Consider the following 57,306-nt stretch of genomic DNA (forward strand, 5'->3'; position numbering starts at 1 on the left):
CCGGCCGCGCCGGGCGCCCCCCCCCGCCCCCCCCCCCCCCCCCCCCCCCCCCCCCCCCCGCGCCCGCCCCCCCCCCCCCCCCCCCCCCCGGGGCCCCCGCCCGGGACCGAACCGCGGCGCGCGACCGCCGGGCCGGCCCACGTCGAGTGCCTGGTCGCGCGACCGAGGGCCCTCGTCGCTGTCGGACCTCGCCAGCGCCGCCCCGGGGCGTGCTCGCCGGCGCCGAGCTCCACGACCGTTCCTCGCTGAGTTCGCCCGCTGGCTGACCGCCGCCAGCGCCGTCGGCGTCATCCGGTGGCGTCGGCGTCATCCGGTGGTGACGGCGCCGCTGGGGACCGTCCCGGCGGTGGGCACGTCTCCCACCTGGACGTCGATCATGCCGGCTGGATGGTCGGCGACGATCTCGTCGGCGGACTGACGGCCCGCCGTCGAGCCGTCGATGTTGAGGACGACCTGGTTGCTCGCCCTGTTCTGGCCGACGCCCCAGACACCTGGGCAGTCCAGCGCCGGGCGCAGGGAACGCGCGGTGTCCTGCAGCTGGACCAGCGAGAACCTGGCCGTCGGGGAGAAGACCGCGGTGGGCAGGGGCGCCCGCCGCACGATCGCCTCGCCCATTCCGGAGGCGATGAGCTCGTCGGGCAGCTCGGCGAGCTGCCGTTCCACGGCCGCCACGAGCTCGGCGCTCGGCTCGCCGACCGTCAGCACCGTGTACGTCCCCATGTCCTTGCTGAGCCAGCCGCCGTAGGTCGTCGGGAACTCCAGCGCCAGCTCCTGGTCGGCCCGTTCGAACGGGCCGAGGGCGTCAAGTGGCAGCGGGTCCGGCACCGGGCGCGGCGTGAAGCCCGGCTCGCCCAGGCCGGGCACGGGCCCGGTGGCCTCGGGCTGGACCGTGGGCTCCGGGAACGTGTCGGGATCGCAGATCCTTGCCTTGGTGGACGCGGCCGGGCTCGCGCCGACCGCCGCGGGTGCCGCGGACTCGGACGCGCCCGCGCAGCCGGCGACCGCGACGACCGCGGCCATCGCCACGACAACCGTCAGCCGGACGTGGGCCGGGGGAACAGCCATTCGCCCTCCCAGAGAATGCGCGGAATCAATGTCGCGCCTTTGGACGGATGCTCCGCGACGATGGTTCCGTGTTTCTGGCCGCCAGTCACGTGGCGCTGAGACCACACACCGATCAGCGACGGCCGGCCCGCCGCCGGGCCGCTTGTCGCTGATCATGAATTGTCGGAACGTTGTTTCTCGGAGTGGCGGCTCGTCGCCCTCGGGAGCGTCGGGACGGGCGGTGTTCTCGGGCACATCCGTGACCGTCAGCTATCGCGGCGCGGGGGGTGGAAGTGTCGCTTCCACCCGGTTGCGGCCGCCGTTCTTGGCCCGGTACAGCGCCGCGTCGGCGCGTTCGACGAAGGTCGTCGGGTCGTCGTCGGGGGTGGGGGTGGTCGCGGTGACGCCGATGCTCACGGTGACGACGTGGTGGGTGGCTGGCGGGTGTGGTTCGGCGAGCTCCGCGACGGCGATGCACAGGCGCCGAGCCAGCTGGGCCGCGGCGTCGGTGTCGGTGCCCGGCATCACGACGGCGAACTCCTCGCCACCGTAGCGGGCGGCGAGGTCGGTGGCGCGGGTGTTGGCGGCCAGACAGGTGGCGACCCGCCGCAGGCAGCGGTCGCCGGCGGTGTGTCCGAAGTGGTCGTTGTAGAGCTTGAAGTGATCGATGTCGATCATCGCCAGGGCGAGGGGCGCGCGCTGGAGCGTGGCGCGGTGCCATTCGACGTCGAGGACCTCGTCGAGGCGTCGCCGGTTGGCCAGTCCGGTGAGCTGGTCGGTGACCAAGAGCTGTTCGAGTCGCTGGTTGGCGGCGGCGAGTTGCTCGGTGCGTTCGGCGACCTTGCGTTCCAGGGAGGCGTAAACCTGGGCATTGTCGAGGGAGGCGGCCAGCTGCCCGGCGATGAGCATGATTCCTTCGAGGCGTTCGGTGGTGAACGCGCCGTGGATCATCCGGTTTTCCAGCAGCAGCATGGCGCGTAGCTCGCCACCGATCATGATGGGTATGGCGAGCAGGGAGCAGCGGTCCAGGTCGGCGAGGTAGGGGTCGCGGCAGAACCGGTCGTCGCGGGTGGCGTCGTCGGCGACGACGGGTTCGTGGGTGCGTTCGGCGTAGCGGATGACTGAGGGCGGGAGCAGGCGCCGGCAGCCGGCCTCGCGGAGTGAGACGGTGCCGGTGTCGCCGGCCGGCACCGACCAGTCGCGCCGCTCCTTGTCGCGTAGCAGGAGGTGGACGCCGGTGGCGCCGGTCATGGCCGACAGGATGCCGACGACCCTGGCCCGCAGGCCTTCGACGCTGGTCTCGGAGCTGAGCGCCTGGGAAGCGGCGACGACGCCGAGCAGGTCGATGGTGCCGGTGGTGATGGTGGAGCGGCGGGCGGAGGGCCGGGCGGATGGTCGCGTGGCCGGCTCCCCGCCGGCGGGTTCGGCTCGTAGCGTCGGGTGGGCCCAGTCGAGCTGGCTGACCTTCGCGGTCGCGCCCCAGTCCAGGTACTGGCGACGGGCGGCGGCGAGCAACGCGCTCCCGGCTGCCGCCATGCCGTGGGCGAGGTGGAACCGGGCGGCGCGTTCGAGGATCAGTGCCCGGTGCCACGGGCGCGCCCGCGCGGAGGCCTCGCACTGTGCCACGTCGAACGCGTACGCGGCCTCGCGGAAGTCGCCAGCTGCCCAGGCCCGCTCCGCCTCCACCAGGCGCAGCAGGTGCAGGAAGTTGACCGGCGCGTCGGCCGCCCGCCCGGCCAGCCAGGCGACCTGCTCGTCGAGCTCGGCCAATATCGCCTCGCGCCGGACCATCTCCGTAGTGGTGCGGGCCTGCCAGGTCAATGCCATGGCCCGCAGCAGGTGCGCCCTTGCCACTACATAGATCCCTTCGACGAACGGCAGCAAAGGCATGACGGCTTCCGCGTGCTGGGCAAGCTCGGCCGGACGATCGAGGATGGCCGCGGCGAGGGCCCGGTTGAGATGCGGATAGGCGGCCGTGAGCGGGTTGACGGCCAGCATGCTCAGTTGGGCCGCCTCGTCGGCCGCTGAATCCACGGCCTCGCCGCGCAGTACTCGTGCCAGCCGGCGCCAGCTCCGGAACACCTCCCCCGATCGTCCGTCGCCAATACGTGCGGCGAACGCCAGCGCTTCGTCGACCTCGGCGGCCAAGGCGTCCAGCGATGGTGCGCAGTCCAGCAGGTCGTCCAGCAGCACGCAGTGGGTGAAGGACGCGTTCTGCAGGTTGCCGTTCTGGACAAGTCCTTCCAGCACGCGGCGCGCTTCGGACACGTTGTCCTCGAGCGGGTCGAACCAGTGACCGGTACCGGCCACGTACAGGAACCGCGCCTGCAACATGTCCGGTTCGAAACCGGATGCCCGATCAACCGCGAGGATCCGCCGCAGGATGCGATACCCGGTGCGATAGTCCTGCCGGCGGACGCTGGTCACGAACGTGGCATGGCCGGCCGGGCTGAGCAGGGCGGGATCCGGGCCATGCCGTGCCCACATCCGCAGCGCCTGCACGGTCAGCCAGGCCATGATCGCCTGATCGGAGAAGTACGCCGCGGGCAGGAGAGAGTCGACAACCCGGAAGGCGTCGACCTTCGAGCGGTCGGTGATTCTCGGCCGGCGTAGATCGTCGGACTCGCTGGTCTGGTCGATCCACCGATAGACCGCGTCCAGCCCACGGTCGATCTCCTCGTCGAGGTCCTCCCGGTCCGGGACGGCCAGGCCGATCTGGCGCAGCTGGTCGAGGCCGAGCCGAATCGCCTCGTCGGCGCGGCCCCGGTTGGTGATACTTCTGACCTGTACCACCGTGGCGGCCGTGCGCCCGGCCGGGTGGGTGCACAGCCGGCAGATGGTCTGGTAGACCTCGTCGGCCTCCTCCAGCCGGCCGAGGCCATAGAGGGCGGCGTGCCGGCCCGTGTGGGTCGCGATCAACTGGTCGGTGTCGGTCGGGTCGATGAGCGCTACCGCCGCGGTCAGGAACCGCTCCACCAGCGGGTAGTTGCTCAGTAGCCGCGCCTCATGGGCGGCGCGCCGGAAGAGTTCCGCCACCAGCCGCTGCTCGGCGGGGGCGCGCACGGCGTCGGCAACGGGCAGGTACTGTGCTGCCGCGGCGGTGAAGAACTCGTCGTGGCCGGCCAGACGGCGGGCCAGGCGCAACCGCTCGGCGCGTAGCGCCTGCGAGCTCAGGCCGCGCAGGACGGACTCCCGCGTCCGGTCGTGGTGGAACCGCACGCCGGGCCGGCCATCGGACTCCAGTACCAGCAGGCCGTCCGCGAACGCGGGGGCGAGTCGCCGCTCGACCTCGTCCCCTGGTAGCGCGGTCGCGGACTCGAGGAGGTTCAGCTCCACCTGGCTGGCCAGGCTCGCCATCACCTCCAGCACCTCCCTGGTGGCCGGCGGCAACGTGGCCACGTGGGCGGTCAGCAGTTCGGTCACGTCCACGCGCTCCAGCCGGCCGCGCAGCGCGGACCGGTCCCATCGCCAACCGCCGTCGCCGGGGACCAGGACGCCGTCGTGGCGCAGCGCGCCCAGCAGCTCCACGGTGTCGTACGGGTTGCCTCCGGTCGACGGCGCTGTCAGCCGCGCCAGCTCGGCGGCGGGCTCCGGGGGCAGGCGCAGCAGGTCGGCCACCATCTCTGCCTGACCTTCCGGCGTGAGGTTGCCCAACCGCAGGTGGCACGGACCGTCCGGCTGCCGCCAGCGAACCAGCAGCGGCGCCAGCGGATGAGCGGCGTCCACCTCGCTCTCCCGGTACGCGCCGACCAGCAACAGCCCCTCGACCTGCTCCGCACCGCCGAGGATCAGGTCGACGAAGCCCAGCAGCATACGCCCGGCCCACTGCAGGTCGTCGATGAAGAACACCACCGGCCGTCTGCGTGAAGCGACAGCTCGCAATGTCTCCACCGCGAGACGCCGCGTTCGCGCCTGCACGGTCATCGGGTCCCCCGGCTCCGGGGGCACCCTCAGCAACGTCGCGAACTCCGGGACGACGGCGGCCGCCAGTCCGGCGCTGGGTCCCAGCGTGGGCAGGAGCCGCTCCCGAAGCTGGACCAGGTCGTCCTCCGGTTCGGCCAGCAACAACCGGCCCAACGCCCGGAACGCCTGCCGAGCCGCGTCATACTCCTGGTCACGGCGATACTGGTCGAACTTGCCCGCCACGAACCAGCCGTCGCTGCCGGCCACGATCGGCCGCAGCTCGTTGACGAGCGAGGTCTTGCCCACCCCCGGCGCTCCGCTGACGAGGAGCCCACGACAGCGGCCCGCCATCGCGTCGGTGAACACCGCGCCCAGCTTTCCGATCTCCTCCTCGCGCCCGGCCAGCCGGGACGGCGTCAGGATCCGAGCCGCAACGTCGTGCTCGCCGGGATGTACCGGCGCGCCGCGGCCCAGCAGGGCGAGATCGTGTACCAGCCCGTCGGCGCTCTGGTAGCGATCGTCCGGCTCCTTCTCCAGCAGGTGCATGATGATCGCCGACAGGCTGGCCGGCGCCGCCGGGTTCGCGGCCGACGGCGCCACCGGCACCCGCGCGAGCTGGTCGTGGATGATCCGCAGCGGGTCGTCCGTGCCGAACGGCGGCGCGCCGGTCGCCAGCTCGTACAGGGTGGCCCCGAGCGCGTACAGATCGGCCCGCGCATCGACTGGGCGGCCGGTCCGGCCGGTCTGCTCCGGCGCCAGGTACGGCAGCGTCCCGACGATCTCGCTGTGGTGGACGAACCCCGGCTGGACCGCCGCGAAGGTGGTGGCCAGAGCAAAGTCGATCAGAAACGGCGCGCCCTGCTCCCCGCTGACCACGATGTTCGCCGGGTTGATGTCCCGGTGCACCACACCCCGCTGGTGCATCCTCGCCACGGCGCGCGCGAGCGATCCGGCCAGATCGACCAGCTCGGCCTGATCGAGCGGCGTCGTCCGCTCGGCCAGCGCCGTGCCACCGACGTCGGCCAGCAGAATCGACCCCGGGCACGGCGGCATATCGGCCGCCAGCTGCGCGACCCCCTCGACCCCGGACAACCGCTCGAGAATCTCGACCTCATGCCGCCACCGTCGCGCTGCGTCAGGGCCCAGCGGTTCCTTCCGGATCACACTTCCGGACGGGAACATCAGCCGAGCGACCCGGGTCCGCGCCGTCTCATGCAGCAGTTCCCCTTGCGCCGCCAACGGCGGATCCCGGCTCGGTGCCGTTCGCTGGAAACCCATCTGCCCACCCCACGCCCTGTAACCCGCGGCCCACCTCCCCAGCCTTCCCGCGAGCATGGCGACGCAACAGGACGACCGGGTGGACTCAGCTCGAGACGAGCCGGAGGTGACAGCGGCCAGCACCCGTCAGGGCTCACCCGTCACGATCAGCGGCGTCCGCCGAATGGCTTCCCGCGGGACACCCCCGGGGACGTCGCCGTCCCGGTGGTGGGACTGGTAGGTCGCGAAGGGCGACTCGGCCCGTCGTTGTCTACTGGTGCGGGGATGGGCGGACGCGGGTGTCGGACCAGGCGGTCCAGAGAGCGGCGTAGGGGCCGTCGGCGGCGCTGAGGTCGTCGTGGGTGCCGGTCTCGGCGATCTGACCGGCGTCCAGGAGGACGACCTGGTCGGCAATGGCGGCCTGGGTGAGCCGGTGGGCGACGACGATCGCGGTGCGCCCGGCGAGCGCCCCGGCGGCGGCGGTCTCCAGGACGCGGGCGCCGGCGCTGCCGGCCTCGGCGGTCGCCTCGTCGAGGATCGCGACCGGCGGGTCGGCGAGCACGAGCCGCGCGAGCGCGAGCTGCTGGGACTGGGTGGCCGTGAGCCGGTGGCCGCCGTCGCCGACGACCGTCGCCAGGCCCTCGGGCAGCCCTTCCACCCAGCCGCGCGCGCCGACGGTCTCCAGCGCCGTGAGCAGCGCCGCGTCGTCGGCGTCGGGGCTGGCCAGGCGCAGGTCGTCGGCGAGCGGGCCGGCGAACACGTGCACCTCCTGGGTGACCAGGACGACCGACCGCGGCGTGCCCGCGCCGGGCGCGGACGCGGCGGGGTCCGCGCCGCCGACGACGACCGCGCCGGCGGTCGGGCGGTGGATCCCGGCGATCAGTTTCGCCAGTGTCGTCTTGCCCGCGCCGCTCGCGCCGACGAGCGCGACCGTGGTCGACGCGGGAACGGTGAGCGTGACGTCACGCAGGACGTCATGCCCCTCGACGTAGGCGTGCCGCACCCCGTCGAGGCGGACGGAACCGTCCGCCTCCTCGCCGAAGCCTGTCGCGCCCGCCCCGGCCCCCAGCGGCCCGTCGGCGGCGGCGGGTTCGTCGGGGTCGGCGAGGTCGGCCACGCCCACGAGCCGGGCGAGGCTGGCGGTGGCCTTCTGAGCCTCGTCGACCAGGCTGAGCGCGGTGTTGATCGGGGTGAACAGGTTGTGGAAGTAGAGCGCGGCCGCGGCCGCGGTCCCGATCGTGACCGTCTCCGCGCGGACCAGGAAGAAGCCGACGACCAGCACCGCGGTCAGGCCGACGTACTCGGCGACGTTGAGCCGGCCGAAGAAGCGGGTCGACAGCCGCGAGCCCTCGAGGATCAGGTCCACCGCGGCTCTGGAGCGGCCGCGCACCCGCTCCAGGTGGTCGTCGCCGAGCCGGAAGGCGCGGACCGTGTCCGCGCCGCCGACCGTGTCGATCAGCTGCTGCTGGCGCTCACCCTCGGCGATCCGCTGGCGGCGGTAGAGCGGGACCGCGTCCCGCCGGTACCAGCGCACGGTCCACCACTGGATCGGCGCGGCCAGCAGCGCCGCGAGCAGGAACCGCCAGTCGAGCACGGCGAGGCCGCCGAGCGTCAGCAGGATCGCGAGCCCGGAGCGGGCAAGCGCCGGCAGCGCCTCGCGGGCGCCCTCGGCGACGACCGACACGTCGTTCGTCACCCGGGACGTGAGGTCGCCGGACCCGGCGGCCTCGACCCGCTCCAGCGGCAGCCGCAGCACCCGGGCGACGAACCGCTCGCGCAGCGTCGCGAGCATCCCCTCGCTCACCCGGGCGACGAGCATCAGGCCGTAGGCGGTCGCGACCGCCTGCACGGCGGCGAGCACCGCGAGCAGCACTATCGGCCAGGTCAGCGCGCTCGACGGCCGCTGGTCGGTCACCAGGTCGATCAGATGGCCGAGCACCGGGGCGATGATGATCCCAGCGGCCGTCGCCGCGGTGACGACCAGCAGCGCGAGCACGGCGAGCCCGATCCGGGGCCGCAGCAGCGCCCGCACCGCCCGCCAGGTCTCGGCGCCGGTCGCCGTCGGCAGCGGCGCCCGCCCGCCGCCGGGCTGGGCAGTCGCGTGCGCGGCCTGGCCCGCCGGCTCGGCCGCGGCCACTTCCGTGCCGGTCACGCGAGCACCGCCGTCCGGTAGTCGTCGCGCGCGTCGACGAGGTCATGGTGGGTCGAGTCCGCGGCGACCGCGCCGTCCGCGATCAGGACGACCCGGTCGGCGACGTCGAGCAGCGCCGGGCTGGTCGTCACGAGCAGGGTGGTGCGGCCCGCGCGCAGCGACCGCAGGCCGGCGGCGACCCGGGCCTCGGTGACGGCGTCGACCGCCGTCGTCGGGTCGTGCAGGACGAGCACGGGAGCGTCGGCGGCGAGCGCCCGGGCGAGCGCGACCCGCTGGCGCTGCCCGCCGGACAGCGCCTGGCCGCGCTCGCCGACTCCGCTGGCGGCGCCGTCGGGCAGCGCCGCGCAGACCTCGTCCGCCGCCGCGGCGGCGAGCGCGCGCTCCAGCCAGGCCGCGCGGTCCGCGCCGCCGCTCGCGAACCTCGCCGCCACGGCGGCGGCGACGTTGTCCTCGACGGTGCCGTCGAACAGGTCGGCGTCGTGGGCGGCGACGAGGATCGCGCCGCGGGCGGTGGCCGGGTCGAGCAGGGTGAGGTCGACGCCGTCGAGCGCGACCGCGCCAGCCGCCGGGTCGGCTTCGCGGCCGAGCACCGCGAGCAGCGCCGTGGCGGCTGCCGGGTCGGCGGTGACGACGCCGACCATCGTGCCCGCCGCCACGGCGAGGTCCAGGCCGGCGAGTGGGCCGTGGGTGACACCGCGCAGCTCGAGGCGTCCGCGTACCGGCGTCGCCAGCGCGGCGGGCGGGTCCGTCCCGGCGGCCACCGCGGGCGGGGCGGCGAGGACCTCGGCGACCCGGTGGGCGGAGGCGCGGGCCATCACGTACTCGCCGTTCGCGAAGGCGAGGATCCCCAGCGGCGCGAGCTGGAACTGGGCGAGGCCCACGGCCGCGACCAGCTCACCGACGCTGATGCTGCCGGAGAGCGCCAGCCGGGCGGCGACGAGGGCGACGACCGTCAGGTACACGCCGGTCAGGCCGAGCAGGCCGCCGAAGTTCCAGCCGCGGGCGGCGGCGGCGCGCACGGCCGCGCCCCGGGCCTCCTGGCTGGTCAGCCGATAGCGGGCCAGCGCGGCCGGCTCCGCGCGCAGGCCCTTGAGGACCCGCAGGCCGCTGACCAGGTCGGCGGCGACGCCGGCGGCGAGCCCTGCCCGGTCCTGCTCGGCTCCGGCGCGCCGCTCCAGCGGGCCGGCCAGCAGCTGGGCGCCGATGATCAGTGGCAGCACCGCGCCGAGCACGGTCAGGCCGAGCAGCGTCGACATGCGGAACAACGCGACGCTGGTCACGACCATGCCGGCGAGCGCGGCGAGCGCCATCGGAATGACCATGTTGACCGTGCCGACCCGCCTGGCGTCGCTCGTCGCGACGTTCACCAGCTCACCGGCGAGCCGGCCGGCCGCGGCGCCGCCGGCCGGGGAGAGCACCCGGTCGGTCAGCCGCAGCCGCAGCTCGTGGGCGGCGTGCTCGGACGCGGCCTCGCCGAGGCGTGCCGCGAACCGGTAGGACAGCGACAGGACCACGAACACGCCGAGCAGCACGGCGAGCCAGCCGAGCAGCGCCCCACCGTCGCCGTTCGCGACGGCCCGGTCGATGATGACGCCGATGACGATCGGGACGCTGGCCTCGCCGCCCTGGTAGGTGATGCCGAGCAGGGATGAGCCGAGGATGCGGCGGCGCTGGCTGGCGATGGCGCCGGTCAGCAGCTCGGGCCCGGTCGGGCGCGCGGGCGCGGTCGGCGTGGGCGTGGCCGGCGCCGGCGCGGCGTCGGGCCCGGCCCGCTCGGCACCGGCGACGTCCAAGGGCACGGCGGTGCCGTCTCCCGCGGTTGCCTCGGTCACCCGGTCACCCGTCCCACGAGGTCCTCCGCTGGTCGTGTGTGCTGGTCGCGCGCGTCCACCGGTGCCGCGAGGGGCCGCCGCGGGTCGCCCCGCGGTAGGAACGGCCGCGCTGGACGCAGGGGTGAGGTTAACCTAAGTCGCCCTGTTCGGGAGGAGGCCGACATGCCGGTCGTGCGCGTCGCGCGCTGGCGCCACGGGATCGAGCAGCCGGAGCGGAATGGCTTGACACCTTGATGGACCCGCCAGAAGGATCATTGGGCCCTGCCTGACCCTGGGCTGGGCGCGCTCGACTCCAAGGAGCTTCGCGTCATGCGTGTCGTCATGTTCGGTTACCAGACGTGGGGGCACCGGACCCTGCGGGCGCTGCTCGACTCGCGCCACGAGGTCACCCTCGTCGTCACCCATCCACAGAGTGATCAGCCATACGAGAAGATCTGGTCCGACTCGGTGGCGGACCTCGCGGAGGAGAGCGGTGTTCCGGTGGCGATCCGTTCCCGCCCGGACGACGACGAGCTGATGGACCTGCTCAAGGCGGCCGCCCCGGACGTCATCGTCGCCACCAACTGGCGTACCTGGATCCCACCGAAGATCTTCGGCCTGCCGCCGTTGGGCACGCTGAACATTCACGACTCGCTGCTGCCGGCCTATGCCGGCTTCTCTCCGTTGATCTGGGCGCTGATCAATGGTGAGCGGGAGGTCGGGGTGACCGCCCACATGATGGACGAGACCCTCGACGCCGGTGACATCGTGCTGCAGCGCGCCGTCCCGGTCGGCCCCCGGGACACGACAGCCGACCTGTTCCACAAGACGCTCGCGCTGTTCGGCCCGATCACCGTCGACGGCCTGGCGCTCATCGAGTCCGGCCGCACCGAATGGGTGAAGCAGGACCGGTCGAAGGCGAGTTTCTTCCACAAGCGGTCCCTGCGGGACAGCCTCATCGACTGGACCTGGACAGCCGAGGAGCTCGACCGGTTCGTCCGGGCGCTTTCCGACCCGTACCCGAACGCCTTCACCTACCGGAACGGAGAGCGGGTCCGCGTCATCGAGGCCGACATCTCCGACGGCATCTACGGCGGCACCCCCGGCCGGATCTTCATCCGGGAGGGCGACGGCGTCGTCATCGCCGCCGGCGCCGAGGCCCGCCGCGGCCGCGGCCACGGCCTGCGCATCAGGCGCGTCCGGCTCGACGACGGCACCGAGCTCGCCGCCCCCGACTACTTCACCACCATGGGCGGCTACCTCACCGACCGTCCCTGAACGCGGTCCGGCGGCACCGTCAGCCGGCCTGGCGGTAGCCCGTGCCCCACGGTCGTCCCCGCGGATCTCGACGGGGCCGCCGAACCGCCGATTCGCGCGCACATCCGCCGATCATGAGACGTCGCGAGCCCCGCTTCGTTTCTTGATCATCGGTTCTGTGTGGTGCTCGGTGATTTCCGCCCGTCGTGTCCCTGGATTCCGCGCACATCTGGTGATCTACGGGCCGGAGCGGGGTGGGATGGGGCGGGCTGAAGATCACCAGTTGTGTACGCGGATCCGCGTTCCGGGATCCGTCCGAAAGATCTGTGAGCGCCGGATCGGTGCTTCTGGGCGGCGAACCACCAGGCCCGGTGCCGGTGACCTGGTGTGACTCGCGAAAACCCGGCGGTTTCTGGCGTGCCGTGCAGTGGAGTCGTCGGTCCACTGCACGGCGCCGTGGGCCCTCGGCGCGGGCGGAGTCAGCCGACGATGCCGGCGGCGCGGGCGGCGGACAGCCACAGCGGGAACTCGGCGAGGAGCTGGTCGTAGAGCTCGGCGTCGGTGAGCGCGCGCGGGTCGCGTCCGGTCGCGAAGAAGCCGGCGTTGTCGACCACGCGGCCGGCCAGCGTGTCCAGCTTGGACAGGAACTTCAGCTGGCGGGCCTGGCCGAAGCCGACGAACTGCCAGAAGATCGGGAGGTTGCTGGTCTGCCGCAGCAGGTCGGTGGCCTGGCGGCGGTCGAAGGGGGCGCCGTCGGTCTGGAACACGACGAATGCCGGGTGGCCGTTCCAGTTCGCGCGGTGGTGCTCCATGACGGCCCGCATGGCCGGGACATAGTTGGTGCCGCCCCACGGGAGCTTGGCCTGCAGTGACTCGATCCGGCCGTGGTAGTCGGCCAGGCCGATCTCGTCGACCAGGTTGACCTCGTGGGAGAAGAACACCAGGGGTACGACGCCGTCGTCGTCGAGATTGGCGGACAGGCCGAGGACCTGCTCGGCGAGCCGTTGCATGGTCCCGTTGCGGTAGTAGCCGGACATGCTGCCCGAATGGTCCATGACCAGGTAGACCGCTGCCCGCTGCCCGGAGACGCCTTTCTTCCGCAGGCTGACTCCGGCCTCCTTGTACAGGCTGACCAGGCCGGGCGCCGTCCGTTGGACCTTCTCGAGACTGAGCGCGGGCGTGTCCCCGCTGGCGGTGCCGGAGGCGGGCGGCGCGCTCGCTCCCCACCGGTCTGGCGTCCCCTGGCCGGGATCTCCCGGCCAGGGAGCGGGCGCCGGCCGCCAGGGCGCGGAGGTAGCCGGAGGCGGGGGAGCCGGCGGGCCTGGCGGGGCTGGCCGCCGGCCGGCAGGAGGGGGAGCGGCCATGGCCGGGTGGCCGACGGATGCCGGCGGGGCTGCCGGGCCGGGCGGGGCTGGCGGGGCGGCTGGCGACGGGCCGACGGGGCGCGCCGAGGTCTGGGCGGGGGTGCCGGGGTCGTCGACGACGATGCCGAAGTCGGAGGCCAGGCCCGCCAGGCCCGTGGCGTAGCCCTGGCCGACGGCGCGGACCTTCCACTGGTCGTTGCGCCGGTAGATCTCGGCGAGCAGGACGATGGTCTCGCCGTGGGTCAGGGCCGGCGGGGCGAACGCGAACCGGCTGGCACCATCGACGATCTCCACTGTCGGGGTGCTCGCCGCGTCGAAGACCGCCGTCGCGCGTGCCGCGTCGATGCTCGCGGTCACGACGACCTTGGCGACGGTCGCGGGTATCCGGGTGATGTCGACGGTGACGGTGGCGCCGTCGAGGCGCACACCGTCCTGGGCCGGATGGTTGAAGAACACCAGGTCGTCGTCGCCGCGGACCTTCCCGGCCGCGGTCAGCAGCACCGCGGACACGTCGATCGCCCGGCCCGCCGCCGTCACCGTGGCGCTGACCGGTCCACCCGACAGCGGAGCGTTCCCACCTGGCGTCAGCTGGGTCGTCCCCATGGCGACATCGCCCCCTGATCGGTCGATACTGCGCGGGGCATCCTATGGGCTCGCGAGCGTGGGGGCCTCGTGAGCTCGGATTCGGGGGCGGCGAGGGGCGGCCGATCGCCGCGACGCCGGCCGATCGCCGCGACGCCCGCCCACCACGACCGCGCGCCCCGTCGCCGGCCGCCCTGCCGGTTCGCTGGCGAAGGTCAGGCTCTCGGCCGGGTCAGGCCGGACAGAGGGTGAGGTCGCCGGAAGGGGCGCGGATGACGCGGGTCGCGTGGGGGCGGCTCACGCGGTCCAGGGTTTCGGCGAGCCAGATGGCGTCGCCGGTCGCGGCACGTTCGAGCCGCAGGCGGCGGGTTCGCAGGAGGGTCAGCCGTGCATCGAGGAGAGTCCCGGTACTCGCGTCGACCACGACCGTGTAGAGGGGGCGAAGGTCGTCGCGGTAGGACTCGTGGCCGGTGATGCCCTCGTAGTCGTCGATGAAGTCGCCGCAGCCATAGAGAACAAGGCTGTCGCGGTAGATCTCGACGGGTCGCGGATGGTGCGACGAGTGGCCGTGGACGACGTCGACCCCGCCGTCGACCAGCCCGTGCGCGAGCCGGATCTGGTCGTCGTCGACGTCGTATCCCCAGTTCGAGCCCCAGTGGATCGAGACGACGACGACGTCTCCGGGCCGACGGGCCGCGGCGACCCGGGACAGGATCGCGTCGGCCTGCGTGTCGGCATCGGCTTGCCAGGGCGGCGCCAGCAGCGCGACGCCTGGCCGCGTGGCCGTCGCCGCCCAGTCCGGCGGCACGCCGCTGGTAGGCGCCGCGCACGCGAGCACCAGGACCCGGCCCCGGCCCCGGCTGCCCGCGGGTACGGTCACCGGGCGCCAGGCCTCCTCGGCGTCGCGGCCGGCGCCGGCGAAGGCGATCCCGGCGGCTGAGAGCGCCTCGAGGGTGTCGACGAGGCCGCGCCGGCCGAAATCGAGGACGTGGTTGTTGGCGAGCGAGCAGACATCGGGCCGGCCGGCGGCCAGGCAGCCGAGGTTGTCCGGGCTCATCCGGTAGTGGACCGCCTTGTCGGGCGCGAAGTCGTCGACACGGGTGACGCTGGTCTCCAGGTTCATCACCCGGACTGCCGCACCCCGCCGCCCGGGCGCGTGGGCGGCCAAGGCGACATGGCCCCACTCGCGACCAGCTCGCTCGTGATCAGCCAGCGTGTCGGTGTCGGCCAGGACGCCGGCGTCGGGGTGGGCGTTGGCGTCGGCTCCGGCGTCGGCTCCGACGCCGACGCCGACGCCGACGCCGGTGTCGGCCAGGGCGCTGGTGTCGGCGTCGGCCAGGGCGGCGAGCGCGTCGCCCCAAGGCCAGCGGTCGTCGACCGGGCGGGGGATCGGGCCGCTTGCGTGCTCGGCCAGCGTCACGTAGTCGCGCGCGTCCTCGATGCACACCTCGGTGATCCGCGGGTCGCCGGGGTGCGCGAGGATCTGGTCGACCCCACGCCCCAGCATCACGTCGCCGCACAGGCACAGCGTCACGGAACCTTCGGTAGCCGGTCGGACGCTCACAGTTCCAACGCTACGCGCCAACGGGTGCCCACTCGGGCGCGCGGACGCTGGCCGCGCTGGCGGGACGCGCCCGTCATACCTGGTGGTCGTGAGTTGTCCCCGAATCGTGACCACCAGGTATGACAGGCGACCCGACGACGCGGGGTACTTTCGGCACGTTGCTGCTACCTCGTGGGTGTTCGCCCCGCCGGCCGCGCTCGTGGGGCCAAGATCAGTCAGACGGGGCGCGCCGTCAGCGACGCGGAGCGTCTGATCTCTCGGCTGTCGTTCTGGTACGGACGAACGCCGCTGGATGCGGTACTAGCTGAGCCAGGTGCGGAGCTGCTCGACGAGGGCCACCCGGGAACGGTGGTCGGCGGCGAGCGGGGTGACGGTGAGGGTGGTCGCGCCGGCGTCGGCGTAGGCGGCGAGCTTCTCGCGGACCTGGGTCGCCGGGCCGATCAGCGCGGTCGCGCGCAGCAGTTCCTCGGGGACCGCGGCCTCGGCTTCCTTCTTCTTCCCGGACAGGTAGAGGTCCTGGATCAGCTCGGCCTCCTTCTCGTAGCCGTAGCGCTGGGCGAGGCTGTTGTAGAAGTTGCGACCCTTCGCGCCCATCCCGCCGATGTAGAGAGCGAACATCGGGCGCATGAGGTCCAGCAGGCCGTCGGTGTCGTCGCCGATGGCCAGCGGGGCGGACACGATGACGTCGAGCGGGCCAAGCTCCGGGTCGCGCCTCGCCTTGCCGGCCGCGAGCGACGAACCCCAGACGGCGGTGGCCTTCTCCGGGTGGAAGAACAGGGGCTGCCAGCCCTCGGCGACCTCGGCCGCCAGTTCCACGTTCTTCGGGCCGATCGCGGCGACGAAGATCGGGATGCGGGGTCGGACCGGATGGTTGATGAGCTTGAGCGGCTTGCCGAGGCCGGTGCCCTGCTCGGGCGGCAGCGGCAGCGTGTAGTACTTCCCCTGGTACTGGACCGGCTCGCGCCGCCATACCGCCCGGCAGATGTCGATGAGCTCCCGGGTCCGGCCGAGCGGCGCGTCGTAGGGGACGCCGTGGAACCCCTCGATCACCTGCGGCCCGGAGGCGCCGAGGCCGAGGGCGAACCGGCCGCCGGAGACGTAGTCCAGCCCGGCGGCCGTCATCGCGATCAGGGTCGGCGTGCGGGTGTAGATCGGCAGGATGCCGGCGCCCAGCTGGAGCCGCTCGGTCCTCGCCGCGAGGAAACCGAGCTGGCTGACGGCGTCGAACGAGTAGGCCTCCGCGACGAACACGATGTCCAGCCCGGCCTTCTCGTAGTCCGAGAGCTCGGCCACCGCCTCGGTGAACCCGCCGCTGTAGGACAACTGCATCCCGATCCGCATCCGGCCCGCCTTCCATCCGCGCCCGCGCCGCCGGCCCGGCTCCGGGCCGTGACGGTGTGCCGACCGTCAGCCTAGGCCGTCCCGCCCGCTGATGACGTTCGTCGCCGCCGTTCGTCGGGCTCCGCCTGCGCGGACGCCGACGGCGAGGCGGACGCCGAAGGCGATGAGGACGAGGCCGGTGACCGGCCGACCCAGCGGCGAACTGGCGCCGGTCTCGGAGCGTGACCAGCGGGAGCGTGGCCAGGGCGCGGGAGCATGATCCGGGCCAAGGAGCGGATGCCGGTGAGCGTCGCGCCGCCAACGAGCGGCAGCGACGTCGCGGCCACTCCAGGTCGTTGGTTGTCGTGCGCGGCGAGGTCTCGTCCTCCGCGCGCCTGCCGTGGTCTGTCTGCGGGGTCTGTCCGACTTGGATACTGTTGGGTGAGGTAGTGTCCGAGTCGACAGTGGCAGAGACTTCCTGGGGAGGGGGCATTACCGTGCTGTCTAGACAGGACAGATCGGTTGGCCGGGAGGTCTGTGTGCGTTGGCAGGTCCAGGAAGCCAAACAGCGGTTCAGCGAGATGCTGCGTGCCGTGACCCGTGAAGGTCCCCAGACGATCTCTCGGCACGGCCAGGATGCCTTCGTCGTCATCGACATCGACGAATATCGCCGGTTGACTGGGCGACAGCGTGACCTGAAGTCAATCCTGCTGGGCCCGCCGTACTTCACGGACGAAATGTCCGCAATCATGGATGAGATTGAGCAGGACAGGCGGGCGGACGAGCCGCGGCCTGTCGACCTTCCCCACGCGGGAGGGGGCCATGAGCAGTGAGCTTCCTGCTTGACACGAACGTCGTCTCCGAGACGCGCAAGAGTCGCCCGGACGCCGGCGTCGTCGACTGGATCGGCTCTGTCGGTGCCGACCACCTACACCTGTCGGTGCTTACCCTCGGCGAGATCGAACGGGGCGTTGCCCAACTGCGCCGCCGCGGCGACGACCGCCAAGCCTCCTCGTACGCCGTCTGGCTTGCCTCCCTGACCGAAGCGTTCGCTGGGCGGATCGTGCCTGTCTCGTTGGAGATCGCTCGCCGCTGGGGGCAGACCGGCGGAATCAACCCCGGTTCAACGGTGGACGCCCTGCTCAGCGCCACTGCCCAGGCGCACGGCTGGACGCTGGTAACCCGCAACGTCAAGGACTTCGCGTCGCTCGACGTGCCCATACTCAATCCGTTCACCGGCACCTGACGGCCACGGGCACGGGCAGCTGACCTGCCGCGTGCTTCCGGAGTTTCAGGGCTCGACGGCCATCCCGACGCCGAAGGCGATGAGGCTAGGCTGTGATCTTGTAATTCTCCAGTGGCAGCGTGAGCGCGGCCCCGTCGCGTCCGTGCACGGTGATCGTGCCATCTTCGGCGAAGGCCACGGACTTCTCGAACGCGCCTGGAAGGTCGTACCTGAGGTCGGTGAACGGGCTGGCGTAGGCAGCCACCCGAGGGGCAGTGGAGGTGCCCATCCGGTGGAGCACCCACAGTTCGCCGTGCTCGGAGCCGTCGGCGCGGAGCTGCACGCAGTAGCCGGTGCCTTCGCCGGCCAGGGACGGGTCACACACCTCGGCCACGATCCGGGGCGCGCCGTGTTCCCCCGCGATGGAGACCACGGCGACGCCGAGCAGCGTCAAGACGACGCCGACGACAAGCCCCACCGCGCCGGCGCTCACCAGCTTCCTCATGCCGCCATCCTGCATCCGACGCCTCGGTTGTCATTCGGCCAGGCCCCCAATCCTTCTGGGTTCCAAGGCCCCGTGCGACCAAGATCGGACCGGCGGCTGTCGAGTCAGGGTTCGACGCCCGCGCCGCGAGCCGAGGCCCGCCCGCCATCAGGTTTCGCGCCACCACCAGCGTGTCCGGCTCCGGCATCAGCACGACGAGCACGGACGCGACCGCGAACGTGGTAACCGCGACCAGCATCCACCGAGGCTAAGACGCCAGCCCGCGCTGGCGGAACCGAGTCTTGCCTGGCCGGGTCCGGCGGCGCCGGGTCGTGGCTCGTCGAGTGCTCCGCGCCGGCCCGCACCCGGTGGCTGGCCAGCCGGTCAGCCCGACCCATACCGAACCATGGCAGCTGGCATCACGGAGACGGGTCTGCCTTGTATGGCGGCAGGACGTGAATGGCCTCAACAAGCGCTTCGGCTAGGTTGACGTGCTCCAGCAGTGGCTTCCTATTCCATCGGTACCGCCTGACGGACTGGCGTCCTAGTCTCGTCGAATGCTCGTCGCCGTCACGACGTTCACGGTCGCGTCCGTGCTCGTCGTGCTGCTGCCAGGCCCGGACACCTTGGTTGTGATCCGTAACCTGATGGCGGGTGGGCCACGGCTCGGTCTGCGGGCTTCGCTCGGCGCGATGACGGGCCTGGCCGTCTGGGTGGTCGCGGCGGCGCTCGGTCTGTCGGCCCTGCTGACCGCGAGCCATGACGGCTACCTGGCACTACGGATCGTCGGCGCGGCCTACCTGTGCTGGATGGGGTTCGCCACGCTGAGGGCCAAGCCCCACAGCTCCCCTGACGTCGTGGCCGAGCCTCGCCGGAGTCTGATCGGGACCGGGTACACGGCCGGCCTGCTCACGGACCTGCTCAACCCGAAGGTCGGGGTCTTCTTCGTCAGCTTCCTGCCCAGCTTCATCCCCGAAGGCGCCCCCGTCGTCTGGACGTCCCTACTGCTCGGCGGGATCTTCGTCGTCCTGACGGCCGTCTACTACGGCGCGCTGCTCGCCCTGTCGGGCCCGGTCATGCGCTGGATGGCCGACGGTCCCGTCCGCCGCTGGGTCGACCGAGTCACCGGGCTCGTCCTGATCGCCTTCGGCGTCCGGATGGCCGTCGAGCCCTGAGCCACCTCCGGTCAGCCAGTCAGGTTCGCGCGAGACGGAGTCACGCGGTCACCAGGCGACAGGCGCGTGATCGACACGGATCGTGACCTCGAACCGTTGTATGCAAGAGCCAGCTGACGCGCTCATCCGACCAGGTGGGCGTTCACCTCACCGGCCATCCCGCCGTCGCCATCCCGGTGGGCGCGACCGGCGCGGGTCGGTCGGCCTGCACCTGGCCGCCCGGCCGCGAGGCCGACCTGCTCGCCGCCGTCCTGGCCAACGAGCAGCCCCTCCCAGTCGCCGCGTCCGCCCCGCCGGCCCTCTAAGATCCCCACAGTTTGCGGTGATGCCCCCATTTGGGAGTGGCTGACCGGTTTCCACTGTGGGCGAGGACAGGACGGCATGACGGCTGGCGTCACACCGATGGACGACACATCTCCGTCTTCGGGGCCGGTGGTTCCCGCGGGCGGGCAGTCCGACGCGTCGCTGACCACCATGCCCCCCGTCGGCCTGCCCGCCTCCGGCGATGCCTCCTCGGCCGGTGGCGGGCGGCCTTCCTCGCCCGTGGCCGGCGCGGCCGGCGCGTCACCGGCCGAGCAACTGTGGCCGGTGCCCGAAGGCCAGCCCGCCGGACAGTCGCCACCTGCCGTCATGACCTGGGTAGTCCCGGAGAGCCCGCCCGTCGCCGCGGCCGCGGGGCAACAGCGGCCGGTGCCCGCGCCTGGCACCGGCCACGCGGCGGCGCCGGGCGGGCCGCTGGGGGCAGCGGCGTCTGGTCGGGCCCGCGGGCCGGGTGGCCGGCGTCGTCCGTGGCTGGTGGGGTTCGTTGTCGGCATGGTCATCGTGCTCGTGGCCGCCGGGGTGGTCGTCGGCGTCGACCTGCGTGACCGGGAGGGCTCCTCAGGGGACGCGGCCGCAGCGCCCACGGCCCCGGAACGGACGACCGCCGCGCCGACGCCCAGCCCCACGCCGGCCTACGATCCGGTGCCCCTCGGGGAACCAGGCCCCGCCTACTCCGGCGAGACGCTGCCGATCCGGGGCGGGCTCAGGCCCGAGTACGTGTCGGTGCGCCGGGACGGCGTGCTGTACATATCCGGGTACTCCTTCCGCGAGGCCACGGTCTACCGGATCGACCCGGACGGCACCGTCGCGCAGATCATCGGCGACGAGGCGGTGGCCTCCCTGGGTGTGGCGTCCCCGGCGGCGGTGTCCGGCGCCGGGCAGGTCGACTGGGACGACGCGGGCAACCTGTATGTCCCGGACATCAACGGCTATCGCATCCGCAAGATCGACACTGCCGGCGTCGTCACCACCGTGGCGGGCATCGGCCTGTACGGGTACTCCGGCGACGGCGGCCCCGCGGCGCAGGCGCGGATCGGCCGGATAGAGGACGTCGCGGTGCTCGGCGACGGCACCATCTACTTCGGGGACCTCGACAGCAACCGGGTCCGCCGAATCACGCCCGACGGGATCATCACCACGGTGGCCGGAACCGGCGAACCGGGCTTCGCCCGCGGCCCGGCGAGCGCGACGGCCACCGCGCTCGGCGGGCCGAACACGATCGAAGACGCCCCCGACGGCAGCATCTACTTCACGAACATCGGCAGTGGCACCGTCCAACGGGTCAGCCCCGACGGCCGGCTCACCACCGTTGCCGGCAGCGGCTACTGGGACACGAGCGCCGACGGCCGTTCCGGCGAGGGCCGTCGGGCCACCTCATCGGCGGTGATGCTGAGCGTCCCCAGCCTCGGGCTCGGCCCCGACGGTTCCCTCTACCTCGTCAGCCCCAGGCGCGCCAACGTCCGGAAGGTCGGCCCGGACGGGATCATCCGGACGATCGCGGGGACCGGCGGCGAGGGCGCGGACGGCGACGGCGGACCGGCGACGGCGGCGACGTTCCTGCAGCCCCGGGCGGTGGCCGCCGACGTGACCGGGGCGGTCTACGTCGTCGACGGCGGGAACGTCCAGGTACGCCGGATCGCGCCCGACGGCACCATCACCACCATCGCCAGGGCCTCGAGGTAAGCGCGGGCCACCGCGCCCTGCCGCGTTCGACTGGTTTTCCGCCCGGGCCGCGCGACAGCCTGTGTTCTCGCCGGTCAGCCGCGCCCGGCGGCCGGCGCGGGGGTGAAGGCCGGATCGCGGCCGATGAAGCCCAGCAGGCGCGTCTGGGGGTCGGCCTCCGGTGGAACGTCCACCCGGGTGCCGTACTGGCCGGAGCCTCGGATCACGTCCTCCATCGGCTCCATGCCGGCCAGCAGGACCGCGCACAGGCCGGGGTCGAGGCGGTCGTCCTGGCCGGTCGCGCGGGACAGGTCCCAGGTGTGCATGAAGATGTCGACCGTGTAGAACTGGTCGATCGCGCCGGCGAGCGGGAGCTCGCCGATGTGCGGGTTGCGCAGGAGGCGCCCCGCCGTCGCCGGGTCGTCGAGCAGGCGCTGGACGGCGTCGGCGTGCACCCGCCAGGCGGCGACGGGGTCGTCGTCCGCCGAGGGGCCGCGTTCCAGCTCGAGGCCCGTCCCGGCGGCCAGGAAGCCGGGGAACCACTCGCACAGGTGGCGGACGACGTCACGCGCCGCCCACTCGGCCACCGGGGTGGGCATGTCCCAGTCCCGGGTGCCGAGCACCCGGTCCGTGAACGTCGCGGCGATCAGCCGGTGGCGCTCGGCCGGCTGGTCGGCGAGCGCGACCAGCCGACCGTCGCGCTCGTCCGGTGGCCGCGCCGTCGCCGCCGTGGCGGTCGTGTCGGTCGCCACCGCGTCCGCCGTGGCGGTCGCCGCCGGCGTCCCCCCGTCCGGCACCTCAGACCTCGCCGCTGGCGAGCAGGGCGTCGAGCTTGGCGTAGCCCTGCTCGATACCGACCTCCATGCCGCTGCGCAGCCAGGCGTCGCGGCCCTCGAAGCTCTCGACGAGGGACTGGGCGTGCAGGCGGGTGCGGCCGTCGCCGAGGTCCTCGAACCACAGGGTCTCCAGCGCGACCCCTTCGGGCTCGCCCTCGAAGGTGAAGGTCTGCACGAGCCGATCGGGGCGGACCTCGTGGAAGCAGCCGCGGAAGCTGAACTCGGCGCCGTCCCGGCCGGCGACGTAGCGCCAGCTCCCACCGGTGCGGGCATCCCAGTAGTCGATCCGGGTGTCCATGCCGTCCGGGCCGACCCACTGGGCGAACAGCTTCGGGTCCGTGTGCACGCGGTACAGCTGCTCGGGGGTGGCGGCGAAGTCGCGGGTGAACCGAATGATCGGCACGTTCGGGTCGGCTTCGATGGCGACGGTCGTGGTCGTGGTCATCAGGCGCTCTCCTTCGTAAGGTCCGGATTGTCGGCCGGCGGTGTCTCGTCGCCGTCCGCGGCCTCGCTGTCGTTCATGGCGGCGAGGAGGGCGTCGAGGCGGCGGTAGCGCTGCTCCGCCTGTCGGTGGTAGCGCTCCAGCCAGGCGGTCGCGAGGTCGAAGACCTGCGCCTCCAGGTGGACCGGGCTGCGGTGGCCGCCGCTGTTCCGGCTGACCAGGCCGGCCTGCTCGAGCACCTTCAGGTGCTTGGAGACCGCCTGCACGGAGACGTCGTAGGGCGCGGCCAGGTCGCCCACGGTCGCGTCGCCGTCGGTCAACCGCGCGACCAGGTCGCGCCGCGTCGGATCGGCGAGCGCCGCGAACACCCGGGAAAGCTGGTCCACGTTTCCTCGACTCCTCAACCAACTGGTTGACGACAAGGCTAAGTCGATCGCCAGCAGATGTCAACCATCTGGTTGAGAAGTCTGGATGCAGTTGCCAGTTGCCAGTTGCCAGTTGCCCGTTGCCCGTTGCCCGCGGCGGCGACGACGGCGACGACGACGACGGCGACGGCGACGGCGACGGCGACGGCGACGGCGACGACGACGCGCGGGGGACGCTCACCGCCGCTCACTCGCCCAGCCGCTGCCCGCGTGTGGCCCTCGGCGAACAGTGCCGGCCCGCTCGGCCACCTGGTCCGGACACCCGTCGAACGGGTCGAACCGTCCGAGCCGGAGCGGCTCCGGGCCGCCGGGGAGCTGGGCCGTCGACGGCGTCAGGGGCGGCGCGGGCGGCTCACAGCCGGTACGCGATCGTTGAGATGATCTCCTTGATGTCGACCTCCTCGAGGCCGTTCCCGGCCCGGGAGGGAGCGTGCAGGGTGTCGTCCCAGTCGTCGGCGATGTCGGTCCACGGCGGGTCGGCGGGCGCGAACAGCACGAGCTGTTTCGCCGAGGCGTCCATCAGCGCGGATGTGCTGGCCTCATGGCCCCACTGGGCGAACAGCTCGTCGAAGTCCTGGGCGATGTGCTGGGGGTAGTGGGAGCGAGCTTTGGACTTGTGCTTGCCGAGTGGGTGCGCCGCCGCGTCGGTGAACATGACGATGACGTGCCGGGCGCGCGGCAGCTCGCGTTCCCAGGGTGCCTGGATCGCCAGCGCCAGTGCCTCCAGCGCCGATTCCGGCGCGTCACCGCCACCGGTCGCGCGCAGGGCACCCACGAACGTCTTGAACGGGCGCGCCGCCCGGGGGAGTACGAAGAACTCCGACTCCTGGATGGCGTCGTCCGCCCGGTCCCCGAAATCCCGGAAGGCGATGACCTTCACCCGAAGCTGGCCCAAGGACTTGCCCTTCGCGGCGATCTCCTCGGTGAGCCGGCTGTGGAAGGTCAAGGCATCTTTCTTCACCGTCTCAATGATCGAGGCCATGCTGCCGGTCACGTCGATGCACAAGACGATGTCGATGGCGGTCGGCGGGATTTCCTTGGGGAGGCTCATGCTCCGGATTCCTTCTGGTCGGGGCGGCGGTCAGGCTGCTGTCCGGGGAAGGGCGATCGGCGGCGGACGATGCCGGGCGACGTCGGACGCGGGCGCGTGAGCGGCGGGCCGGGTCTCGTCCCGGTCGGAGGCGGGCGACCGAGGGCTCGTGGCGACCGGCTGACTCCGGGCCGCCGACGGGACCGTCGGGCGTGACCCCTCGAGACATGCTGAGCACGCGGTGACGCCACGCCGCCCGTGGTGTCGCGAAGTTGATGCGTTCCGGTACGGCGCGGCGGGCCGTGGCCGGGCCGGGCCCTCCCGGCGCTGGACGGTCCAGAGCGGGGCCACTAGCCTGGCGGAGGTTAGCGGGCGCTAACTAGTGGGCCGTCGTGGGACGGGGTGGCCCGGCCCGGGCGACTCGGGAGGCGACGGCGAGCGCGAGCGGGGTCCGTCCGTCGCCGAGGCGATGGACGGGGAGCGATCAACGAACGGAGGTCACTTCCGAGGGGCGAGGAAGCGGCCGTAGCGAGCGAAGCGACGGAGTGAACGGAGAACACAGAGCGGTGGACAAGGTGGTGGCGGCCGCGGCCGACGCGGTGGCGGACATCGGCGACGGAGCGTCGCTGGCGGTCGGCGGGTTCGGCCTGTGCGGCATTCCGAGCGCGCTGATCGACGCGCTGTACGAGGCCGGCGTCTCCGCGCTGCGGACGGTCAGCAACAACTGCGGCGTCGACGGCTGGGGCCTGGGCGTGCTGCTGCGGGCCGGCCGGATCGCGCGGACCACCGGCTCCTACGTGGGGGAGAACAAGGAGTTCGAGCGGCAGTTCCTCGCCGGGGAGCTCGAGGTCGAGCTGGTCCCGCAGGGGACGCTCGCCGAGCGGCTGCGCGCCGGCGGCGCCGGCATCCCGGCGTTCTACACCCCCGCGGGCGTGGGCACCCAGATCGCCGAGGGCGGTCTGCCGCTGCGCTACGACGGCCGGGGAGGGGTGGCGCTCGCCTCCGAGCCGAAGGAGACGCGGGCGTTCGACGGTGTCGAGTACGTGCTGGAGCGGGCGATCGTCTGCGACTTCGCGCTGGTGCACGCCTGGAAGGGCGACCGGCACGGCAACCTCGTCTACCGGGAGAGCGCGGCGAACTTCAACCCGCTGTGCGCCGCCGCAGGGAAGATCACGATCGCCGAGGTCGAGGAGCTCTACGAGCCGGGCGAGCTCGACCCGGCCGAGATCCACACTCCGGGCATCTTCGTGCAGCGGGTCGTGCACGCCCCGGGCGTCGAGAAGCGGATCGAGAAGAGGACGGTGTCGGCGTGAGCCTCACGCGTACCCAGTTGGCCGCCCGGGTCGCCCAGGAGCTGTCCGACGGCCAGTACGTCAACCTGGGAATCGGCCTGCCGACGCTGGTGCCGAACTACCTGCCCGACGGCGTCACCGTGGTCCTGCACAGCGAGAACGGCGTCCTCGGCGTCGGCCCGTACCCGGTCGAGGACGCCGTCGACCCGGACCTCATCAACGCCGGCAAGGAGACCGTCACCGTCCTGGCGGGGGCGTCGTTCTTCGACTCGGCAGCGTCATTCGGCATGATCCGCGGCGGTCACGTCGACGTCGCGGTCCTTGGCGCGATGCAGGTCGCGGCCAGCGGCGACCTGGCCAACTGGATGATCCCCGGCAAGATGGTCAAGGGCATGGGCGGCGCCATGGACCTCGTCCACGGCGCGCGGCGGGTCATCGTGATGATGGAGCACGTCGCCAAGGACGGCAGCCACAAGCTCGTCGAGACCTGCACCCTGCCGCTGACCGGCAAGGCCTGCGTGCACCGGGTCATCACGGACCTCGCCGTGCTCGACGTCGTCCCCGGCACCGGCTTCGTCCTGCGCGAGCTGGCCCCGGACGTCACCGTCGACGAGGTCCGCAAGGCCACCGGCCCCGAGATCACCGTCGCCCTGGACTGACTCACCAGGAAGGCCGACACCGGCGGCGAAAGCCACCGGCGTCGGCCTTCCCGCTTCCCAGCGCTGGCGTCGGCCGGGAACCGGCCTGACGATCAGGCGGCGGCGGGCGGCTGGGGCAGGGCGGCGAGGTCGGCGGGGGTGAGCTCCCAGGACGCCGCCGCGGCGTTGGCCGCGACCTGCTCGGGCCTGGTCGCGCCCGCGATGACGGACGAGACGCCGGTCTGGGCCGCGAGCCAGGCGACGGCCAACTCCAGGATCGTGTGGCCGCGCTCGCGGGCGAACGCGGTCAGCTCGTCGATGTAGGCGAAGTTCTCCGGGGTCGCCGCCTGGGCGAAGTACGGCGCCGAGGCCAGCCGGGTGCCCTCCGGGAACGGCTGACCGGCCGCGTACTTGCCCGACAGCAGCCCGGAGGCCAGCGGGAAGTACGGCACGATGCCCATGCCCGTCTTGACCGCCGCCGGCGCGATCTCCGCCTCGACGGCGCGGTTGAGCAGGCTCCACTCGATCTGTGCCGCGGTGAAGGCCGCGATCCCGCGCTCGGCGGCGAACGCCGCCCGTTCCTCGATCTCGGCGGCGGTCACGTTCGAGCAGGCGAGGTGCAGCACCTTGCCGGCGCGGACCAGCTCGTCGAGGGCCTCCATCGCCTCGGCGTTCGAGCCCTCGACATCGACGAAGTGCTGGTAGTAGACGTCGATCCGGTCGGTGCCGAGCCGGCGCAGGCTGCCCTCGCAGCCCTCGAGGATGCGCCTGCGCAGGATGCCCGGCGCGTAGGGCTCGCCCTTCGGGCGGCGCATCACCTTCGTCGCGATGACGGCCTCGTCGCGGCGCGCGCCGAGCGCGGCGCCCAGGAACTCCTCCGAGCGCCCCCCGCCGTACATCTCGGCGGTGTCGAAGTGGGTGATCCCGGCGTCGAGCGCCGCGCGCACGACGACCGCGCTCGCCGCCGCGTCGATGCGCATCCCGAAGTTGTTGCAGCCCAGGCCGACGACGGACACGGCGGGTCCCGTCGCGCCCAGCGGTCGCGTCCGCATACATCCTCCAGAAAGGTGCCAGTTCCCGACGGGAGACTATGGCGTCGCCATATCCGGCGCCCGCCGACGGGCGCCGCGCCGCGGATCCCCACAGATCCGACATGTGAGAGGATCACCCGGTGAGCACCGGGGGGTCACGATGGGCATCGACGTGCGCGGGGCGCGGGCTGACGGCACCGCATCCGCGACCGTGACGCCACCCGACGGCACCTCGGCGCCGGCCGGCCCACCCACCGCGCGGACGGACGGCGCCGGCCAGCCCGCGCCGGCCGAGCCGGCGGACACCGCGAACGAGCCGGGTCGGACAGCGCCGACCGTCCAGCCAGGCGAGGCAGAGCGGCCGGGCGAGGCAGAGCGGCTGGGCGAGGCAGAGCGGCTGGGCGAGGCAGAGCGGCTGGGCGAGGCAGAGCGGCTGGATGATCCGGACCAGCCCGAGCGGTCGGCCCCGGCCGCGGTGGCGCCGGGTGGCGCGGCGGCCGGGGCGGGCATCGCGGGGCCGACGGCGGCCGGCCACCCCGGGTTCTCGCTGGGAGACCTCCAGATCGGGGAGCTGCTCGGGCGGGGCGCGACCGGCGAGGTGTACCGGGCGGTCGGCCCGGACGGCGCGGTGGTCGCGGTCAAGCTGCTGCGGCCGGAGCTGGCCGACGAGCCACAGGTGGTGGCGCGGCTGCTGCAGGAGTGCAAGGTGGTCGCCCGGATCGCCGACCCGCACGTCGTGCCGATCCGCCACCTCGTCGCCGAGGGCGACCGCGTCGGGATCGTCATGGAATACCTGCCCGACGGGGATCTGCGCGGCCTGGTGCGGCGTGTGGGCGCCCTTGCCCCGGCCGACGCGTCGCGGCTGACCTGGCAGGTCCTGCTCGGCCTGCGCCGCGCGCACGAGGCCGGTGTGGTGCACCGCGACGTCAAGCCGGAGAACATCCTGCTGCGGGGCACGGACGTCGCACTGACCGACTTCGGGATCGCCCGCCAGCTCGAAGGCCCGGCACTCACCCGCAGCACCGGGCTTCTCGGCACGCCGGCCTACCTGGCCCCGGAGCTCGCGGAGCACCAGTCGACGACCCCCGCCGTCGACGTCTACTCCGCCGGTTGCCTGCTCTACGAACTGCTGACGGGGCAGCCGCCGTTCGTCGGCGGACCGGCCGTCGCCGTCCTGCTGCGCCACATGAACGAGGCGCCGACCCGGCCACCGGGCCTGCCCGACCGGCTGTGGGACCTGCTCGCGGCGATGCTCGCCAAGCAGCCCCAGCGGCGCCCGACCGCGGCCCAGGCGGCGGACACGCTCGTCGCCCTCGCGTCCCTGCTCACCGGCCTGCCTGCTCGGCCCACGCCGCCGGCACCCGCCGCCCAGGCGGGCTCGACGTCCCAGCCGAACGCGACGCCCCAGGACTACCGGACGCCGTCGCTCCCGTCCGCGCCGACGGCCGGGCCGCCCCCGGGATCCGGCCAGCCCCCGGCGCCGGAGCCGCCCCCGGCGCTCGACCCGCGCGCCACCCGTACCAGCGGGCCGCGAGGCCCGTACGCGCGCACGCCTCCGGGCTCGGCGGCCTGGCCGGGCGCCGGGGCCCCCGCGCCGGCTGCCGGGACGGCGGACGGGCCGGACGCCGACGAGGCCGACGTCAACCGGACCCGCACCAGCGCGCCACGGCCCGGCGCCTGGTCACCGGGCGGCCCGCGCCCGGTGGTCCCCGCGGCACCCCGCCGCGGGTTCTCGCGCCGCGCCGCGATCCTCGTTCCCGTCGCGGTGGTCCTCGTGCTGGCGCTGGTCGGCACCGTGCTCGGGGTCGTGCTGCGCGACTCGCGGCGGGCCGTCCTCGCCGGCGACGCGTCCGCGGTCACCGCCGCCCCGTCCGGCGCGCGGAGCGCCGACGGGAATGACCAGGCCGCGCCGCCGGGGAAGGCCCCGGGGCCGACCGGCCCGACCGGCCCGAGCGCGACGCCCACCTCGCCGCCGGCCCCGGCGGGCCCCGGCGTCATCGGGACGCCCTCCCAGGCGGGATCGGAGCCGCCGAGGACGAGCGCGCCGCCGCCGGAAGCGGCCCAGCCACCGGCGCAGGCGCCCCCGCCGGCGCGGCCGTCGCTGACGGCCGTCGCGAGCTCCGGCGCCGTCCTGCTCAAGATCGGCCAGCCGTCCGGTGGCCAGGTCACCGGCTACCGCGTCAACGGCACCGGACTCCCCACCCGGACCGTCTCCTCGGCTGGCCAGGTGATGATGTCGGTGCCGGACTGCGACCCGCGCTCGTTCACCGTCACCGCCGTCGGCCCTGGCGGGACCGTGGACTCGGCCCCCATCGAGGCCGTGGGATGCGTGCCGCCCGGCTCGGTGACCGGGGTGACGGCCACGGTCGACCAGTTCGCGGCCGACGGCTCCGGCCAGGCGATCATCCGCTGGTCCGCGCCCGCCGACCTCGGTGGCGCCACCAGCGTCGACTACATCGTCACCATCACCCCGGCGTATCCGGACTACGCGCCGTTCACCAGGACGGCCGCCGACACGGTCTTCTACCACTGCATGCCGGCCGGCCGCTGCCCCGAACGCGTGACCTCCGTCCAGGCCCGCACCTCCGTGGGCCTGGGGCCCAAGGTCGCGGTCCCCAGCTACTGACCTCGGCTCCCTACAGACCGGCGGCGGGCATGCCGAGGTAGCGGGGCACCTCGCGGCCCGCGGTGGCGCCGCCCCTGCCGACCGGCCTACGGTCAGCGGTCGAACGCACCGGCGCTACCTGCCGGATGACGCCGGATCACGGCCAGGCCGCGGTGGAACAGTCAGGACGAGCCGATCACCAGCGGCAGGGCGGGAGCCGGGCAACCGCCCGGCGCCGGGAAGCACGGCAGGTCGGCGACTCGCGGCGGGGCACGGCACCGGACCAGGAGCGTGGGACATGAGCAGCTCGATACGCATTCTCGTCGGGGTTGATGGCTCGGTCGGATCGGAGGCGGCACTGCGGTGGGCGCTGCGCGAGGCCGCGCTGTGGTCCGCCGTGAACGGCGCCACCGGGACGCCGACCGTGACCGCGCTGCTGGTCTGGAGCCCGGACGGACTGCCCAGCGGCGTGCTGCGCGCCGCCGTCCACGGCGACCACGACGGGCTCACCCAGGCCGCCGCCGACATGCTGGAGCGGACGATCAAGCGCGTCGGGGAGCCGGCGGCGCCGGTCGAGTTGCGCCGGATCGTCCGCGAGGGCGATCCGGTGTCCGTGGTCACCAGCGTGGCCAGGGACTTCGACATGCTGGTGGTCGGCGAGCGCGGCCATGGCGCGCTCCACCGCCTCACCGCCGGCTCCGTCAGCCAGGGGATCGTGCACCACGCGCCGGTGCCGGTCGTGGTCGCCCGGCCCCCGAAGGACGACGGGACGCCGGTGACCGAGGGCGAGCGCCGGCCCGTCGTCGTCGGGGTCGACGGATCGGACCTGTCGCTGGCCGCGCTGCGTTGGGCCGCGCACGCGGCGGCGGTCCGCAAGGTGCCGCTGCGGGTGGTACATGCCTGGGGCGGCTACGACCCGATGTACGCCGAGGTGATGGTCATGGCGCAGGCCTCGCTGGTCAAGCAGGCCTCCGACATCCTCGACCAGGCGGTCAAGCTCGGCCTGGACAGCGCGCCCGGCCTCACCGTCGACTCGGTGACCTCGCCGGACTCCGGCGTGCGCGCCCTGATGCGCGAGGCGCACGGCGCCCAGCTGCTCGTCGTCGGCAACCGGGGCCACGGCGGGTTCGCCCGCCTCCTGCTCGGCTCCGTCAGCCACCAGTGCGTCCTGCACGCCGCCTGCGACGTCGCCGTCATCCGCTCCGGCACGGCTCCGGCGCCCACGGAGGCGCCCGCGCGGTAGGGCACCCTGGGCCGGGCTGCCCGGATGACTTCGATGTACCGGGACCGGATCACCGCGGCGCCGGCTCCCATCGCGGCCGGTGAACCGCGAGGGTTACTTGTCGACCTTGGTGGCGAACACGGCGGCCTGGGTGCGGCTGGTCAGTTCCAGCTTGACCAGGATCGAGGAGACATAATTCTTGACGGTCTTCTCTGACAGATGGATGCGGGTCGCGATCTGCCGGTTCGTCAGGCCCTCGGCCACCAGGTGCAGGATCTCGCGCTCCCGGCCGCCCAGGGTGGCGAGCTTCGGGTCCTGCGTGGGCCCCTCCCGCAGCCGGATGAGGACCCGCTGGGTCACGGCCGGGTCGAGCAGCGAGCGGCCGGCGGCGATCGTGTGGATCGCGCCGATCAGGTCCGTTCCCTTGATCTGCTTGAGCAGGTAGCCGGCCGCGCCGGCCATGATCGCCGAGAACAGCGCGTCGTCGTCGTCATAGGACGTCAGGATGAGGCAGCCGATCTCGGGGTGGGCCGAGCGGATCTCGCGGCAGACGTCGATGCCGCTGCCGTCCTCCAGCCGGGCGTCGAGGACGGCCACGTTCGGCGCGACGATCGGGATCCGGCGCAGCGCCTCGGCCACCGTCGCCGCCTCGCCGACGACCTGGATCTCACCCGTGTCCTCGAGCATCTCCCGGATGCCACGACGGACGATCTCGTGGTCATCCAGGAGGAACACCCGCACCCCGCTCATGATCGACACTTTACAGCCATCAGTGGACATGCGGACACCCCGGGTGGGCGTGCCGGGGCGGATTGTCCGGTCCGTCACCCCAGGTGGGCCCCCGCCTCCGGTTCTGGCGCCGCCGGCCCGCGATGCCGCGGAACCTCGGATACGAGGGCCTCGTCCGGAAAGTCGAGATCGGGCCGGCGCGCGCTGGCCCCGGGGCTTCGGGCGCGTACCGCCCGCGCCGCCGGCGCCGCCCGCGCGACGGTCGGCTAACGGCCCAGCGCCTCCTGGATCGCCTGGACGCGCAGGTGATCGAGCCGGTCGGCCTGCCGGGCCGCTCGGTCGACGAGCGCGTCGAACTCGGCGGGATCGAGGCCGAGCTCGGCGTCGCGTCGCGCGATGGTGGCGAGGGTCACCCAGCCGAGCCGCTTGCCCTCGACGCCGAGCCGCAGCGCCTCCAGCTCGACCACGGAGCTCAGCGGGGAGCTCGCCACGAGCCGCCCGTTCGACTTCGCGCGCGCGACCAGCTCGGCCAGCCAGCCGAGCGCCACCTTGTAGCGGCGGCGCGTGATGCCCAGCCGGTCGAACAGCGCGAGGAAGGCCGCCCGGTCCGCCTCGATCTCCTCGGCGATCGAGGCGACCGCGGGGCCGACGGGCAGCGCGCGATGCCGGCGGGCCATTCGTCGAGCAAGGCCCAGACCCGCCGTCGACCCCGCGAGGTGGTCGTTCAGGTAGATGCCGAGGAGCCGTTCGGCGCTTGGCCGGCCACGGACGCCGGCGACAGTCGTAGCTTGCACGATCAATCATCCTTCGGGTGCTCGTGAGGGCGGCCGGTCCGCGCGCCTGGTCCGGTGCGTCGCGGCCTGGAGATCTCCCGCGCGCCGGCGTCCTCGTCGTCGCGGCCGGGGCGGTCGGAAATCCGCCCCGACACCGCCGTGAGTTCCTCACGGTCACCAGTACCCGAGCCCGGCCGACCCAGGGATTGTTTTTCCCGGAACCCGGCGGGTGAAATCGGCGAACCGTCGACACGATTTACCCGGCCATGTGGCCAACTGGTACGGGAATCGCCGGGCCGGCTCGACGCGACTCGCTCGGCGTCTGCCGTTACCTTGTGTGCGCGAGCTGGCGGTCGTGGACGATCACGGAGGCCGTCAGGAAAGCACGTCGGCGGGAGTCACCGGGAGGCCTCCGTGCGCACGCGGACCGGCCATGCATGAGCTTGCTGTGACACAGGGCATTGTCGAGATGATTGTCGACCGGGTACGGGATCGGCGGGTCCTGGCGGTGAACCTCGCAATTGGCCAGATCTCGGGCGTGGCCCCCCACGCCATCCGTTTCTGTTTTGACCTGGTCGCCGCCGGCACCGTGGTCGAGGGCGCGCGCCTGCATATCGACACTCCGATCGGCCGGGCGCGCTGCCGAAGCTGCGGCCTGGACGACCTCGTCGTCGAGGCCCCGATTCCTCTTTGCGGTTGTGGCAGCGCCGACCTGGAGGTGACCAGTGGCGACGAGCTGGTGGTCACCTCGGTAGAGGTGGCGGTGTAGCGGGCGGGGCGGGCCGGCGAGGCGGGCCGACCGGGCGGGTCGGCGGGCGGTGGACACGGCGCAGGGGAGAGGCGGGAACAGGTGTGCGTGACCTGCGGGTGTGGCGGCCACGCCCAGTCCATGATCATTGGTTCCGGCTATCCGGTGTCCGATGCCGCGGGCGAACGCGAGCAGCCGGCGCCGGCTCATCACGGGCATGCCGACCATGCCGACCATGCGGGCCATGCCGGTCCTGCTGACCATGCCAGCCATGCCGGGTCCGTGGAGCGTCGGCTGGGCGTTCCCACGGGCCGCGCGCCGGCCGACGCGCACCTGGTCGTCCTCGAGGAGCGCGTGCTCGCGAAGAACGACGCCCTCGCCGCGTCCAACCGCCACCGGCTGGCGCGTCACGGCATCCTCGCCGTGAATGTCATGAGCTCCCCTGGCGCCGGGAAGACCGCTCTGCTGGAACGCGCCGTCCGTGAGCTGGGCGCCGACTGGCCGGTCGCGGTCATCGAGGGTGACCAGGAAGGCGCGCTCGACGCCGACCGGATCAGGGCCAGCGGCGCCCCGGTGGTCCAGGTGAACACGGGCGACGGCTGTCATCTCGACGCGGAGATGTTCGACCGGGGCCTGAGCGCTCTCGGCGCCGCTCCCGGGACGCTCGTCTTCGTCGAGAACGTCGGCAACCTCGTCTGCCCGGCGCTCTTCGACCTCGGCGAGGGTGCCCGTGTCGTGGTGATGGCGGTGACCGAGGGCGAGGACAAGCCGGTCAAGTACTCCCGGATGTTCGCGTCGGCGGACCTCGTCCTGATCAACAAATGCGATCTCCTTCCGCACGTGGACTTCGACCTGGCGGTCTGCGAGCGGCGACTGCGCCTGGCCAGCCCGCGGGCCGAGATCATGCTGGTCTCCGCGCGGACCGGCGAGGGCCTGGCCGCCTGGTACCACTGGCTTCGTCACCGCGGTGGCCGCCAGGCGCGGGCTTCGGCCGGCCTGGCGGCGTCCCATGACCCGCCCCTGGGCGACGCGACGCGCGCGTCGCCGGGCTTCGCGTCAGCCGTCGAGTCCTCAACGCCCTGAACGGAGCAGACATGCGCCTCGCACCGAGATGCGGTGTGGCAAGGGTGGCCGGCGCGGCCACGGCGGAGCGCTCGTGATCCCCGACCTCGGCACCGAGAGCGCCACCGCGCCCGCGGCCGACCCGGCCGCGCCGCCGCCCGGGTTCGCCGCGGCGCTGGCGGTCGCCGACGCGGTGCTGTACGAGGGCTACCTGCTGTACCCCTACCGTCGATCGTCCGGCAAGAACCGGGTGCGCTGGCAGTTCGGCGTCCTCATGCCGAGGCCGTGGGCCGAGGCGAACGGCCTGCCCACCCCCACCGTCGCGGGCTCGTCCGACTCGTGGCGTCAGCAGACCGAGTGCCTGGTGGAGGCGTCCCCGGGCGCCGTCGTCCATGTCCGCCTGCGCTTCCTGCACCTGCAGCACCGCTCGGTGCGCAGACGGGTCGGGCAGGACGAGTTCGCCGAGGTCGACGAGGCGTGGAGTGGTGATCGTCGGTACCTCACCTTCGACGAGGCCGTCGAGCGGGAGGTCGACCTCGCGGTCGAGCTGGCCGAGCTGACCGCCGGGCCGTGGCGGCACGAGGTGGTCTGGCCGGCCGCCGAGTCGGTCGAGCCGCTCGATCGCGACACGAGGATCGCCCGATGCCAGCAGCCGGTGTCCGGGCTGATCCACCTGTCGGCGCGGGCCGCCGACACCCCCTTCCCGGCGTGGCGGCTGCGTCTCGTCACGGAGAACACCGCGACGGACCTGGCCACGGACACCCCCCGCCCGCTGGCCCTGCGCCGCGCGCTGCTCGCCACGCACTCCCTGCTCGGTGTGCGGGGCGGGAGGTTCCTGTCGCTGCTCGACCCCCCGGCCTGGGCGGAACCGGCCGCCCGGGCCTGCGAGAACCTGCACACGTTCCCGGTGCTGGCGGGGGCTGACGACCGCGGCGACGGCGGCGGCGACGTCGTCCTGTCGGCTCCGATCATCCTTCACGACCACCCGGGGGTCGCCCCCGAGAGCCCGGGCGACCTGTTCGACGCGACCGAGATCGACGAGATCCTCTCGCTGCGGACGTTGACGCTCACCGAGGAGGAGAAGCGGGAGGCCCGGGCGACCGACCCGCGGGCGGCCGAGATCATCGACCGGGTCGAGCTCATCCCGGACGACGTCTTCGCGCGCCTGCACGGCGCCGTCCGGTCGCTGCGTCCGGTGCCGGTGCCGGTGCCGGCACCGGCGCCGGCGCCGGTGGCGGTGGCGGCCCGCACACCGGGGGCCCAGCCGCCGCCCGCCTCGTCGCCGGCCGCCCCGAACTCGTCGGCGCGCCTGCCGCGGCCGTCCGCGCCGGAGCCGTCCATGGCTCGGCCGCCCGCGCCGGCCTGGTGGGACCCGGAGGCGGACGCCGCGGTCTCGCCCGACCGCGAGTCCGTTGTCGTCGACGGCGCGCGGGTGGCGAAGGGGTCCCGGGTCAGGCTGCGGCCACGCGGGCGCGGCGGTGACGCGCAGGACATGTTTCTCGACGGCCGCGAGGCCATCGTCGAGGGCGTCTTCCGAGACGTCGACGACGCGCGGCACCTGGCCGTGATCCTCGTCGACGATCCGGGCGCGGACCTTCATCGCTGGTACGGGCGCCACTACTACTTCGCCCCCGACGAGGTCCAGGTCGTCCTCCCGCCCGACGGCGGGGCGGCGCCGGCCGGAAGGCCAGCGCGTTGACCGCCCAGCCGTCCGGTCTGACGGGCGCGGGACCGGCGCCGACGCGGGGCCCGGGCACCGGCGGGCCGAGAGCGCCGAGGGTCCTCGTCGCGGGGATAGGCAATGTGTTCCTCGGCGACGACGGGTTCGGCGTCCAGGTGGTCCGGCGGATCGCCCGCGGCCCGGTCCCTGACGGGGTGGACGTCGTCGACTACGGGATCCGCGGTGTCCATCTCGCCTACGACCTGCTCGACGGCCGGTACGCGACGGTCGTGATGGTGGACGCGGCGCCGCTCGACGGGCCTCCCGGCACCCTCGGCGTGCTGGAGGTCGACACCGCTGCCCCGCCCGCCGACACCGCCGCGGCGGGCGTGGGCGGTACCACCCCGGGCTTCGACGCCCATGGGCTGCACCCCGAGGCCGTCCTCGCGCTGTTGCGCGGCCTCGGGGGGCACATCGACCGCGTCCTCGTCGTCGGCTGCCAACCGGCGGCGCTTGACGAGGGCATGGATCTCTCGGAGCCCGTTCGAGCCTCGGTGGATGCCGCCGCGCGCCTGGTTCTGCAACTGGCCAGGAACGAGGTGGCCGCCCTGGCGGGCGCCGAAGAACGGAGGAACGCGCGATGACCACCACTCCTACCACCACCGAGGCCGCGGCCGCGTCGGCTCCGCGTGGGTTCGACGAGATGACCATTCTCTGGATCTCGGAGGGGATGAGCTGCGACGGCGACACCGTCTCGATCACGGCGGCGACGCAGCCGGCGATCGAGGACGTGCTGCTGGGCCTCGTGCCGGGTCTGCCCACGGTGCACCTCCACAACAAGGTGCTGTCGCCGACGCTCGGCGGCGAGGAGTTCCTCGCCCCGTTCCGCGCGGCGGTGAACGGTGACCTCGCCCCGTTCATCCTCGTGATCGAGGGCTCGATCCCGAACGAGAACATCAACGGCGACGGGTACTGGACCTCGTTCGGGAACGACCTGATCACGGGCGAGCCGCTGACGCTGAACTGGTGGATCGACCGCCTCGCGCCGCAGGCGTGGGCGGTCGTCGCGATCGGCACCTGCGCGGCCTACGGCGGCATCCACGCGATGGCCGGCAACCCGACCGGCTGCATGGGCCTGGCCGACTACCTCGGCTGGGACTTCAGGTCCGCCGGCGGGCTGCCGATCGTGAACATCCCGGGATGCCCGGTGCAGCCCGACAACTTCATGGAGACCCTGACCTGGGTGCTGTACCACGCGGCCGGCGCCGCGCCGCCCCCGCCGCTGGACGACCTGCTGCGCCCGCAGTGGCTGTTCGGCAGGACGGTGCACGAGGGCTGCGACCGGGGCGGTTACTACGAGCAGGGCGACTTCGCCCGGGACTACAACTCGCCGAAATGCCAGGTGATGATCGGCTGCTGGGGCCCGGTGGTCAACTGCAACGTGCCGAAGCGCGGGTGGATGGGCGGGGTCGGCGGCTGCCCCAACGTCGGCGGCATCTGTATTGGCTGCACCATGCCCGGATTCCCGGACAAGTTCATGCCATTCATGGACATGCCGCCGGGAAGCAGCATCTCCGCGACGCTCACCAAGCCATACGGCGCGCTCATCCGGCGATTGCGCGGCATAACGAACACGACGGTCAACAAGGAGCCGCGGTGGCGGCACAACGGCCCCGAGCTGACGAGCGGCTACGATCCTCGCTGGCGTCCGGACGGACGGGCGAGCAAGGTTCGATAACGCGGTCGGAAAGGCGAGGGCTGTACTGCCTCAAGTACGCAGGACTCCTTCCACCCGGAAAGGCCCGACATGGCGGCGAGAACGACTCAGCGCACGGCGGCGGCACCATCGTCCCAGCTCGTCGAGATGGCCTGGGATCCGATCACCCGTATCATCGGCAACCTCGGTATCTACACGAAGATCGACTTTGCGAACCGGCGCGTGGCCGAATGTCACAGCACGTCGTCGCTGTTCCGTGGCTATTCCATGTTCATGAAGGGCAAGGACCCCCGGGACGCCGGCTTCATCACCAGTCGCATCTGTGGCATCTGCGGCGACAACCACACCACCTGTTCGGTATACGCGCAGAACATGGCCTACGGCGTGAAGCCGCCGCCGCTGGCCGAGTGGATCATCAACCTGGGTGAAGCGGCCGAGTACATGTTCGACCACACGATCTTCCAGGACAACCTGGTGTTCGTGGACTACTCGGCGGCGATGGTGGCCCAGACGAACCCCAGCGTGCTGGCCCGCGCCGAGAACACCCAGGCGCCGGGCGCGGGAATCCACGGCTACCGCACCATCGCCGACATCATGCGGTCCTTCAACCCGTTCGAGGGCGACCTCTACAAGGAGGCGCTCCAGGTCTCCCGGGTCACCCGCGAGATGTTCTGCCTGATGGAGGGCAGGCACGTGCACCCTTCCACGGTCTATCCGGGCGGGGTGGGGACGATGCCCGAGCCGTCGCTCATCACCGACTATCTCAGCCGGCTGATGTCCATCCTCGACTTCGTCAAGAAGTCCGTGGCGATGAACAACGACGTCTTCGACTTCTTCTACGCGGCGCTGCCGGGCTACGAGGAGGTCGGCCGGCGGCGCGTGCTGCTCGGCTGCTGGGGTGCCTGGCAGGACCCGGCCGTCTGTGACTACCGGTACCAGACCATGTCCGAGTGGGGCCGGTCCATGTACGTCACCCCCGGCATCGTGGTCGACGGCGAACTGATCACCACCAACCTCGTCGACATCAACCTGGGCATCCGGATCCTCCTTGGCAGTTCCTTCTACGGCGACTGGGTGAACGAGCAGCCCTTCGTCACCCACGACCCGCTCGGCAATCCGGTGGACATGCGCCACCCCTGGAACCAGACCACGCTGCCCGAGCCGCAGAAGCGGGACTTCGACGGGAAGTACAGCTGGGTGATGAGCCCGCGCTGGTTCGACAGGCGGACCGGCGACCACCTCGCGCTCGACACGGGCGGCGGCCCGTACGCCCGGCTTTACACCACCGCGCTCGCTGGCCTGGTCGACACCCCGTACGTCACCTCGACGGGGAACAGCGTCCGGATTTCGCTCCCGAAGAGCGAGCGGCTGCCCGCGACGACGCTGGAGTGGAAGATCCCGCCGTGGTCGAACGCCATCGAGCGCAACCGGGCGAGGGTCTACTTCGTCGCGTACTCGGCGGCGATGGCCCTCTACTTCGTGGAGCGGGCGCTGGAAGGCATCCGCTCCGGTGACACCCGGGTGTTCACCGACTTCGACGTGCCCGACGAGGCGATCGGCTGCGGATTCCACGAGGCGGTCCGCGGGGTCCTGTCCCACCACATGGTGATCCAGGACGGGAAGATCGCCAACTATCACCCGTACCCGCCGACGCCGTGGAACGGCAGCCCGCGCGACAGCTACGGCACGCCAGGGCCCTACGAGGACGCCGTCCAGGACATGCCGATCTTCGAGGAGAACGGCCCGGACGACTTCAAGGGCGTCGACATCATGCGGGCGGTCCGCAGCTTCGACCCCTGCCTGCCCTGCGGCGTGCACATGTACGTCGGCAACGGGCGGACCATCACCCACCAGCATTCACCGATGCTGGGCGCCCAGCATGGCTGACCCGCGCGGCGGCTCCGCGGGTGCGCTGGCACCTGGTCCGCCCGGCCCGCCCGGCCCGCCCGGCCCGCCCGGCCCGCCCGGCCTGGCCGACCCGGCCGCGCCGGCCGGTCCCCAGCGGCTCGACGACGAGGCCGTGCGGGAGCGCCTCGCCCAGGTCGACGGGCTGCTGGAGCAGCTCGAGCGGGCACCGGGGCCGACGGCCGAGCTGGCGCTGGGCGCGGTGTCCACGCTGCTCGAGGTGTACGGCGAGGCGCTGGCCCGGGTGAGCGCCCACGCCGCGCGCGTGCCCGACGTGCGGGCCGGCCTCACCGCCGACGAGCTGATCGCCCACCTGTTCGTCCTGCACGAGGTCCATCCGGACTCGGTCGAGCACCGGGCGGGCCGCGCGCTGGAGTCGCTGCGCGCGGGGCTCGCGGCGGTGGGCGCCGAGGCCGAGCTGCGCGGGATCGAGAGCGGCGCGGCGACGGTCATGGTCCGTCACGAGGGCGGCTGTGGCGCCGCGACGACCGCGGCGGCGATCACCGAGGCGGTCCGCGACGCGGTGCTGGCCATGGCGCCGGAACTGTCCGAGGTCCGCGTCACCGTCGGCGCGGCCCAGGCGCTGGTCCCGGTCGACTCGCTGCTGCGCGGGCCGACGGCCCTGGAGTCGGCACGGTGATCGTCGACGTGGGCCGGGGCGCGTTCGGCATGGGCGCGGGCATGGGCATGGGTGTCGGCGCCGCCGCGCCCGCCGGCCCGGCCGGTGTCGCCCGGCCCGGCCCGGCGCCCGGCACCGGTGGAGGCGCGGACGCGGGATTCGGGCTGGGGGCCGCCGACGGCGCGCTGCGCCGCGCGGCGCGCCGCTCCCGGTACGCGGACGCGCGCGGCTCGTCGGCCTCGGAGCGTTGCCACCTGTGCGCGGTGCCGTTGCCCGAGCCGCACCGGCACCTGCTCGACGAACAGGACACCCGGCTTCGCTGCGTGTGCCAGGCCTGCGCGCTGCTGTTCGAACGGGACGCGGCGGGGCGCGGCCACTACGTCCTCGTCCCACGCCGGCGGCTGGCCCTGCCCGGTTTCTCTCCGGGCACGCTGGGGATTCCGGTCGGCCTGGCCTTCTTCGTCGTCCAGCCGGACGGACGGGTCGTCGCGCACTATCCAAGCCCGCTCGGAGTCACCCACGGGGAGGTCGATCCGGCCGTCTGGGCCGAGGCGCGGGCGCGCTGCGCCGAGGTGGGCACGCTGAAACCGCTGGTCGAGTCGGTGCTGGTGAACACGGCCAAAGGTGCCAATGAGCACTGGATAGTCCCGATTGACTTCTGTTATCGGCTTGTCGCCCTCCTGCGGGCCGAATGGAAAGGAATGTCCGGAGGCAGCACGGTGTGGCCGGCGATTGACGAACTCTTCGGCACGCTTGCCCCCGGCCAGGCCGCTGCCCGCCCCGCGCTCGCGGACCGGAGCGCGGATCGAGGTGCCGGTTCGGCGCCGCGCGGGGCACATCCTTCCTGGCACGACACCTCCGTCCGCGCGGACGTCCCCGCCAGGGCGGACACCTGAGAGGAAAGGAGTGGCCATGGCCAGCATCCGGGTGGGCAGGCCCGACGTGCCCGTCGACATCTCGGCGCACACCCCAGGCGTCCCGGAGGGCAACGCGACGGGCAACTACGAGAAGCAGCGCGGCCATCACCTCGACGGAACGGCCGACGCCCGCCGCTCCACCGGCATCAGGCCGACCCGGCGCGACCCGATTCTCGACGTGATGCCGAACCTTCCGCCGGGCTGACCGGCGAGCGCCGGCCGGGGCCGCCCCGGCCGGCGCGGACATTCCCGGCCAAACGGGAACCAGACACGCAGGAGTCAGACGCGAAGGAGGACGCTGTGCGGAAATCCCTGATGGTGGCCGCGCTCGCGGCGACCGGCGTCACCGCCAAGATCGCCTGGGACGAGCTGCCGGCGCTGCGCCGTTACCTGAAGATCCGGCAGATGTGACCACGTCACCCGCGGGCCCCTCCTCGGCGGCGCGACAGCCAGCCGCCGGGTCAGCCACGGCCGGCTCACCCATGGCCGGCTCACCCACGGCCGGGTCAGCCACGGCCGGGTCAGCCACGGCCGGGTCACCCATCCCCGCGCCGCCCGGTTCGACGCCCGCCGCCGTGCCGGCCAGTCCGGTGCCCACCCTCGTCGCGCCCGCCGGCCCGGCCGCGGCGGCCGAGGCCGGCGCGCCGGCGGAGACGGCCGGGTCGGCCGGCGCGCGGGTGCGCCATCGGTTCACCGTGTACGGGGTCGTGCAGGGGGTCGGCTTTCGGCCGTTCGTCCATGCCACGGCGACCGGCCTGGGCCTGGCCGGTTCGGTGCGCAACGACAGCGCGGGCGTCCAGACAGAGGTCGAAGGCCCGTGGGAGGCCGTCGAGGAGTTCGGGCGCCTGTTGCGGGAGAACGCGCCACCGCTCGCCCAGATCGAGCGGGTGACCGTCGACGCGCTCCCGCCACGCGGTGAGCGCGACTTCACCATCGCCCCGTCCGGGCCGGCCGCGGCCGGCCGAACGCAGGCGCCCGCCGACACCGCGACCTGCGCCGAGTGCCTGCGGGAGCTGGCGGACCCCGCGGACCGCCGCTACCGGCACCCGTTCATCACCTGCACCCACTGCGGGCCGAGGTTCACCATCATCACCGACCTGCCCTACGACCGGCCGGTGACGACGATGGCCGGCTTCCCGATGTGCGCCGACTGCGAGCGCGAGTACACCGACCCGACCGACCGGCGGTTCCACGCGCAGCCGATCGCCTGCCCGGCCTGCGGTCCCCGGCTGGAGTTCCTCGCGCCGGACGGCCGCCGGGCAAGCGGTGACGAGGAGGCGCTCGCCGGCGCGGCGCGGCTGCTCGCGGACGGCGGCGTGCTCGCGGTGAAGGGCATCGGCGGCTACCACCTGGCCTGCCTCGCCACCGACGAGGCGGCCGTCGCGACGCTGCGCCGCCGCAAGCGGCGAGGCGACAAGCCCTTTGCCGTGATGGCCGCCGACCTCGCGACCGCGCGGGGGATCGTCGAGCTCGACGACGCCGAGACCCGCCTGCTGACCAGCCCGGCCAGGCCGATCGTGCTGGCCAGGCGCCGCGCCGACCCGCGCCCCCGGCCGGCGGACGCGGTGGCGCCCGGCAACCCCGACCTCGGGCTCATGCTGCCCTACACCCCGGTCCACCACCTCCTGTTCGGCCCGCGGCCGCGAGGGGCCGGCGACGCGGGCCTCCCCGGCATCGCCGTGCTGGTGATGACCTCCGGCAACCTCGCCGGGGAGCCGATCGCCGCCGACGACGCCGACGCGGCGCGGCGGCTGGCCCACCTGGCCGACGGCTGGCTGCGCCATGACCGTCCCATCCACATCCCGTGCGACGACTCGGTGGTCCGGGTCGTCGACGGCATCGAGGTCATGGTCCGCCGGTCCAGGGGCTACGCGCCGTTGCCGGTCCGGCTGCCGTTCGCCGTCGCGCCGACGCTCGCGGTCGGGGCCGACCTGAAGAACTCCTGCTGCCTGGGCTCCGGCCGCTCCGCCTGGCTGTCCGGCCACGTCGGCGACATGGACGATCTCGCGACGCTGGCCGCCTTCGACGGCGCCGTGACCCACCTGGAGCACCTGACGGGCACGCGGCCGCTCCGCCTGGCCGCCGACGCGCATCCCGGATACCGCTCGCGGGCCTGGGCGACGGAAAGATCTCGCGCCCGGTCCGCGCGGACCGACGGGCGGCCCGCCCCCGACTCGCCGGCCCGGCCCGTCCGGTTCGTCCAGCATCACCACGCGCACATCGCGGCGGCCATGGTGGAGCGCGGCCTGGACGGAACGACGCCGGTCATCGGCTTCGCGTTCGACGGAACCGGATACGGCACGGACGGAACCGTCTGGGGCGGTGAGGTACTGATCGCCGACTACCTGGGGTTCCGGCGGTTCGCCCATCTCGGCCATGTCCCCCTGGCGGGCGGCGACGCGAGCGTCCGCCGTCCCTACCGGATGGCGCTGACGCACCTGGCCGCAGCCGGGATCGCCTGGGAGCCCGACCTTCCGCCGGTGGCGGCCGCCCCGCCGAACGAGCGCGAGGTGCTCGCCCGGCAGCTGCGCGGCGGGTTGGGCGTCGTCCCGACCTCGAGCGTGGGCCGGCTGTTCGACGCGGTCAGCGCGTTGCTCGGCGTGCGCCAGACCGTGGACTTCGACGCGCAGGCGGCGATCGAGCTCGAGGCGCGGTCCCGCGGCGCGACGGCGGACGGGCGGCCATACCGCTTCGAGCTGCGCGAGCCCGCCGCGGCCGGCGGGCCTCTGATCGCCGATCCCGGCCCGGTGGTGCGGGCCGTCGTGGCGGACTGGCGTGGCGGCGTCGACGTCGCCACCGCCGGCGCGCGGTTCCACGAGGCGCTCGTCGCGCTGGTCGTGACGTTGGCCCAGCGGGCCCGGCGCGACCTGGGGCTGGAGACGGTCGCCCTGGCCGGCGGCGTGTTCCTGAACGCGCTGCTGCTCGCCAGCGCGAGACGGGCGCTGCTGGGGGCGGGTTTCGACGTGGTGGTCAGCCGGAGCGTGCCGCCGGACGACGGGGGCCTGGCGCTCGGCCAGCTCGTCGTGGCGGCCGCCGGCGACCGACTGGAGCGAGAGGCACGGCCGGCGGGACCGGCCGTGGCGGACAGGAAGAGGTGAGGGCGCGTGTGTCTGGCGGTACCGGGCCGGGTGGTCCGGACATTCGATCGCCGGGGGACGCCGATGGCCGAGGTCGACTTCGGCGGCGTCCGCAAGGACGTGTGCCTGGCGTACCTCCCCGAGGTCGCCGTCCACGACTACGTGATCGTGCACGTCGGCTTCGCCATCCAGCGCCTGGACGAGCGCCGCGCGCTGGAGACGCTTGCCGAGTTCCGGCGCTTCGGCCTGCTCGACGAGGAGTTCGCCGACCCGTTCACGGCCGGTGACGAGGGTGCGGCCACCGGGGCCGGCGCTTCCGGTGCCGTCCCGGGCGACCTGCCCGATCAGCGCCAGGTCGCCCGGGCCGACGACCAGCACGGGGATCGCCCGGCGGGGCGCTCTCCTGAGCTCGCCGGCGGGCGGACAGACGAGAGGGCGGTCAACCCGTGAGGTATCTGGAGGAGTTTCGGGACCCTGAGCTGGCCGAACACCTGCTGGGGGAGATCCACGCGGTGACCACCCGGCCGTGGGCGCTCATGGAGGTCTGCGGCGGGCAGACGCATTCCATCATCCGTCACGGTATCGACCAGCTGCTCCCCGAGAACATCGAGCTGATCCACGGCCCCGGCTGCCCGGTGTGCGTCACGCCACTGGAGATCATCGACAGGGCTCTGGAGATCGCTTCCCGCCCGGGGGTCATCTTCTGCTCCTTCGGCGACATGCTGCGGGTCCCGGGCAGCGGGGCGGACCTGTTCCAGGTGAAGAGCGCGGGCGGCGACGTCCGGGTGGTCTACTCGCCGCTGGACGCCGTGACGCTCGCCGTCGAGCACCCCGACCGTGAGGTCGTGTTCTTCGGCATCGGCTTCGAGACCACGGCGCCGGCCAACGCGATGGCCGTCCACGAGGCCCGGCGCCTGGGACTGCGTAACTTCTCGCTGCTGGTGTCACACGTCCTGGTGCCGCCGGCGATAGCGGCGATCATGGAGTCGCCCGCCTGCCGGGTCCAGGCGTTCCTCGCCGCCGGGCATGTGTGCAGCGTGATGGGCACCGGCGAGTACCCGCCGCTGGCCGAAAGGTACCGGGTGCCGATCGTGGTCACCGGCTTCGAGCCGCTCGACATCCTCGAGGGAGTCCGCCGGGCGGTGATCCAGCTGGAGGCGGGTCGGCACGTCGTCGACAACGCCTATCCCCGCGCCGTGCCCGCCGAGGGCAACCCCGCCGCGCGCGCGATGCTGCGCGACGTGTTCGAGGTGACTGACCGGGCCTGGCGGGGGATCGGCACCATCGCGCGGTCCGGCTGGCGCCTTTCGGCCGCGTACCAGGAGTTCGACGCCGAGCTCCGCTTCGACGTCACCGGCCTGCGCGCCGACGAGTCCACCCTGTGCCGGTCGGGCGAGGTGCTGCAGGGCCTGCTCAAGCCGCACGAGTGCGCCGCGTTCGGCGTCGAGTGCACGCCGCGCCACCCACTGGGAGCGACGATGGTCTCGTCCGAGGGCGCCTGCGCGGCCTACTACCTGTACCGGCGGCTGGAGCCGGCCCCGGCGGGCGCCCGGTGACCGCCGAGACGGTCGATCCGGCGGCCTGGAGCTGCCCGGCGCCGCTGCGGGACTCGCCCACCGTCGTGATGGGGCACGGCGGCGGCGGCGCCCTGTCCGCGGAACTGGTCGAGCATCTGTTCCTGCCCGCCTTCGGCGCGGCGGGGGCGACGGAGCTCGACGACTGCGCCGTGTTCGCCGTGGGATCAGCCAGGCTCGCCTTCTCAACGGACTCCTACGTGGTGCGCCCGCTGTTCTTCCCCGGCGGATCGATCGGCGAGCTGGCAGTGAACGGCACGGTCAACGACCTGGCGATGTCCGGTGCCAGGCCGCTGTGCCTGTCGACGGCGTTCATCCTCGAGGAGGGGACGCCGCTGACGGACCTCGCGCGGATCGCCACGGCCATGGGTGAGGCCGCCCGTGCCGCCGGGGTGCGCCTGGCCACGGGCGACACCAAGGTGGTCGACGCCGGCCACGGCCACGGTGTCTTCGTCAACACCGCAGGGATCGGACTGATCCCCGACGGTCTGGACATCCGCCCCGCCCGGGTCCGGCCAGGGGACGCCATTCTGGTCAGCGGCGACGTCGGCGTGCACGGCGTCGCCGTGCTGAGCTGCCGAGAGGGCCTCGAGTTCGGCACGACCCTTCAGAGCGACACCGCGCCCCTGCACGACCTGGTCGCGGCCATGCTCCACCCGGGCTCGCCGGACGCCCGGGCCGACATACATGCCCTGCGTGATCCCACCCGCGGCGGTCTCGCGGCCTCGCTGAACGAGATCGCGCGCGCGGCCGGCGTCGGTGTCGACCTCGTGGAACGGTCGATCCCGGTGCCTGCGGCGGTCGCGGACGCCTGCGGCATCCTCGGCCTCGATCCGCTCTACGTGGCGAACGAGGGCAAGCTGGTCGCGTTCGTCGCGCCCGGTGACGCCGACCGGGTGCTGGCCGCCATGCGCCGCCACCCGAACGGCCGGGGCGCGGCCCTGATCGGAACGGTGGTGGCCGAGCATCCGGGCCTGGTGGTCGCCCGGACGGCGTTCGGGGCGACCAGGGTCGTGGACCTGCCTCTCGGCGAGCAGCTTCCCCGCATCTGCTGACGAGCGGGGGTGCCCGAGGACGGGGTGGCGCCTACCCCTTCACTGTGGCGCCCACCCCGTCACCGTGGCGCCTATCCCGTCAGGGTGAAGACCTTCGAGAACGACAGCGAGCACCCGCCCGCGTTTTCGGTGACGAGGACCTCGTAGGGGCCGGGCGGCGTACTGGCATGGGCGGCGAAGCTGGTTGTCCAGGTGCCCGTGTCCGACACGGTTGGCTCTTCTATCGGGTTATCCCCGGGCCCGCGGAAGATGGTGCCTGGAGGGGCGGATTCCGAGGTGCCTACCAAGATGTGGGCGGTCGAGCCGGGTACCCAGCCAGATCCCGTGACCTGAACCAAGGTCCCGGGCGGGGCCGCGTCCCTGCTGAATCCGAACGACGGCGTCGGGCAGGCCGCGGCTGCCGCCGGCCGCGCCGCCGCGGGGATGAGCCCCAGAGCGCACGTCGCGACGACGGACATCAGCCTGAATCTCTGACCCAGCATGTTGGTCGCCATGCGGACACCTCCCGCAAGCTGCCGTAGGTCACCCTCGGCACCCGAGCTGACACGCAGAGCGTTCCCATGTTTGCTCTATGTATGTCGAGCCCGGGAACCCGCTTGGCGCCGAACGAGGTCGCGCTGGCGGGGTAGTCGACCGTCCGTGACGTCCCGCGCAATCCGAAGCACACCGGCGCCTTGGTGCTCAAGTGGGCCCGGATGGAGCGGTGGGATGCCCGACGTCAGGCGGTGGCGCGGATCTTGACGCTCTCGGCGGCGGCGGCGCGGGAGGCGTGGAAGAGGTCCACGAACTCGGCGAGCGCCGGGTTGCGGGTCGACAGGGTCATCTCGACGTTGACGAACTCGACGTCGCCCGCGCCCAGGGCCTCCAGCATGTGCGCGACATACGGAGAGACGTGGTCCCAGCCCTCCTTCGGCGTGCCCGGGCCGTAGGAGCCGCCCTGGGTCGTGACGACGGTGACCTTCTTGCCGCCGAGCAGGCCCGGAGTGTTCGCGTCCGCGACCGTGACGCCCGGGACGATCAGCCAGTCGAACCACGACTTGAGCTGCGTCGGGACCGACCAGTTGTACATCGGGGCGGTGACCAGCACCTCGTCGGCGGCCGCGACCTCGCCGATGTAGGCCTCGCGGGCCTTGACGGCCTCGGTCTGCTCGGGTGAGCGCTGGTCCTCGGGGGTCATCCCGGCCGAGACGCCGGTCCAGTCGAGGTGGGCCGGCGGCGCCGCGGCGAGGTCGCGGTAGGTCACCACACCGTCGGCGTTGGCCTCCTGCCAGGCGGCGACGTACTCGCGCGCGACGGCGCGGGAGACAGACATGTCGCCGGTGAAGCTGGAGTCAAGGTGCAGCAGGTGGGTCATCTGGCACTCCTTGGGGAGGGCGGGGCGGGTGGCGCCGGGGGCGCGACCCATGGTCGGCTATTGAGCAGATCGTCTATCTGACAGATTAGCGGCTGCGACGCTCATCTTAAACACCGACGGTCGGTGGGTGTTCCGGGGTAGGGTGATCCCGTGACGCAGATGACCGGTCCGGGCCAGGCGGTAGCCGCCGGCCCCTGCGTCCCGACGCCGGAGTCCGTCTGCGAGGCGCAGGTCGGCAGCGACGTGGCGAAGGAGCTCGGCTGGCTGGTCGGCCAGATCCAGCACGGCTACCTGACCGCCGCCACCCGCGCGGTCGACGAGGTCCCCGGCGGCCTGCGCGGGGTGTACGTGCTCGGCGCCGCCATCCGCGGCGACGCGCCGAACCAGATCGAGGTCGCCCGCCGGTTCGGGATCGACCGGACGGTCATGGTTCATCTCATCGACGACCTGGAGAAGGCCGGCCTGGTCGAGCGGCGTCCCGACCCGGCGGACCGGCGCGCCCGCATGATCGTCGGCACCGACCGCGGCCGGGACGCCCACGACGCCGCGCAGGCCCGGCTGCGTCGCGTCGAGGACCACGTGCTCGCGCCGCTGGGCCCCGACGAGCGGGCGGCGTTCACCGCGATGGCCCACCGCGTCGTGGCCCACCTGATCTCGCTCGACCCCACCCAGGCCGAGTCAGCCTGCCAGGCCGCGTCGAGCCAGATCGACACGCACGTCCCGCGCCCGGGGGCGAAGGGCTAGGGCGGCCGGTCACCGGCCGCGGCGTTCAGGCCGGCCCGCCAGCTCCGTCCTCGGGGTCCGGCGGGGCGGCGGCGGGCCCGGTGGCGAGGCCGACGACATCCTCCAGGCTCAGCCCGTCGTCGAAGTGGTCGAAGCAGGCGGCGATGAGAGCCAGCGCGGCCGTGCCGAGCAGCGAGGTGCGCCGCTCGTGGTCGATCACCCCGTCCTCGGGCTCGACCAGCAGACGCATCTGCATCCCTTCGGAGCAGGCGGTAAGGATGTAGTTGAGGTCCGCGATGGTCAGGCCAGGGCGGACCTTCAGGCCGCGGGCGGCGGCGGCCTTCTCGTAGGCGTCCTGCCAGGCCTGCGTGCTGATCTGGTACATCTGGCGCATCGTGGTTCGCGCGATCTCGTCGCGCGCGGCCATGGCGGTACCGATCAGCTGCGCCCGCAGGGCCGGGCTGCGCAGGCTGACGACGAGGTCCTCATAGCCGGCGTCATGGACGGCACGCGCGACGTCCTCGGCGTCGGCCAGCCGGTCGCGGGCGCCGGCCGTGCGGTCGACGAACTCCTGCCAGTGCGCCCCGCGCAGGACATAGGCGAGCACGTCGCGGATGTAGTCGGGCTGGTAGGGCCAGCGGTCGCGGAAGGTGCCCTCGGAGCCGCGCAGCCGCCCGCCCTTGGCGACCTCGTCGATGACCGTGCGCTGCGACAGCCAGCGGAACAGCGGCCGGTCATCGGTGTCGCCGTCGTCACCTGGCCCGAGCTGGGTGTCGATCAGCCGCCGCCCCGCCTCCAGGTACTCGCGCGTGAGCTCGTCGTTGGCCAGCGTCTGCCGGCCCGCGTCCGTCTTGCGCCGGGCCGCGCGCATCAGGCCGGTCAGGATCAAGGACAGGTCCTCGTCGGGCGCTTCCGTCACCGTCACACACCTCGCCGGAGCCAAGGGCATCTACCACACCGGCAGAATCCTAGCAATGGTGCTGACCGGTCATGGCAGACATCCTCGGATTCGCGAGGTCGCGGGTTCGTGCACGGCCGACGGAGGACAGGTCTCCGAGGCTGGCCCGGTGAATCGGACTAGTACAGGCTTGGCACCGGTGCCGGGCACGGCGGGGGGCGTGCCGGCTACCGGGCGTGGGGGACGCCCGGGAGGCTGTCGAGGGCGTCGTTTCAGACCTTCACGGGGGGGAGGTCTGAAACGGCGCCCTCGACGGCGAGAAGCTCCGGTCCCGGCCGATCGCCGGGTCAGAGCCGCGGCAGCGCGGCCTCGGTCGTCACACCAGGCCCGAAGGCGATGAGGACGGCGTGGTCGCCCGGCGCCGGCCGGTCCCGCTCGTCGCCCGTCGGCATCCGCGCACCACGGCGCGCCACGATCAGCCCGAGCGTTGCCGCAGGCCCCGGGCGACGAGCAGCGCACCGACGAGCACGACGGCGGCGTCCACGGCGATGGCCAGCCGCAGGGCGGAGAGGGAGGCAAGGCCCCCGGCGGCGATGGCCACGGCGCTCATGACCGGCACGCCGAGGGCGATGGCGACCTGCTGGGTCATCGTCGCGACGCCCGTGGCCAGGCCCTGCTCGTGGTCGGGCAGCCCGGACGTGGCCGCCACCATGAAGCCGACGATCGCGCAGACGTGCCCGATTGCCCCGACGAAGGTCGTGACGGCGACCAGCCACAGCGAGCCGGTCGTCTCCCCGACGAACACGAGCAGGCCAGTCAGCGCGGACTGGACGACGAGACCGCCGACGAGGGCGCGGCGCACCCCGAACGCGGCGGTCACCCGCGGCCCGACGACACCGCCGATGATCGCCCCGGTGCCCATCGCGACCAGCATCAGGCCCGTCTGGAGCGGGTTCAGGCCGAGGACGTGCTGCAGGTACATCGTCAGGAGGAACACCAGCGCCGGCTCCATCGTGAACGTGACGAACCCCGCCGCGTTGCCCCAGCCCACCGCGCGCCTCGCCAGGATGGTGACCGGCACCAGCGGATGTGGGTGGCGCCGCTCGGCGGCCCAGAACGCGACGAGCAGCGCGGCGGCGGCCAGCAGGCAGCCCAGCGCCCACGGGTCGGCCGCGCCGTTCTCGCCCAGCCGGGTGGCGCCGTACACGAGAGCGAGCAGGCCCGCCGTGACGAGCGCGGCGCCCGGGAGGTCCAGCCTGGTCCGCTCCCTCGCCGCCGGGTCGGCCAGCACGAACGGCGCCACCGCGACGACGATGGCGGCGATCGGCACGTTGATGAGGAAGGCCCAGCGCCAGCTCGCGACGTCCGTGAGGACGCCGCCGAGAATCGCGCCGCAGGTGAACCCGGTGGACATCATCACGCTGTTCAGCCCGAGCGCGCGCTGGCGCGCCGGGCCCTCCGGGAACGTCGTGGTCAGCAGCGACAGCGCCGCCGGGGTGACCGCGGCCGTCGCGAGCCCCTGTGCCGCCCGCGCCGTGAGCAGGAGCGCCGGGCTGGTGGCGAGGCCTCCCAGCAGCGAGGCCAGGCCGAGGGCCGCCATGCCCACGAGGAAGACCCGCAGCTTTCCGACGTAGTCGCCGACGCGGCCGAACAGGAGCGTGAACCCGGCGGCGCACAGCGCGAAGGCCGTCGCGATCCACTGCGCGTTCGCGTCGGAGAACCCGAGGCTCGTCCCGACGGTCGGCAGTGCCACGTTCAGGACCGAGAAGTCGACGGCGAGCGTGAACTGGGAGGCCAGTAGCAGCACGAGCACGAGAAGCTGGCCACGTGTCGTGCGCGTCGCGGCGGCGGGGGGCGCCAGTTCTGGCTGTTCCTGTTCGGCGGAGGTCAGAGTGGTCACGTGGTCACGGTGCGCCCGCGCGCCGGCGTCAGCGACAGCCCTGCGCCGGCACCCCTGCGCGTGCCTACCACTGGCAGGGACACCCAGGGTTTCGCGCCGCCGGGCAGCATGGAGGTCATGGCCACCGAACTCGGTGAGTTCCTGCGCACCCGGCGGGCCGCGGTCAGCCCCGCGGACGTGGGGCTCGTCTCCTACGGCGCGCGGCGCGTCCCCGGTCTACGCCGCGAGGAGCTCGCCCAGCTGGCCGGGGTGAGTCCGACCTACTACACGCGCCTGGAGCAGGCCGACCACCACAACGTCTCCGACAGCGTCCTCGACGCGCTCGCCCGGGTGCTCGCGCTGACCGAGCACGAACACGAGCACCTGCGCCGCCTGGCCCGCCCCGCGCCCCGGCCGGTCCGGCGCCGCCGCGTCGAACGCCCGCGACCGGCGGCGTTGGGGCTCATCCGCGCGGCGCCCGGGCCGGCGCTGCTCGTCGACCACCGCAACGACGTGCTGGCCTGGAACGCGCTCGGCCACCGGCTGCTCGGTTTCGGCGACCCGTTCGACGCGCCCGACGACGTCCGCAACCGGCCGAACTTCGCCCGGATGTTCTTCCTGACCCCAGCCGGGCGTGACCTGTACGCCGAGCCCGACCAGGTGGCCCGGCAGATGGTGGGTTTCCTGCGCTACTCGTCCGGCCTGCATCCCGACGACCACGAGCTGAGCTGCCTGGTCGGCGAGCTGGTCCAGCGCAGCGACCAGTTCGCCGCCCTGTGGGCCAAGCACCCCGTCCTGGACTGCGGCCACGGGGTGAAGAAGTTCCAGCACCCGCTGGTCGGGCGCCTCGACCTCGCCTACGAGGCGATGCCCCTGCCCGACAGCAGTCACCGCATGTTGCTGTACCACGCCGAGCCCGGTACGCCCGCGGCCGACGCCCTGACGCTGCTCGCCCGGCGCTGACGGCCGGGACGCCCGGCTCCCCGGCCGCCCGGCCGACACCCGGTCCGGCGTGCGGGCGCGGGCCGGACCGATGTCTCCGGCGCGCGCGGCGGCGTCGAGGCCCGGTGACGCCCGCGTCAGCGCTTGCGCGCGAGGCCGCCGTAGACGTTGACCTGGGCGTCGGTGGCGCTCAGGTCGGTGTCGGCGTCCGGCCGCCAGCGGTGGACGACCTGGACACCAGGCTCGAGCAGTTCCAGGCCGTCGAAGAAACGGCCGACCTGGGCGCGGGTGCGGGTCTGCAGCGGGATTCCCCGCGCCCGGTAGATCTCCGTGACCTGCGCGGCCTCCTCCGGGGCGAAGTCCGGGGTGACGTGGGTGATCGCCAGGAAGCTGCCCGACGGGAGGGCGTCGAGATAACGGCGCAGCAGGCCGGCCGGGTCGTCGGAGTCCGGGATGAAGTGCAGGATCGCGATGACCGAGAGCGCGACCGGCTCGCCGAGGTCGAGGGTCTCCAGCAGCGTCGGCGAGTTGAGGATCTTCTCGGGTTCACGCAGGTCGGCGTCGATGTAGGCGGTCCTGCCCTCGGGCTTCCCGACGAGCAGGGCGCGGGCGTGGGCCAGCACGATCGGGTCGTGGTCGGCATAGACCACCCGGGCGTCCGGGATGATGCCCTGCGCGATCTCGTGCAGGTTCGGGGAGGTCGGGATGCCCGTGCCGATGTCGAGGAACTGCCGGACGCCGACCGCCCCGGCGAGGTGGCGGGCGACGCGGTGCAGGAAAGCCCGATTGGCCAGCGCGGAGATCCGCGTGTTGGGGCCCGACTTCAGAACGAGCTCGGCGGCCTCCCGGTCGGCGGGGTAGTTGTTCTTGCCGCCCAGGAAGTAGTCGTAGACGCGCGCCGAATGAGGCACGTCCGTCCGCAGTTCGACCGGGTCCACCTTGGCCACCGCGTCGTCCCAGTGAAGTCTGGGTCTCTCGGTCACGCGGGAACTCCCGACATTGCTCGCCGTGCACGGATGGACGCGGCTCTCCGTGACTGTCGAGGGTGTCCGCGCCACCCGTCCGCGGGGGAGAACCTGAAGTATCCGCAGCTTAGCCAGCCAACGGGGGACACCGGCGGGCCCGGTGGCGCCCCTGGCGGGCCCTGGTCCCAGGACCAGCGGTTATGGCGACTGTGTCATTATTGTGGCGTCGATCACTCGTTTGTGGGACGCCTGCTGGCAGGCGGTCCGACGGGCGAGCGCCTGAACGACCCGCGGCGTCGGGCGCGTCGCGTCGAGTCGGTCGAACGCGACCGCGCCGGGCGACGAGTCGGGTCGACGAGTCGGGTCATGGCCCGCCGGTGGGCGAAGCGGCCTAGGGTCCGGGTATGTGTGACGACGACTCGTCGGGTGTGTCCGCCGCCGTTCCACGGCCCGCGGCTGGCGCGGCCGTCGACCCGGTGTCCTTGGCCCCGGTGGACGAGGTCGTCATCACCACGCTGGTGGACAACACCTTCGACGCGCTGCTGCCGGGGGACGACCGGGTGACGCGGGCCCCGATCCGGGCCGGGCTGGCCGAGGCCCCCCAGTTCGAGGACGGGCTGACCACGGTGGGGCTGCGCGCCGAGCACGGGTTCTCGGCGCTGGTCCGGGTCCGTCGAGGCGACACGGTCACCACCCTGCTGTTCGACACCGGTGTCTCGCCCGACGGAATGGTCAGCAACGCCGAGCGGCTGGGCATCGACCTCGGTGACATCCACGGCGTCGTGCTCAGCCACGGTCACTTCGACCACGCGGGCGGACTGGCCGGACTGGCCGGCCGCCGTGGGGTCCGCGGCCTGCCGATGACGGTGCATCCGCTCGTCTGGACGCGCCGGCGGCTGGCGCCCCCCGGCCTCGACCCGGCGGCGCTGCCGACGCTGAGCAGGCGCGCGTGCGAGTCGGAAGGGTTCGAGGTTATCGAGCGGCGGATCCCGTCGCTGCTGGTCGACGGCAGCGTACTGATCACCGGTGAGGTCGACCGCGTGACCGACTTCGAGCGCGGCATGCCGCCCGCGCACCAGGCCTGGGACGGCGCCGGCTGGCGCCACGACCCCCTCGTGCTCGACGACCAGGCGCTCGTCGTGCACGTCCGGGGCAGGGGCCTGGTGGTGCTGACGGGGTGCGGGCACGCGGGTGTGGTCAACATCGCGCGGCACGCGCTGCGGCTGACCGGGGTCGACCGGCTGCACGCGCTGATCGGCGGCCTGCACCTGAGCGGGCCCGCCTTCGAGCCGGTCATCGCGCCGACCGTTAGCGCGCTGACCGGGATGGCGCCTGATCTCGTGGCCAGCGCGCACTGCAGCGGCTGGCGAGCCCAGCACGCGCTGGCCACGGCGCTCCCGGCGGCCTGGGTGCCCAGCAGCTCGGGCACGTCGTTCCGGCTCGCCGCCTGATTGCCCGTCGCCGCCAGCCGGCGCCACGGGTAGGTGCCTAGCGGACTGGTTGCTTCCTGGTAATCATCAAACGGCCGACTCCGTGACCTGGCCGTCCTCGACGTGCAGGCGGCGGGTGACGTGGACGGCGTCGAGCATGCGGCGGTCGTGGGTGACCAGCAGCAGCGTGCCGGGGTAACCGTCGAGGGCGGCCTCGAGCTGCTCGATCGCGGGCAGGTCGAGATGGTTGGTGGGCTCGTCGAGGACCAGGCAGTTCACGCCGACGGCCTGCAGCAGCGCGAGGCCGGCCCGGGTGCGCTCGCCGGGGGACAGGGCGCCGGCCGCGCGGGTCATCTGGTCGGCGCCGAGGCCGAACTTGGCGAACAGGGTGCGCACCTCGGCCATCGCCCAGCCCGTGACGCGCTCGGCGACGGCGAGCGTGGTCTCCTCGCCGCGGAAGCGTTCCCTGGCCTGGTCGACCTCGCCGAGGCGCACCCCGGAGCCGAGCGTCGCCGCGCCGGCGGCCAGCGGCACCCGGCCGAGCAGGGCGGCGAGCAGCGTCGACTTGCCGCCGCCGTTCGGCCCGGTGATCACGATCCGGTCCGCCCAGGAGACGGTGAGATCGACGGGCCCGAGCCGGAACCCGCCCGCGCCGGGCGCGTCGCCACCGGCCGGCCCGCCGTCGGGCAAGAGGACGGAGGACGGGTAGGCGACGACCGCGCCGGCGAGCGTGGCGACGACGTCGCCGGAGCGGGGAGCGGCGGCGATCGTCATGCGCAGCTGCCACTCCTTGCGCGGCTCCTCGACCTCCTCCAACCGGCCCAGCTTGGTCTCGAGGTTGCGGACCCGCGACGCGCTCTTCGTCGCCGCCTCGATCTTGTAGCTGCGCACCGACCGGTCGTTGTCCGGGACCTTGCGCTTGGCCCGGATCGCGCCGCGCACCGACTGCTCGCGCTGGCGCTGCACCTGGGCGACCAGGTCCGCGCGGGTGTCGGCGAACTCCTCGTAGCGCTCGCGGGCGTGCCGGCGGGCGAGGTCCCGGCCTTCCAGATAGGCGGACCAGCCGCCGGCGTACTCGGTGACGTCGCGGCGGTGCTGGTCGATCTCGGCGACGCTGGTGATCGTCCGGTCGAGGAACTCGCGGTCGTGGCTGACGACGACGAGCGCGCCGGAGATCCCGGCGACGAAGCGCTCCAGCCGCTCCAGGCCGTCGAAGTCGAGGTCGTTCGTGGGCTCGTCGAGCAGCGTGATGTCGAAGCGGGACAGCAGCACGGCGGCCAGCGAACCGCGGGCGGCCTGCCCGCCGGACAGCGCGGTCGTCGGCTCGTCCAGCGCGCCCGGCGGCAGGCCCAGCTCGGCGCAGACCTGCTCGGCGCGCACGTCCAGGTCGGCGCCGCCGATCGCGAGCCAGCGCTCCAGCGCCGAGGCGTAGGCGTCGTCGGCGCCCGCGCGGCCGGCCGTCAGCGCCTCGGTCGCCTCGTCGAGCGCGGCCTGGGCGACGGCCACGCCGGTGCGCCGTTCCAGGAAGGCGCGCAGGGTCTCGCCGGGGCGACGGTCCGGCTCCTGGGGGAGCAGGCCGACGTTCGCGGACGGCGGGGACAACTCGACCCGGCCGGCGTCGAGCGCGGCCTGGCCGGCCAGCGCCCGCAGCAGCGTGGACTTGCCCACGCCGTTGGGCCCGACGACCCCGATCCGGTCGCCCGGCGCGACGGTGAGCGAGACGCCGTCGAGCACGACCTGCCCACCACGCACGACGGACAGCTCGGAGGCGACAAGGGTGGCGGACATGGCCCCATTGTGCTCGCTCACGCGCACCGGCCGGCGGCGCCGCCGGGAGAGTGGGGCCGATGACGAGGCGCCGGTGTCAGGGAAGGCGCAGGCGCCAGTCGCCGTCGGGGACGAGCGGGCGCCCGGTCGTGGCGGCGGCCTCGCAGAGGTAGCCGAGGACGCGGCGGCCGTCGGCGAGGTCCACCCAGCCGAAGCCGAGCGGGGGAGCCGTCTCGAGCAGCAGGTCGGCGATCGCCGGGCGGGGCAGCAGCCACAGCTCGCCCGTGGCGCTGGTGGTGACGGACGGGTCGCGCACCAGGCCGGGCCGCGCCGGCTCGCCGCCGAGGTCGTGCAGCCGGTAGCCCGGGGCGGTCCGCGCCCGGCCGAGCGGGCGGGCGTCGTGCCGGCTGATCCGCCCGTGCGCCGGGAAGCCCGCCATATGTGCCCCGACCACCAGTAGCGGGACGGCGGACCCGGGCGCGGCGGCCGGGCTGGCCTGGGACGCTGCGGTCACGTCCGGCATGGTCGCACCATGTCTCCAGCCGGGTCCCACCGCGTCCCTGGCCTCGTCGTGCTTCGTCCCGCCTGACGCCGAACGGCCCGCCGCGGGGCGACGGGCCGTTCGGTCGGAAGGGACATGCCCGGGCGAGGTGGCCGCGAGGCCACCCCGCCCAGGCACCGTGGGTTAATACCGGACGGGGTCAGTCCGGGATCGGGTCGTTGCCGAGGACCTTGTACTCGGACGGCTGGCCCTTGTCGTCCAGGGTCGTCACCAGGCCGCCGAGGACGCAGACCGCGGGGTGCTCCGGGTCGGCCTTGCCATTGCAGCGGAAGTTGATCCCGCCGGCTCCTGGCAGTTCCGTCTCCTTC

The 57,306-nt window shown here is 73.3% G+C and carries 51 protein-coding genes (1 of these 51 only partly in view); 27 read left to right on the forward strand and 24 right to left on the reverse strand.

Features of this window, described 5'->3' with window-relative positions:
* Positions 1–306: 306 nt before the first annotated feature.
* The 4 genes from I6A81_RS06195 to I6A81_RS06210 form a co-directional block, all read right to left on the reverse strand.
* On the reverse strand, positions 307–1,065 hold the full coding sequence (locus I6A81_RS06195) for a hypothetical protein (RefSeq protein ID WP_203007611.1): 759 nt from the start codon (positions 1,063–1,065) through the stop codon (positions 307–309).
* Positions 1,066–1,314: 249 nt separating this feature from the next.
* Positions 1,315–6,225 (reverse strand): diguanylate cyclase, encoded by a 4,911-nt coding sequence (locus I6A81_RS06200; RefSeq protein WP_203007610.1) that lies wholly within the window; start codon positions 6,223–6,225, stop codon positions 1,315–1,317.
* Positions 6,226–6,475: 250 nt separating this feature from the next.
* Positions 6,476–8,356 carry an ABC transporter ATP-binding protein gene (locus I6A81_RS06205; protein WP_307874495.1) on the reverse strand — a complete coding sequence of 627 codons (1,881 nt, stop codon included), beginning with the start codon at positions 8,354–8,356 and terminating at the stop codon, positions 6,476–6,478.
* Positions 8,353–10,053 carry an ABC transporter transmembrane domain-containing protein gene (locus I6A81_RS06210; RefSeq protein ID WP_407661259.1) on the reverse strand — a complete coding sequence of 567 codons (1,701 nt, stop codon included), beginning with the start codon at positions 10,051–10,053 and terminating at the stop codon, positions 8,353–8,355. Before I6A81_RS06210 ends, I6A81_RS06205 begins: the two co-directional genes overlap by 4 nt.
* Positions 10,054–10,497: 444 nt before the next feature.
* Between I6A81_RS06210 and I6A81_RS06215 the strand changes: the two genes are divergently transcribed.
* Positions 10,498–11,445: a methionyl-tRNA formyltransferase gene (locus I6A81_RS06215; RefSeq protein WP_203002010.1), complete on the forward strand. Its 948-nt coding sequence runs from the start codon at positions 10,498–10,500 to the stop codon at positions 11,443–11,445.
* 458 nt (positions 11,446–11,903) lie between these two features.
* Here I6A81_RS06215 and I6A81_RS06220 read toward each other — a convergent pair whose 3' ends face one another.
* The 3 genes from I6A81_RS06220 to I6A81_RS06230 form a co-directional block, all read right to left on the reverse strand.
* Complete coding sequence (locus tag I6A81_RS06220; protein ID WP_203002009.1) at positions 11,904–13,391, reverse strand: VWA domain-containing protein; 1,488 nt, start codon at positions 13,389–13,391, stop codon at positions 11,904–11,906.
* A gap of 211 nt (positions 13,392–13,602) precedes the next feature.
* Positions 13,603–14,877, reverse strand: a complete 1,275-nt coding sequence (locus I6A81_RS06225; RefSeq protein WP_407661260.1) for a CapA family protein — start codon at positions 14,875–14,877, stop codon at positions 13,603–13,605.
* 357 nt (positions 14,878–15,234) lie between these two features.
* Positions 15,235–16,275, reverse strand: a complete 1,041-nt coding sequence (locus I6A81_RS06230) for an LLM class F420-dependent oxidoreductase (protein WP_203002008.1) — start codon at positions 16,273–16,275, stop codon at positions 15,235–15,237.
* 518 nt (positions 16,276–16,793) lie between these two features.
* Between I6A81_RS06230 and I6A81_RS44730 the strand changes: the two genes are divergently transcribed.
* Positions 16,794–17,087: a type II toxin-antitoxin system Phd/YefM family antitoxin gene (locus tag I6A81_RS44730; RefSeq protein ID WP_203002007.1), complete on the forward strand. Its 294-nt coding sequence runs from the start codon at positions 16,794–16,796 to the stop codon at positions 17,085–17,087.
* On the forward strand, positions 17,084–17,500 hold the full coding sequence (locus tag I6A81_RS06240; RefSeq protein ID WP_203002006.1) for a type II toxin-antitoxin system VapC family toxin: 417 nt from the start codon (positions 17,084–17,086) through the stop codon (positions 17,498–17,500). The genes I6A81_RS44730 and I6A81_RS06240 overlap by 4 nt, the downstream gene beginning before the upstream one ends.
* Positions 17,501–17,585: 85 nt before the next feature.
* Here I6A81_RS06240 and I6A81_RS06245 read toward each other — a convergent pair whose 3' ends face one another.
* The gene (locus tag I6A81_RS06245; RefSeq protein WP_203002005.1) at positions 17,586–17,984 is read right to left on the reverse strand and encodes a hypothetical protein; all 399 of its coding nucleotides are present in this window, start codon (positions 17,982–17,984) and stop codon (positions 17,586–17,588) included.
* A gap of 536 nt (positions 17,985–18,520) precedes the next feature.
* Between I6A81_RS06245 and I6A81_RS06250 the strand changes: the two genes are divergently transcribed.
* The 3 genes from I6A81_RS06250 to I6A81_RS06260 all read left to right on the forward strand — a co-directional run bounded on the left by I6A81_RS06250 (position 18,521) and on the right by I6A81_RS06260 (position 21,142).
* Entirely contained in the window at positions 18,521–19,138 is a 618-nt protein-coding gene (locus I6A81_RS06250) for a LysE family translocator (RefSeq protein ID WP_203002004.1), read from the forward strand.
* 134 nt (positions 19,139–19,272) lie between these two features.
* The gene (locus I6A81_RS06255; RefSeq protein ID WP_203002003.1) at positions 19,273–19,443 is read left to right on the forward strand and encodes a hypothetical protein; all 171 of its coding nucleotides are present in this window, start codon (positions 19,273–19,275) and stop codon (positions 19,441–19,443) included.
* 76 nt (positions 19,444–19,519) lie between these two features.
* A complete protein-coding gene (locus I6A81_RS06260) occupies positions 19,520–21,142 on the forward strand; it encodes a hypothetical protein (protein ID WP_203002002.1) in 1,623 nt (540 codons plus the stop codon).
* Positions 21,143–21,216: 74 nt separating this feature from the next.
* Here the strand turns inward: I6A81_RS06260 and I6A81_RS06265 are convergent, their stop codons facing one another.
* From I6A81_RS06265 to I6A81_RS06285, 5 genes are all read right to left on the reverse strand, one after another.
* A complete protein-coding gene (locus tag I6A81_RS06265) occupies positions 21,217–21,810 on the reverse strand; it encodes a TIGR03086 family metal-binding protein (RefSeq protein WP_238441459.1) in 594 nt (197 codons plus the stop codon).
* Between the two features lie 109 nt (positions 21,811–21,919).
* Positions 21,920–22,402 (reverse strand): SRPBCC family protein, encoded by a 483-nt coding sequence (locus tag I6A81_RS06270; RefSeq protein WP_203002001.1) that lies wholly within the window; start codon positions 22,400–22,402, stop codon positions 21,920–21,922.
* Entirely contained in the window at positions 22,402–22,785 is a 384-nt protein-coding gene (locus tag I6A81_RS06275; protein WP_203002000.1) for an ArsR/SmtB family transcription factor, read from the reverse strand. The genes I6A81_RS06270 and I6A81_RS06275 overlap by 1 nt, the downstream gene beginning before the upstream one ends.
* Before the next feature lie 38 nt (positions 22,786–22,823).
* Positions 22,824–23,015 (reverse strand): hypothetical protein, encoded by a 192-nt coding sequence (locus I6A81_RS06280; protein ID WP_203001999.1) that lies wholly within the window; start codon positions 23,013–23,015, stop codon positions 22,824–22,826.
* Between the two features lie 161 nt (positions 23,016–23,176).
* A complete protein-coding gene (locus I6A81_RS06285) occupies positions 23,177–23,875 on the reverse strand; it encodes a vWA domain-containing protein (RefSeq protein WP_203001998.1) in 699 nt (232 codons plus the stop codon).
* 545 nt (positions 23,876–24,420) lie between these two features.
* On the opposite strand from I6A81_RS06285, the gene I6A81_RS06290 reads away from it, so the two are divergent.
* The gene (locus I6A81_RS06290; protein WP_203001997.1) at positions 24,421–25,167 is read left to right on the forward strand and encodes a CoA transferase subunit A; all 747 of its coding nucleotides are present in this window, start codon (positions 24,421–24,423) and stop codon (positions 25,165–25,167) included.
* Positions 25,164–25,805, forward strand: a complete 642-nt coding sequence (locus I6A81_RS06295) for a CoA transferase subunit B (RefSeq protein WP_203001996.1) — start codon at positions 25,164–25,166, stop codon at positions 25,803–25,805. The genes I6A81_RS06290 and I6A81_RS06295 overlap by 4 nt, the downstream gene beginning before the upstream one ends.
* 92 nt (positions 25,806–25,897) lie before the next feature.
* On the opposite strand, the gene I6A81_RS06300 is transcribed toward I6A81_RS06295, so the two are convergent.
* Positions 25,898–26,836, reverse strand: coding sequence for an aldo/keto reductase (locus I6A81_RS06300; RefSeq protein WP_203001995.1), 939 nt, complete (start codon positions 26,834–26,836; stop codon positions 25,898–25,900).
* Positions 26,837–26,939: 103 nt separating this feature from the next.
* Here I6A81_RS06300 and I6A81_RS06305 point away from each other — a divergent pair, with 103 nt between their 5' ends.
* A complete protein-coding gene (locus I6A81_RS06305; RefSeq protein WP_203001994.1) occupies positions 26,940–29,441 on the forward strand; it encodes a serine/threonine-protein kinase in 2,502 nt (833 codons plus the stop codon).
* Between the two features lie 277 nt (positions 29,442–29,718).
* Positions 29,719–30,663 carry a universal stress protein gene (locus I6A81_RS06310; RefSeq protein WP_203001993.1) on the forward strand — a complete coding sequence of 315 codons (945 nt, stop codon included), beginning with the start codon at positions 29,719–29,721 and terminating at the stop codon, positions 30,661–30,663.
* Between the two features lie 93 nt (positions 30,664–30,756).
* Here I6A81_RS06310 and I6A81_RS06315 read toward each other — a convergent pair whose 3' ends face one another.
* Positions 30,757–31,392, reverse strand: coding sequence for a response regulator (locus I6A81_RS06315; RefSeq protein ID WP_203001992.1), 636 nt, complete (start codon positions 31,390–31,392; stop codon positions 30,757–30,759).
* 245 nt (positions 31,393–31,637) lie between these two features.
* Positions 31,638–32,165, reverse strand: coding sequence for a hypothetical protein (locus I6A81_RS06320; protein WP_203001991.1), 528 nt, complete (start codon positions 32,163–32,165; stop codon positions 31,638–31,640).
* Positions 32,166–32,577: 412 nt separating this feature from the next.
* On the opposite strand from I6A81_RS06320, the gene I6A81_RS06325 reads away from it, so the two are divergent.
* The 14 genes from I6A81_RS06325 (at position 32,578) to hypE (ending at position 46,478) form a co-directional block, all read left to right on the forward strand.
* Positions 32,578–32,913: a hydrogenase maturation nickel metallochaperone HypA/HybF gene (locus I6A81_RS06325; protein ID WP_203001990.1), complete on the forward strand. Its 336-nt coding sequence runs from the start codon at positions 32,578–32,580 to the stop codon at positions 32,911–32,913.
* A gap of 81 nt (positions 32,914–32,994) precedes the next feature.
* Positions 32,995–33,975 (forward strand): hydrogenase nickel incorporation protein HypB, encoded by a 981-nt coding sequence (hypB, locus tag I6A81_RS06330; protein WP_407661254.1) that lies wholly within the window; start codon positions 32,995–32,997, stop codon positions 33,973–33,975.
* Positions 33,976–34,003: 28 nt separating this feature from the next.
* Positions 34,004–35,653, forward strand: a complete 1,650-nt coding sequence (locus I6A81_RS06335) for a hypothetical protein (RefSeq protein ID WP_407661255.1) — start codon at positions 34,004–34,006, stop codon at positions 35,651–35,653.
* Between the two features lie 17 nt (positions 35,654–35,670).
* A complete protein-coding gene (locus I6A81_RS06340) occupies positions 35,671–36,258 on the forward strand; it encodes a hydrogenase maturation protease (protein ID WP_203002016.1) in 588 nt (195 codons plus the stop codon).
* Positions 36,255–37,352 (forward strand): NADH-quinone oxidoreductase subunit B family protein, encoded by a 1,098-nt coding sequence (locus tag I6A81_RS06345; protein ID WP_203001988.1) that lies wholly within the window; start codon positions 36,255–36,257, stop codon positions 37,350–37,352. The genes I6A81_RS06340 and I6A81_RS06345 overlap by 4 nt, the downstream gene beginning before the upstream one ends.
* Before the next feature lie 69 nt (positions 37,353–37,421).
* Positions 37,422–39,218 carry a nickel-dependent hydrogenase large subunit gene (locus I6A81_RS06350; protein WP_203001987.1) on the forward strand — a complete coding sequence of 599 codons (1,797 nt, stop codon included), beginning with the start codon at positions 37,422–37,424 and terminating at the stop codon, positions 39,216–39,218.
* The gene (locus tag I6A81_RS06355) at positions 39,211–39,876 is read left to right on the forward strand and encodes a NifU family protein (protein ID WP_203001986.1); all 666 of its coding nucleotides are present in this window, start codon (positions 39,211–39,213) and stop codon (positions 39,874–39,876) included. Before I6A81_RS06350 ends, I6A81_RS06355 begins: the two co-directional genes overlap by 8 nt.
* Positions 39,873–40,751 (forward strand): DUF5947 family protein, encoded by an 879-nt coding sequence (locus I6A81_RS06360; RefSeq protein WP_203001985.1) that lies wholly within the window; start codon positions 39,873–39,875, stop codon positions 40,749–40,751. The genes I6A81_RS06355 and I6A81_RS06360 overlap by 4 nt, the downstream gene beginning before the upstream one ends.
* A gap of 16 nt (positions 40,752–40,767) precedes the next feature.
* Entirely contained in the window at positions 40,768–40,977 is a 210-nt protein-coding gene (locus I6A81_RS06365) for a hypothetical protein (RefSeq protein ID WP_203001984.1), read from the forward strand.
* A gap of 95 nt (positions 40,978–41,072) precedes the next feature.
* Entirely contained in the window at positions 41,073–41,183 is a 111-nt protein-coding gene (locus I6A81_RS46095) for a DUF6893 family small protein (protein WP_407661256.1), read from the forward strand.
* Between the two features lie 164 nt (positions 41,184–41,347).
* Complete coding sequence (hypF, locus tag I6A81_RS06370; RefSeq protein ID WP_407661257.1) at positions 41,348–43,870, forward strand: carbamoyltransferase HypF; 2,523 nt, start codon at positions 41,348–41,350, stop codon at positions 43,868–43,870.
* Positions 43,871–43,933: 63 nt separating this feature from the next.
* Positions 43,934–44,299, forward strand: coding sequence for a HypC/HybG/HupF family hydrogenase formation chaperone (locus I6A81_RS45450; RefSeq protein WP_407661258.1), 366 nt, complete (start codon positions 43,934–43,936; stop codon positions 44,297–44,299).
* The gene (gene hypD / locus I6A81_RS06380) at positions 44,296–45,405 is read left to right on the forward strand and encodes a hydrogenase formation protein HypD (RefSeq protein WP_203001983.1); all 1,110 of its coding nucleotides are present in this window, start codon (positions 44,296–44,298) and stop codon (positions 45,403–45,405) included. The genes I6A81_RS45450 and hypD overlap by 4 nt, the downstream gene beginning before the upstream one ends.
* Positions 45,402–46,478 (forward strand): hydrogenase expression/formation protein HypE, encoded by a 1,077-nt coding sequence (hypE, locus tag I6A81_RS06385; RefSeq protein ID WP_203001982.1) that lies wholly within the window; start codon positions 45,402–45,404, stop codon positions 46,476–46,478. The genes hypD and hypE overlap by 4 nt, the downstream gene beginning before the upstream one ends.
* Positions 46,479–46,549: 71 nt before the next feature.
* On the opposite strand, the gene I6A81_RS06390 is transcribed toward hypE, so the two are convergent.
* Together I6A81_RS06390 and I6A81_RS06395 are read right to left on the reverse strand one after the other, a co-directional pair.
* A complete protein-coding gene (locus tag I6A81_RS06390; protein WP_203001981.1) occupies positions 46,550–46,687 on the reverse strand; it encodes a hypothetical protein in 138 nt (45 codons plus the stop codon).
* Between the two features lie 509 nt (positions 46,688–47,196).
* A complete protein-coding gene (locus I6A81_RS06395) occupies positions 47,197–47,832 on the reverse strand; it encodes an FMN-dependent NADH-azoreductase (RefSeq protein ID WP_203001980.1) in 636 nt (211 codons plus the stop codon).
* Between the two features lie 159 nt (positions 47,833–47,991).
* On the opposite strand from I6A81_RS06395, the gene I6A81_RS06400 reads away from it, so the two are divergent.
* Entirely contained in the window at positions 47,992–48,576 is a 585-nt protein-coding gene (locus tag I6A81_RS06400) for a MarR family winged helix-turn-helix transcriptional regulator (protein ID WP_203002014.1), read from the forward strand.
* Between the two features lie 25 nt (positions 48,577–48,601).
* Here the strand turns inward: I6A81_RS06400 and I6A81_RS06405 are convergent, their stop codons facing one another.
* Together I6A81_RS06405 and I6A81_RS06410 are read right to left on the reverse strand one after the other, a co-directional pair.
* On the reverse strand, positions 48,602–49,474 hold the full coding sequence (locus tag I6A81_RS06405) for a hypothetical protein (RefSeq protein WP_203001979.1): 873 nt from the start codon (positions 49,472–49,474) through the stop codon (positions 48,602–48,604).
* 454 nt (positions 49,475–49,928) lie between these two features.
* Positions 49,929–51,353 (reverse strand): MFS transporter, encoded by a 1,425-nt coding sequence (locus tag I6A81_RS06410; RefSeq protein WP_307874501.1) that lies wholly within the window; start codon positions 51,351–51,353, stop codon positions 49,929–49,931.
* Between the two features lie 108 nt (positions 51,354–51,461).
* On the opposite strand from I6A81_RS06410, the gene I6A81_RS06415 reads away from it, so the two are divergent.
* Positions 51,462–52,295 (forward strand): helix-turn-helix transcriptional regulator, encoded by an 834-nt coding sequence (locus I6A81_RS06415; RefSeq protein ID WP_203002012.1) that lies wholly within the window; start codon positions 51,462–51,464, stop codon positions 52,293–52,295.
* Between the two features lie 116 nt (positions 52,296–52,411).
* On the opposite strand, the gene I6A81_RS06420 is transcribed toward I6A81_RS06415, so the two are convergent.
* Positions 52,412–53,257, reverse strand: coding sequence for an SAM-dependent methyltransferase (locus I6A81_RS06420; protein WP_307874503.1), 846 nt, complete (start codon positions 53,255–53,257; stop codon positions 52,412–52,414).
* A gap of 386 nt (positions 53,258–53,643) precedes the next feature.
* On the opposite strand from I6A81_RS06420, the gene I6A81_RS06425 reads away from it, so the two are divergent.
* Positions 53,644–54,690 carry an MBL fold metallo-hydrolase gene (locus I6A81_RS06425; protein ID WP_203001978.1) on the forward strand — a complete coding sequence of 349 codons (1,047 nt, stop codon included), beginning with the start codon at positions 53,644–53,646 and terminating at the stop codon, positions 54,688–54,690.
* A gap of 66 nt (positions 54,691–54,756) precedes the next feature.
* On the opposite strand, the gene I6A81_RS06430 is transcribed toward I6A81_RS06425, so the two are convergent.
* The 3 genes from I6A81_RS06430 to I6A81_RS06440 all read right to left on the reverse strand — a co-directional run.
* Positions 54,757–56,457, reverse strand: coding sequence for an ABC-F family ATP-binding cassette domain-containing protein (locus tag I6A81_RS06430; protein ID WP_203001977.1), 1,701 nt, complete (start codon positions 56,455–56,457; stop codon positions 54,757–54,759).
* A 76-nt stretch (positions 56,458–56,533) separates the two neighbouring features.
* Positions 56,534–56,950: an allophanate hydrolase-related protein gene (locus I6A81_RS06435; RefSeq protein ID WP_203001976.1), complete on the reverse strand. Its 417-nt coding sequence runs from the start codon at positions 56,948–56,950 to the stop codon at positions 56,534–56,536.
* A 187-nt stretch (positions 56,951–57,137) separates the two neighbouring features.
* On the reverse strand, positions 57,138–57,306 hold the 3' portion of the coding sequence (locus I6A81_RS06440; RefSeq protein ID WP_203001975.1) for an ABC transporter substrate-binding protein. 1,166 nt of this gene lie beyond the right edge of the window; the window shows 169 of its 1,335 coding nt (coding positions 1,167–1,335); the start codon falls outside the window, past its right edge; it ends in the stop codon at positions 57,138–57,140.

Source organism: Frankia nepalensis, from assembly GCF_016786325.1.
Taxonomy (GTDB): domain Bacteria; phylum Actinomycetota; class Actinomycetes; order Frankiales; family Frankiaceae; genus Pseudofrankia; species Pseudofrankia nepalensis.

What these genes read in the sequence shown, in the direction of transcription:
- I6A81_RS06195 (WP_203007611.1), bottom strand. Translation starts at nt 1,065, where the DNA reads ATGGCTGTTCCCCCGGCCCACGTCCGGCTGACGGTTGTCGTGGCGATG.
- I6A81_RS06200 (WP_203007610.1), bottom strand. Translation starts at nt 6,225, where the DNA reads ATGGGTTTCCAGCGAACGGCACCGAGCCGGGATCCGCCGTTGGCGGCG.
- I6A81_RS06215 (WP_203002010.1), top strand. Translation starts at nt 10,498, where the DNA reads ATGCGTGTCGTCATGTTCGGTTACCAGACGTGGGGGCACCGGACCCTG.
- I6A81_RS06220 (WP_203002009.1), bottom strand. Translation starts at nt 13,391, where the DNA reads ATGGGGACGACCCAGCTGACGCCAGGTGGGAACGCTCCGCTGTCGGGT.
- I6A81_RS06225 (WP_407661260.1), bottom strand. Translation starts at nt 14,877, where the DNA reads ATGCTGGGGCGTGGGGTCGACCAGATCCTCGCGCACCCCGGCGACCCG.
- I6A81_RS06230 (WP_203002008.1), bottom strand. Translation starts at nt 16,275, where the DNA reads ATGCGGATCGGGATGCAGTTGTCCTACAGCGGCGGGTTCACCGAGGCG.
- I6A81_RS06245 (WP_203002005.1), bottom strand. Translation starts at nt 17,984, where the DNA reads ATGAGGAAGCTGGTGAGCGCCGGCGCGGTGGGGCTTGTCGTCGGCGTC.
- I6A81_RS06250 (WP_203002004.1), top strand. Translation starts at nt 18,521, where the DNA reads ATGCTCGTCGCCGTCACGACGTTCACGGTCGCGTCCGTGCTCGTCGTG.
- I6A81_RS06260 (WP_203002002.1), top strand. Translation starts at nt 19,520, where the DNA reads ATGACGGCTGGCGTCACACCGATGGACGACACATCTCCGTCTTCGGGG.
- I6A81_RS06270 (WP_203002001.1), bottom strand. Translation starts at nt 22,402, where the DNA reads ATGACCACGACCACGACCGTCGCCATCGAAGCCGACCCGAACGTGCCG.
- I6A81_RS06285 (WP_203001998.1), bottom strand. Translation starts at nt 23,875, where the DNA reads ATGAGCCTCCCCAAGGAAATCCCGCCGACCGCCATCGACATCGTCTTG.
- I6A81_RS06300 (WP_203001995.1), bottom strand. Translation starts at nt 26,836, where the DNA reads ATGCGGACGCGACCGCTGGGCGCGACGGGACCCGCCGTGTCCGTCGTC.
- I6A81_RS06310 (WP_203001993.1), top strand. Translation starts at nt 29,719, where the DNA reads ATGAGCAGCTCGATACGCATTCTCGTCGGGGTTGATGGCTCGGTCGGA.
- I6A81_RS06315 (WP_203001992.1), bottom strand. Translation starts at nt 31,392, where the DNA reads ATGAGCGGGGTGCGGGTGTTCCTCCTGGATGACCACGAGATCGTCCGT.
- I6A81_RS06325 (WP_203001990.1), top strand. Translation starts at nt 32,578, where the DNA reads ATGCATGAGCTTGCTGTGACACAGGGCATTGTCGAGATGATTGTCGAC.
- I6A81_RS06335 (WP_407661255.1), top strand. Translation starts at nt 34,004, where the DNA reads ATGCGGTGTGGCAAGGGTGGCCGGCGCGGCCACGGCGGAGCGCTCGTG.
- I6A81_RS06345 (WP_203001988.1), top strand. Translation starts at nt 36,255, where the DNA reads ATGACCACCACTCCTACCACCACCGAGGCCGCGGCCGCGTCGGCTCCG.
- I6A81_RS06350 (WP_203001987.1), top strand. Translation starts at nt 37,422, where the DNA reads ATGGCGGCGAGAACGACTCAGCGCACGGCGGCGGCACCATCGTCCCAG.
- I6A81_RS06355 (WP_203001986.1), top strand. Translation starts at nt 39,211, where the DNA reads ATGGCTGACCCGCGCGGCGGCTCCGCGGGTGCGCTGGCACCTGGTCCG.
- I6A81_RS06365 (WP_203001984.1), top strand. Translation starts at nt 40,768, where the DNA reads ATGGCCAGCATCCGGGTGGGCAGGCCCGACGTGCCCGTCGACATCTCG.
- I6A81_RS45450 (WP_407661258.1), top strand. Translation starts at nt 43,934, where the DNA reads ATGGCCGAGGTCGACTTCGGCGGCGTCCGCAAGGACGTGTGCCTGGCG.
- I6A81_RS06395 (WP_203001980.1), bottom strand. Translation starts at nt 47,832, where the DNA reads ATGACCCACCTGCTGCACCTTGACTCCAGCTTCACCGGCGACATGTCT.
- I6A81_RS06400 (WP_203002014.1), top strand. Translation starts at nt 47,992, where the DNA reads ATGACCGGTCCGGGCCAGGCGGTAGCCGCCGGCCCCTGCGTCCCGACG.
- I6A81_RS06415 (WP_203002012.1), top strand. Translation starts at nt 51,462, where the DNA reads ATGGAGGTCATGGCCACCGAACTCGGTGAGTTCCTGCGCACCCGGCGG.
- I6A81_RS06425 (WP_203001978.1), top strand. Translation starts at nt 53,644, where the DNA reads ATGTGTGACGACGACTCGTCGGGTGTGTCCGCCGCCGTTCCACGGCCC.
- I6A81_RS06430 (WP_203001977.1), bottom strand. Translation starts at nt 56,457, where the DNA reads ATGTCCGCCACCCTTGTCGCCTCCGAGCTGTCCGTCGTGCGTGGTGGG.